Here is a 57,671-nt window from a genome sequence, read left to right on the forward strand (position 1 = left end):
TTTTCAACTAAAGTTTCTATGGAATCTTGAGGTTCCCATTGAAAAGGAGTAAAAGCCTTTGGCACAAAAGAAGAAGTACTTATTGTAACATTTAATCTCCTTCCTCTTTTTTCCTTTGGAGTATTATAGAATATATCTACAACTTTATATCCCAAATCAGCTATGCCATCTAAATCTTCATATGTTTCAGTTGGCAATCCAATCATAAAATAAAGTTTTACAGAACTCCAACCTAAACTAAATGCATTAGTAACTGCATCAATTAAATCTTTTTCTTGTACACCTTTGTTTATCACATCTCTAAGCCTCTGAGTCCCTGCCTCTGGAGCAAATGTAAGTCCCGTTTTTCTTACCTTCTGTATTTCTTCAATAAGTTTTATAGAAAATGAATCAAGTCTTAAAGAAGGAACTGAAACTCCTATTTTCTTACTAATATAATTATCTATAAGATTTTTAACTAAGTAATCTAATTCTGAATAATCACTTGTACTAAGAGATGATATAGATAACTCTTCATAACCTGTATTTTTAAGAAGTTTTTCTGCAAGTTCTAATGATTTTTCAGCTTTTCTTTCTCTTACAGGCCTATATATCATACCAGCTTGACAAAATCTACATCCTCTAGTACATCCTCTGAATATTTCAACCATAGCTCTATTATGAACTACATTCCCGTAAGGAACTATGACTTTTTCAGGATAAAATACGTCATTTAAATTTTTTATAATTCTCTTTTTTATTTTAACAGGATATTTACTATCTATGGGATAAAAAGATTTTATTGTATTATCATCATTATACTCTACTTTATAAAATCTTGGAATATACACACCTTCAATTTGAGAAATTCTATCAAAGAACTCATCTCTATTAATTTTTTTTGCTTTAACTTCCCTATACACATCAATTATTTCTAATATGGATTCTTCAGATTCTCCTATTACAAATACATCAATAATCTCTGCAAGCGGTTCAGGGTTATAAGCACATGGTCCACCAGCAATAATTATTGGATGGTTTTCATTCCTATCCTCACTTTTTAAAGGTATATTTCCCAAATCGAGCATATTCAAAATATTACTATAGCTCAATTCATATTGTAATGTAAAACCTAAAAAATCTAACTCATCAATAGGACTATGACTTTCTAGCGTAAATAATGGTATATTTTCCTTTCTCAATATTTCTTCCATATCCACCCATGGTGCAAATACCCTTTCACAATATATATCATCTATTTCATTTAATAAATTATATAAAATATGCATTCCTAAATGCGACATTCCTACTTCATATATATCCGGAAATGCAAATCCAAATCTAATTGTATTTTCTCTTATTTCTTTTTCATAGCTGTTTACTTCTCCACCGATATATCTACTTGGTTTTTCAACCTTATAAAGTATATCGTCTAAAATTTGATTCATCGGTTGTTCCTCCTTAAAAAAACTTTATATTAGTATTTCATCTTTTTTGTATATAAATTAATAATTTTTCACAAGTATTTTATCAATTGAATATGATTATAACAATTTATTAAGTATATATATCATCATATTTTCAGCCTAAAATAAAAAACTGCCATCTTTTATTCTTATCAACATTTGCAGATGGCTAAAAAAAAATTAGTATTCTATTTTTAAATAAATTCACATCAGTTATTATGATATTAACACAAATAATAAAAAATATCAATTCACAACTATTAATATATTTTACAAAAAAATAAACTATTATGATTATTATTTTTATATACTCATATCACTATAATCTATGTAATCTTGAGGGTCTACCGTTTCATCATTTATCCAAAGTTCAAAATGTAAAAACGAACTATTTATATTTCCAATATTACCCAATCTCTCACCCTTTAACACTTTCTGTTTTTCTTTTACAAATATATCTTTAAGATTACTATATATACTAAATATATTTTCACCATGATTAATTTTAATAAACTTACCTAAGCTCTCACTTTCTCCTATCAACTCAACTATACCATCATCAATTGATTTTACTATATTTGTATTTATTCCCTGTATATCAATTCCCCTTTGAAAATGTATTCTATCCGTTAACAAATCATAATTCTCTCCATAAGAAGAAATTATAACTCCATCTAAAGGCTTAACAAATTCAAAACTCGAACTATTTTCCTCAAATACTGGTATATTCTTTATTGTAAAATCTTTTATCTTTGAAGTATATTTTAATACTTTGTCTACCCCATTTTTATAATCATATTGAGTATATAATACTTTTTTTATTAATGAAGATGTTTCTTTTGTTATTGGAGAATCAATGCTTTTTAAAATTATTATCGTTGAAACAATAACTATACATATTAATATCTGCCCTAATAATCTTTTCAAAAAATTTTTAGTTTTACCCATCTTTCTAGTACCCGAATAATATTTACGATAATTCTTATAATTTACCACAGAGCTTTTATATTTTTTTTTATAATATCTATCCATAAATTCCCTCCTTAATTCCAAATTTACCAGCACCATAGCTTAATATAATATATTTAAAATCAAAATTATTTATTACAATAATAGTCAAAAAATAAAAAGACCCTTTTAAAAAACTAAGGGTCTTTAAAATCGTATTTTTTGTTTTCTCATTCCAACATTTAAAACTATACCAAGGGCTAGCATACTTGTTATTAAAGAACTTCCTCCATAACTCATAAAAGGCAGTGTAACACCTGTTACAGGCATAATCCCCATCGTCATTCCAATATTTTCAAATATTTGAAATGCAAACATAAAAGTAATACCTGTAACTATCAGAGAACCGTATACATCTTTTGCATTTTTTGATATGTTTACCATTTTGTATAAAAATGCAAAGTAAAGCAGCATTAAAAAAAGTCCTCCGATAAACCCTAACTCTTCTCCTAATACTGCAAAAATAAAATCAGTTTCCTGAACTGGCAAATAATCAAATCTATGATATTTACCTTTAAAAAGTCCTCTTCCTAAAATTTTTCCTGAACCAATTGTTATCTTTGACTGCATAACATGATAATTCCCCGGTAAATTTGGATTATTTGGATGCAAAAAAGCATCTATTCTTTCTTTTTGATGTTTTTCCAAAAATCTATAAACAATTGGTAGAGAAAGTACTCCTCCAGCTCCACTCCAAAATACAATTTTCATATTAATTCCAGCTACAAATAACATTCCAAAAGTAATAATTATAAATACTAACGCCGAACCTAAATCAGGCTGTTTCAATAATAACAATATAAAAGGTGCTGCAAAAATAATTGGTCCTATTAAATCATAAATAGTATCTAATTTTCTATATTTACTTTCCAAATATTTTCCAAAAGAAAGAATATATCCTATTTTGGCAAATTCAGAAGTTTGAATATCTATTGGTCCTAAATGAATCCAACTCCTAGCGCCACCTCTAATCACTCCAAGTCCGGGAATATAAACTAACAATAAAAATAATATCGACAAAACATATATTAACTTATAAAAATCACCAAAATCATTATAATCTACAGCTAAAATCAAACTAACTAGTGCTATTCCAATGAAAAACGCTACAATTTGTATTTTAACCTGCCGTTTTATATCTATTTTTTTTAAATCATATTTTATATTATCATCATTTAGTAAATTTATTGATTGCGTTGCACTACTTATGATGAGTATACCTATTAAAAATATTATCAAAACAACTATTATCAATCCTAAATCTAAATTTTTCAAGAGCTTTTTATCGAGCATAAGCCACCTCAACACTAAAAATTTTATATAAAATTATAACATATAATCTCTTATCAAAACAATATAAATTAATCAAAACAAAATCTAAAAGCCCCCTTTTTATGAGGGCTTTTAGCATTATCTATTTTTCATTTTTTTAATTGGAATATTAGCTACTAATGCAGGCATTACTTTTTCATCACTCTCTGTGCGTGTAATCTTTATATCTAATCCACTTTCATCTATTTCCATATAATCTGATATTACATTAAGCAAATCACCTTTAACCATTTCCAAAAATTTTTCAGAACAGCTAGTTCTGTCATGAATTAATACTAGTTTAAGTCTTTCCTTTGCAACATCTTTACTTGACCCTTCTCCCTTTCCAAAAAACTTAAACAAATCTAGCATCTAGTATCCCCCTTATTTATTTAAACGAAAAAATTTTGCTAATTTAGCCATGAAACCTTCTTGTACTTCAAGTTCCAAGAAAGGAACTTCTTCCCCTAAAATCCTTTTAGCAATATTCCTAAATGCACGTCCAGCCATAGAATTATCATCGCTAACAGCTGGTTCACCTCTATTTGTAGAAATAACTATAGATTGATCATCAGGTACTACACCTAATAAATCTATTGCTAAAATATCTGTCATATCTTCAATATTCATCATATCGCCTTTTTTAACCATATCTATTCTTATCCTATTTATTATAAGCTTTGGATCTCTAAGTTCTGCAGCTTCTAACAGTCCAATTATTCTATCAGCATCTCTAACAGCTGAAATTTCAGGAGTAGTTACTACTATAGCCTTGTCTGCACCTGCAATAGCATTTTTAAATCCCTGTTCTATTCCTGCTGGACAATCAACTAATACAAAATCGTAAATTTCTTTCAAATCACCACAAAGTTTTTGCATTTGTTCAGGTGAAACAGCTGTTTTATCTTTTGTCTGTGCAGCAGGTAACAAATAGAGGTCATCAAATCTTTTATCACGTATTAAAGCCTGTTTAAGCCTACATACTCCTTCTACTACATCAACTATATCATAAACTATTCTATTTTCCAATCCCAATACAACATCTAAATTTCTAAGTCCTATATCTGCATCAATAACAACTACTTTCTTACCTAACATAGCAAGACTTGTTCCAATATTAGCAGTTGTAGTTGTTTTACCTACTCCTCCTTTACCAGAAGTAATAACTATAACTTCTCCCATATATATCCTCCCATCGTAATTTATAATTTTCCACAATTATCTTTTTTTAGTTAAATATGGTTCAATAACTATCATATCATTTTTAATGAAGGCAATCTCAGGGTATTTTGGATTAAAAATATTGCTATCAGGAGACCTTGCTATATAATCAGCAATTCTAAGTTGCGTTGGAATTAATTTTAATGCCGTTACAAATGCCTTTCTATTTCCATTTGCTCCAGCATGAGCTATTCCTCTAAGTACTCCCATTACAACTATATTTCCATGAGCCCTGACTTCAGCTCCTGGATTTATATCTCCTATGATTACTAAATTTCCTTCAAATTCGATTTTAGTACCTGAACGCAAGGTACTATTCACAAACTTAGTAATACCTTCTTCTAAGCCTTCAAAAACTTCTATTTTACTTTTTTCTGCTGCACTACTCTTTATTTCTTCTCTTACCATAATCATTCCATATTTATTGTTAATAATATCAATTATTTCATCCTCTTCATTTTTAGATAATAATTTGCCTTGTATTGATTTTACTTTTGCACCCTCAAAAAAATTCTTTGCCTTCTCAAGTCTTTCAATTAGTTGTCGTTTAATACTTTCAAAATCACTAGTTTCATTTAAAAGAAGTACTAATCCATCTTTTGTTCCTTTAAATTCTACATAATTTTTTAAATCCATCAAGAGTTACCTCCATAATACAAAGCTTATATTTTTATATTTCTTCAGTAATGCTGTTATTCCTTCTTTTGCTTCAATATTTTTTATAAATAATGCCGAGGAGTACTGCCCTCAGCATTACATAATAAAATTATTCAGACTCAGTTTTTTGTTCATTTGATGAAATATTATCACTTACTTCTTTATTTAACCCCAGATATTCAGCAATAACTTCCCTAGCTATAGGTGCTCCATATCCTCCATGACCACCTTGAACTAAGAGTACTACAACTGCAATCTGAGGGTCTTCATAAGGAGCAAAAGAAACAAACCAAGAAAAATTATCATAATTTTCTTTAAATCTATCAATCATTTCATTGGTAATTTTATAATTTGACAATTTTTTTATTGCTTCTCTCATTATATTTCCTTCATCTATATAACCCTTTGTCAGCTTATTTACTACTTCATCAGTTTTCCCTTCTTTTTGAAGCTTTTCAAGCTCTTTTTTTCTACTCTCATATATCTTTTTAGATTCCTTTTCAACCATATCTAAAGATAAGTTTTTTGATATATATTTTAAATGTTTTTTTAAATACTCAACTTCATCTTTTGGAGGAATTTTTCCACTTTTTTCTGCTGTTCCAGTTTTCGCACCTACTAAAACTGGAAATTTTTTAAATACTTTTCTAGCAGTTCCTTTATCTCCTTGAGTTACTTGAAGCATTCCCTTCATTATATGTTTTAAATTTTCATCATTTACAAGTTTTATTTTAACCTTTTTATTATTATTGATTTCTTCATTTCCTATCTTTTTTACAAGGGTCAATTTATTTAAATATCCACCATTAGCAATTGCAGATATATATCTTGCCATCTGTATAGGTGTATAAGCATGAGCACCTTGTCCAATTGCAAGGTTAAAGCCATCTCCTTCTCTAAATTTCATTTGGTTATAATAACTATACTTAACTAAATCTGTCAATTCATTAATTTTCTCTTCTTTAACACCTATTTTCTTCATTCTATTAGCTATTTCATATCTCTTAGGATTTTCATCAGCCCAAGATACTATCTTGTCTATAACTTCATTCAATTTTTCTTTAGAAGACAATACTTCTTCGGTAAAATAATCTTTTGCTATAGATTTTAATTTTCTTTTCAATAATGTTTTTATCGTAAGTGCTTTTTTATTTGGAGTAGGCACTCCATATGAAACTTCTCCTATTTCTATTCCCGTTTTTTCTCCTAATCCAAATTTTTTGGCGTATTCTAATATATCACCTATATTAATATCTATTCCTAAAGGCTTATTATCTTTAGAATCTCGTGCATTAATTTGCCCATTGGATAAATTAAAAAAATAAGTATTAACAGATTCTTCTAAAGCTTTATATAAATCTACATAACCATGAGATGTTCTATATAAATTCCACTTCCAGCTACCAAAAGTTTTATTACCTCTTTTCAAATATCCTACATCATAAAATTTTCTATTTGGATCTAATCCCTTTTCAAGTCCCGCAAGTCCCGTAATCATCTTAAATGTAGAACCCGGCTGCACAGCAGTTAAAGTTGCTATGTTATACAAAGGTCTTGGAGCTATTGGATCTCTTTTATTTTCCGGCTGTAATCTAGCCCAATCTTCACTTGAAATACCAGTTGCAAAAAGATTTGGGTCATAAGAAGGATAATTTGCAAGTGCAAGTACTTCTCCCGTCTTAACATTAACAGCTACTACTGCTCCAGATTTTGCATTTTTAAACGCTTCTGAATACCTATAATCTCCCCACTTACTTTTAAAAACTCCACCTCTTTGAATTGCTTCAAGAGCCTTTTTTAAAGATTCTTGAGCAGTTCTTTGAAGATTTGCATCAATAGTTAAATAAATATCTTTTCCTGATATTGGTTTGTTTACATATTCATATTCTTTTACAGTTCTTCCATATGCATCCACTTCTACTGATTTACACCCATTTTTTCCCTTTAACTCTAACTCATATTTTCCTTCTATTCCCGTTTTACCTATAATATCGCTCTTTAAATATCCATTTTTCTTCACATATTTTTCTATTTCCGACTCACGAGAAATCTTACCTAAATATCCAATTACATGAGCTGCAAGCTCTTTATTTGGATAATATCGTATAGGTTCAATTACTACACTTATTCCCGGTAATTCCATACCGAGCTCTTCAATATAAATCGCAGTCTTTTCTGAAATACCTGATGCTATTTTTAGCGGTTTATATTTTTTATATCCTTGTTCTTTTAAAGCATGACGAATAATTAAAATTTTCCTAGCTTCTTCATCTGTATACTTTGTACTAATTTTAAACTTTTCTCTGATTTTTTTAAATGCTTCTCTTGCACTAATTTTTTCATCTAATCCATAACTTTTTAAAAAATTATCCTTTTCTATTTCAGGTAAAAATTTCATAAGTTTAACTGAAATTGGTGGTGTAATACCCATATATGCTAAAATTTCTTGAGCTTTATACACATCTAAATTTTTAATTGGAATATTTTCAGCAACAATTTTATTAAATACAGCTTTTGCATCTTTTAAATTTTCATATTCTTTACCTTTTGACTTAAGCCACTGCTCAATTTCCCTATCAAAAGAATAGTAGTATTTACCATTTTCTATTATTATAGGAAACTCTATATGTTTTTCATTAAAATTATCAAGTATGTCAATTATTTTAATTGCAATTTCATTAAGATTTTTATTAGGTAAATCACTTCTGAGCATTTGAACTGTAAAACTAGATTTATTTCCAGCTAACAACTCTCCATTTCTGTCAAATATTTCACCTCGTTTTGCTATAACAGGTATATTTTTTTTTCTTCTGTTCTCGGAAATTTCTCTGTACTTCTCTCCATCAACTACTGTTAAAACAGCTAATCTTAAAATAAAAATAACAAATATAACTATAAAACTAACTATTATTTGATTATTTCTATCATTTAGCTTTTTAAGCATACATATCACCCAATTTTTTACTTACTGACATAGTATTTATAATAAAACCATTTATATACAAAAATACCTACGGTTATATTGTATACCATCTCAAATAAAGTTACTTTTTTTAATACAAACCAAAAATTGCTAGAATAATTTAAAAAGTATAATATTAAACAATATATCAAATAATAAAATATAGTTGAAACTGCAATTAAAAAAATAGGTGTTAGTAAATTATCTTTAAATAATTTTTTTTCTAATCCCCCTATAAAATAACTTATAAATAAATAAATTAATAAATTTATTCCAATAGCTCTACTAAAAAAGAAATCCTGCAGAAGACCGGCTAATATCCCTGCAGTAATCCCTTTTTTTCTGCCATTTAATAGACTTATTATAATTACTAAAATAAGGGCTGTATTTGGTAATATACCAGCAATTCTAAAGTATTGAAATATAGTTGTCTGTAATATAAAATTTAATATTACCAATAAATATAATAAGTACTTATTCATTCTAAACCCCTTTTACTATGTATTTTTTTTGGTATAACTAAAACTCTATCTATCTTTTTAAAATTAACTGCTGGTTTAACTATTACAGTTTTTAATAATTCATCTTTTTTTGCAATAACATCAACAACTTTGCCAATAAGAATTCCTCTAGGATATATTCCAAGCCCTGAAGTTATTATTTCTTCACCTACATCTATATTTTTTTGAGGGTCTATCAAATATCCTACAAGGTTTTCTTTACCCTTGCCATTAATGAAACCTATGTTATTTTCATCTACACTAAGTACTTCAAAACTGACTCTACTTTTGTTATCCATTATTGATATAACTTTAGACCAATTTTGTCCAACTTCATAAACTAGACCTACTAATCCATCACCATTAAGAACTACGCTATTTTTAGTAATTCCCTTATTACTTCCCGCATCTATAGTAAACATAGTAAACCAATTTCCAGGGTCTTTAGCTATAACATTACATGCTACATAATCATCTATACCTTTTTCAGATGTATAATTTAGTATTTTTTTTAAGTTTTCTAAATCCTTCTTTTCCTGCCTAGTCAGCGTAAGAAAAATTATCTTCTTCTTAAGCTCTCTATTTTCCTCTCTTAACCTTTCATTTTCTTTATCTAATTTCCATACTTTAGTTAATGGCTGTATTATTTCATAGATAAAATTACTGCCCATATATAAAAATTTTTGCACAGGAGTAATGACACTTCCTACTTGTCTTTCTGGAAAGGTTATTTTTTCTCTACCACCATATGATTTCCCTATAATACCAATAATAATGATAGTAACTAATGTTACTATCATTATTTTTTTTCTTAAAACATTAAACATTTAAAATCACCACTTTAGCCATTTCTCTTAGTAGAAATAAAAACCCTTTTAAGCATATCATAATTTTCTAAAGCCTTTCCCGTTCCAATCGCTACACAATCGAGAGGTTCTTCTGCTATTCTAACAGGCATACCAGTTTCTTTTCTAATAAGCACATCAAGTCCATCTAGTAAAGCTCCTCCACCAGTAAGCATAATACCAAATTCCATAATATCAGAAGCAAGTTCAGGAGGCGTTTTTTCAAGAGTTACTTTTATACCTTCTAATATAGCATTAACTGGTTCTTTTAATGCACTCATGATTTCTGTTGATGTTACAGTAAGAGTCTTAGGAAGTCCAGTTACTAAATCACGACCTCTTATTTCCTTTTTTTCTTCTTTTGGTTTTAAAAAAGCTGAACCAATTGTAATTTTAGTTTCCTCTGCCGTTCTTTCTCCAATCATTAAATTATATTCTTTTTTTATATAATAAGCAATTGCTTCATCCATTTCATCTCCACCAATTCTTATGGACTTACTAGTAACTATCCCTCCTAATGAAATAACTGCTATCTCTGTTGTCCCTCCACCTATATCTACTACCATACTGCCAGTAGGTTCTGCAACAGGCAGTCCAGCCCCAATTGCAGCTGCCATAGGTTCTTCTATTAATAAAGCATCTTTTGCACCAGCTGACAAAGCTGCATCAATAACAGCTCTTTTTTCAACTTCTGTAACTCCAGATGGCACACCTACAACTACTCTCGGTGCAAAAAACAACGAACGCTTAGGATATGCTCTCTTAATAAAATATTTTAACATACTTTGAGTAATATCAAAATCTGCTATAACACCATCTTTTAATGGCCTAATAGCAATTATATTTCCGGGAGTTCTTCCTATCATCTTCTTTGCTTCTAATCCAACAGCTAATACCTCTTTTGTATCTTCTTGTATAGCTACTACAGATGGTTCACGTACTACTATACCTTCTCCTTTAACATTTACTAATGTATTTGCTGTTCCTAAATCGATTCCCATATCTTTTGTAAACATATCTAAAATTCCCATTTTCTTACTCCTTCCTAAGTTGCCATTAAATCATCATATTTTCCTTCATACTATAGTAATTTCCATCTCCTATAATAATGTGATCTAATACTTCAATACCTATTATTTTTCCAGCATTTACAAGACGCTTAGTAATATTTATATCTTCTCTGCTCGGATTTGGATTTCCACTCGGATGATTATGCAAAAGAATAACCGAAGCAGCATTTTTCTTAATAGCTCTATTAAAAACTTCTCTTGGATGAACTATTGATGCATTCAAACTTCCAATGGAAATTGTTTCATAAGTAATTATTTCATTTTTAGTATTTAAAAGCACAATTTTAAAATGCTCTTTATTTAAAAACTTCATATCTTCAATAAAAAAATCAACAACATCTTTTGGTGATTTAATAGAAACCCTAAAATCTATAAGACTTTTTGAAATTCTGCTTCCAAGCTCAACAGCAGCTAATATTTGACAAGCTTTGCTACATCCTATGCCTTTTATTTGACTTAATTCCTCTATCGTACAATCAGCTAAAAACCTTATTCCTTTCTCATCTTGGCTTAATATTATATTAGCAAGTTCTAGCGCTGAATGTTCTCTACTACCCGTCCTAATCAAAATTGCTAATAGTTCACTATTAGACAGTGAACTCGGTCCGTATAAAATCATTTTTTCTCTGGGTCTTTCACTTTCAGGCATTTCTTTAATCGTCAATTTATAATCGAACATTCAACACACTCCACATCTAAAAATTTAATATTTATAATATTGAAATATTAAAATGCTCATGTAGAATTTTATCAAGTTTTGAAATAGGTAAACCCACAACATTAAAATAATCTCCTTCAATCCATTCAACAATTAAAGAACCAAATCCCTGTATTGCATAAGCTCCTGCTTTATCCCAAACTTCCCCAGTTTCTATATATCTTTTTATCTTTTCATCAGTCAACTTTTTTATTTTTACTTTTGTCTTTTCAAAATCTACAACTTTTTTATGAGAACCAGCTTTAATAACAGCTATTCCAGTATACACATAATGTATATCATCTTCAAGTAACTTTAACATTTCATATGCTTCCTCGAAATTTTTAGGTTTACCTAATACTCTATCCTTATATACAATCGTGTCAGCAGCAATAATGATAAAATCTTTCTCTATCTTATTTGCAATATTTATCGCCTTTTCAAAAGCTAAAGCCATAACAATCTGTTCTGGCTTCTCATCAGTTCTGACTTTTTCTTCTATATCAGCTTTAACTATGTCAAATTTTAATCCAATATTTTTTAATATTTCTCTTCTTCGTGGAGAAGATGAAGCCAAAATAATCTTATTCAATATAACCACCTACAATCTAGTAAAAATAAATATAGCAATTATGATACCAATTATACTTGCAATATTTATATTCATAATGAATCCTAATGTTATTTTAATAATATTCAAATCTAATGTAAAGGTATTTACTCCTATTGTCTTACCATACGCAAGCCAATTAAATGTATCTTTAAAGGCATCTCCTATAAAGCCTCCTACTATCGAACCCGATAATAAAAGCAAAAGCAATATAAGTACATTTTTATCTCTTGTTCTCACTCCCGATTTTCCTCCCTAATTATATCAAATAAACTCAATAAAATATAATCTAAAATACTCTAAAATACAAAATTATTATATCCACTTCTTGATTAAATATCTATATTTTGGTTGTAACTTTTTTATCATTTAATCCACAATATCTAAAATCATTGAAAAATTAAGCTTTTTATTTTACATTTTAAGTTTAGCATTTTAAAAAAATTATTACAAGTAGTATTTTATAATGAACTTTTTTCATTTTTTTACATATTCAAACTAAAAAAATAGACAGTTCAAAGAAACTTTTGAACTGTCTATTTAAAATTATTTCATTTTTATGGCATTTCTAGGACATTTTTGTTCACAAGCTCCACAGCCAATACAAACATCTTCCTTAACTTTATGTTTTTGTTTTAATTCTCCTTCAATTGCATCTACCGGACAAACTTTCTTACAAAGGGTACATCCTACACAATCTTCTTCTATTATTTCTGCTTTTTTTCTATTTTCAAAGTTTGCATATATGGCTTTAGTAGGACATTTCTCAGCACAAAGCATACAATTAGTACATTTATCATAATTTATTTTTGCTAAGTTGTTTGAAAATTCTATGGCATCAAAAGGACAAGTCTTAACACATATTTGGCAGCCTATACAACCTACATTACATTTTTCTTTAACAGTTTTTCCAAACTCCTTATTATTACAATCAACTATTACTTCTTGGTCATAAGGTACAAATTGTATAACTTGCTTTGGACAAACCTCTATACATTTTCCACAAGCAGTACACTTGTCTGGGTCTATTTTAGCTATTTTACCATCAGTAATTCTAATAGCATCAAATTGACAAGCCTCTACACATGTACCCAATCCCAAACAACCATAACTACAGCTTTTACTTCCTCCACCAAGCATTGCAGCAGCTCTACAGTCCTGAATACCGAAGTATTCATATTTTTCCATACACTTTGTATTATCTCCAGCACATATTACTCTTGCAACTTTTCTTACGCCTTCTTCAACCTCAATGCCCATAATTTTACCAATTTTTTGTGCAGTCTCTGCTCCACCAACCGGACATCCGTTTACAGGAGCTCTTCCTTCAACAACTGCATTGGCAAAACCATCACATCCCGGAAATCCACAGCCTCCGCAGTTAGCTCCCGGTAATATTTCCCTTATTTCAAGCGCTCTGGGATCTATTTCAACAGCAAACTTTTTAGAAGCATAAGCCAGTCCTGCTCCAAATACTAAACCCATACTGCCTAAACTTACACTAGCTAAAAGAATATTATTAATATCCATTTATATCACCCCTTCTATTAAACAAGTCCTGTAAAACCTAAAAATGCTATTGACATTAGACTTGCTGTAATAAGTGCTATAGGAAAACCTTTAAAAGGAGTTGGAACATCTGCAATTTCAAGTTTTTCTCTTATACCTGCAAATAACACTATAGCAAGAGAAAATCCTATTGCCGCTCCTATAGAATGAGTTATTGTTTGTATTAAATTAAATTTATACTGTATATTTAACAGCGCTAAACCTAATACCGCACAGTTTGTTGTAATAAGTGGTAAATAAACACCTAATGCCTGATATAAAGTAGGACTTATTTTTTGAAGGACTATTTCAACAAACTGTACAAGTGAAGCAATTACTAAAATAAAAGCTACTATTTGCAAATATTCTATATGAGCAGGAATTAATATCAATTTTTGAACAAAATAAGTCATAATCCCCGCAAGTGTCATAACAAATGTAACCGCCATACCCATTCCTAAAGCAGTTTCAACTTGTTTAGAAACTCCCAAAAACGGACATATACCCAAGAATCTAGATAAAACAAAGTTATTAACTAATATAGAACTGACTAACAGTACAAAAATACCTGCATTTTCCATATCCGTCCCTCCTATTTATTTTTAGACTTGATAACATTATTAATAGCTAATAATATACCTAGAGCCAAAAATGCTCCTGGAGGTAATATCATTATTAAAGCAGGTTTAAAAGAGGCTCCAAATACATTAAAACCAAAAATACTTCCTGCACCTAACAATTCTCTAATACTACCTAACAACGTTAGAGCCCATGTAAAACCTAATCCCATACCTATACCATCAAAAGCAGAACCTAAAACTCCATTTTTAGAAGCATATGCTTCTGCTCTTGCTAATATCAAACAGTTAACAACTATAAGAGGAATAAATAATCCAAGGGTATTAAATAATGCAGGAACATATCCTTCCATCAACATTCCAACTATAGTAACGAAACTTGCTATGACAACAATAAAAACCGGTATTCTAATTTTACTAGGTATAAATTTTCTTAGCAAAGATATAACAGTATTTGAACATACTAAAACAGCAGTAGTTGCTAAACCCATACCCATACCATTACTTGCCGAAGTTGTTACAGCTAATGTAGGACACATACCTAACAATTGAAAAAATATCGGATTTTCTTTAACAAGTCCATTTTTTAAATTCTTTATAGGATTCAAAATTTTCACCTCCACTATTATTTGCCTGCTACTAATTTGAAGGCTTCTACAGCATAATTAACACCACTTGTTACAGCTCTAGAAGTAATAGTTGCTCCAGAAATAGCCTGAATTTCATTATCCTTTGGTTGACCTGACTTTGTTACTTTCAATTCTTTTTCTATACTTTTGCCTTCGTATTGTGTATAAAATGAAGGAAGTGTAGCATTTGCTCCAAGTCCCGGAGTTTCTTGATGATTTCCTATTCTAACTCCTTTTATTTTTCCATCCATACCAATTCCAGTCATCACTTCAACTGCTCCACCATATCCAGATGGAAGAGTTTTTATTGCATAGCCAATAATCTCTTCACCTTTATATCCTGCATAAATTTCCACTACTTTATCATTTTGACTTACAACCTCTTTAAACTTTTCTTCACTTACAGGCTTAAAATTTTCTGCATCTGGCAGAACATTTTTACGTGCTTTATTATTAGCTGCTTCTCTTTGAGCTAAAATCTGGTCTTTACTAAGGTCATATGTAAATGAAAGTGCAAGAGCTGAAACTGCACAAATCAATAATAAAATCAATCCTAGTTTAACTATTTCTTTCATTTTTCTTCACCTCCCCAAATACTCTTGGGCTAGTATACTTATCTATAAGTGGACTTGCAACATTCATTAATATTATCGAATATGAAACACCTTCAGGGTATCCTCCATACAATCTTATAATAGTAGTTAGTATACCACAGCCTAAAGCAAATATTACTTGTCCCTTAGGAGTAACAGGTGATGATGCATAATCTGTTGCCATAAATATAGCACCTATCATTAATCCACCTGCTAAAATTTGATACATCATAAAGTGAAAATCAAATCCACCTAAAATAAACATTAAAATTGCAACTGTAGATATGTATATAACTGGTATCCTCGGTGTAATAACCCTTCTATAAAGAAGATAAATACCACCTATTATCAATGCTAAAGCTGACGTTTCTCCTATACATCCTCCATGATTACCTAAAAACAAATCCATCAATGTAGGTAATTTTTGAGTTATACCTTCTGCTCCACTTATTATAGGCAGTGGAGTAGCAGTACTAACTGCATCAAATGGTCTAACCCAATTTGTCATTTCTGTTGGCCAAGATGCCAAAAGCATTGCTCTTGCAGCTAGTGCTGGATTCATAAAATTGTGCCCTAATCCACCAAATAATTGCTTTACAACTGCAATAGCAAAAACTGAACCTATTACAGCTAACCACCATGGAGAAGTAGATGGCATATTGAATGCCAACAATAAACCAGTTACTACAGCACTCCAATCATTTATTGTTACTTCCTGTTTTCTTATTTTCTGAATGACAGCTTCAGTAACAACTGCTGTTACTACTGTAAAAAAGATTACTTTTAAAGCAGCTAATCCAAAATAATATATACCTGCAAAAGTTGCGGGTAATAATGCTATAACAACATCTCGCATTATTCTACTTATAGTTTCATCAGACCTTATATGAGGCGATGAAGACACAATCAATCTTGTTTCCATCTGATTACCTCCTTATTTATTTCGCCTTTCTCTTTTTAGCTAAAATTTCCCTTTTAGCAACACGTATTGATTGAAGTAGTGGTCTCTTTGAAGGACATATAAAAGAACAAGAACCACATTCTATACAATCTAAAGCATTATACTTTTCCGCAGTTTCAAACATATTTTTAAGAGAATAAGCACTTATATATAGTGGTTGTAAAAACGCCGGACATATTTCTACACACTTACCACATTTAATACATGGTCCCGGTTTTGGAAGTTTAGCTTCTTCAGGTGTAAACACCAAAATTCCAGAAGTTGTTTTTACAGCTGGAATCTCATCTGTATGCTGAGCAAGTCCCATCATAGGTCCACCCATAATAATTTTTCCGGGTGTACCATTATAACCACCACACTGCTCAATAATTTCTTTAAAACTTGTACCAACCTTAATTAATAAATTCTTAGGTTCTTTTATCCCTTTTCCTGTTACTGTACATATTCTTTCAATAAGAGGCATTCCAGTTTTTATAGCTTTTGCAATAGCTGCAGCAGTACCTACATTATTAACTACAACACCTGCATCCATTGGCAGTCCACCAGATGGAACCTCTCTCTTTGTACATGCATAAATAAGCTGTTTCTCTGCCCCTTGAGGATATTTCGTATGAAGTCCAACAACTTCTATTCCATCTTCACCTTTTACAGCTTCTTTCATACTTTCAATGGCATCTGGTTTATTGTCTTCGATTCCTATGTAAGCCTTATTAACATTTAAAACTTTCATCATTGCTTTTAATCCATATACTATATCTTCTGGATTTTCAAGCATAAGCCTATGATCAGCAGTTAAATAAGGTTCACATTCTGCTCCATTTAAAATAATTACATCAATTTTCTTTTCTGGAGGAGGAGAAAGTTTTACATGAGTTGGAAAGCCTGCTCCACCCATTCCAACTATACCGGCTTCTTTAATAATATTTTTTATTTCTTCTCCTGTTAAACTCTCAATATCACCTTTTGGGATAACGCTTTCATGCAAAGTGTTTAACCCATCTGATTCAATAACAACACAAAGTGTTTCGCCGCTTGGAGTAAGCATCTCTTTAACTTGTTTTACAGTACCTGAAACACTGCTGTGTACGGGAACAGATACAAACGCAGACGCTTCTCCAATTTTTTGACCAACTTTTACTTTATCCCCTGGCTTCACAAGTGGCTCACATGGTGCACCTATATGTTGTCTAAGGGGTATGGTAACTATTTTTGGTTCAATTGCTTTTTCAACTTTTTTTCTTGCAGTTGGTTCTTTAAAATGAGGAGGATGTACACCGCCCCTAAAAGATAAAAAACCCATAATTTTTCACCCCTTCAAAAAAAATTTGTTTATTTTTTAGATTATTTTTATATTATCCCTTCTTTTATCAAATATAATACTGTATACAAGGTTTAACAAAAATTTTATTGTTTAAAAAAAACATAGAAGGGCTCCTTATATATGTTACATTTATTCATTAACATTGTCAATCATTGTGAATAAAGTAACATGTTACATAAATTGCAAGTTTTATGTCATATACTTTTTATGTTAATATGCTATAAATTTTCATTTAAATCTTTCAAACCTTCTTTTAAATTATTTTTTATCCACTTTAAAACATCTATATTGTTAATAGGTACTTCACCCAAAATTTCCTTTATTTCCTTAGTATTTAAAATATATGACTTATTATTCTTTTTATGGACATATATAAAATCTATATTGGGATTTGAAAGAATGAGTGTTAATAACGTATCTACCATATTTCCTAGTGGTGCTCTGTCAATATGACTATATTTGAAAACAGCTTTTACTACCGTACCTTTACCCATTTTTGAATTAATTTCAAAAAAACCGTCACAAGCTTCAGCTGCTGCCTTAAACATAGGTATCCCAAGTCCTACCTTTCTAGTAGTTCGACTAGTATAAAAAGGATTAGTTACTCTTTTAAGAATTTCTTCATTCATTCCTTTTCCATTATCTTTTATGATTATTGTCAAAATATCTTTTTCTATATCTTCGTCTATTATAATTTCTATTAAAGAAGCATTAGCCGATATGGAATTTTGAGCTATATCTAATATATGCATTGACAACTCTTTCATTCTACTACCTCTTTCATAATTTTTAAATACATTAAAAAATATCTCTATTTAAAAATTTAAAAACTTCATCTATTGTCTTGTTTTCTATTTGCATGTAATTTATTCTCTCTGAAATATCTCCCAAATAATGAGCATCGGAATTAGTTATGAAACTATATCTTTTAAGATATTTATATTCTTTTATCAAATCATTTTTATTACAGTGTACTGAAATTTCAAGTGTTTTTATATCTAAATCAAATGGAATAAAACCCAAATTGGAAATTATACTGAAATTTTTTTTATCTATATGTGCCGGTATGACTAAACCATCTAATTCTTTAACCTTTTTAAAAGTCTGCTGTATAGTTATATCTACTGACGAAATGAGTAATCTTTCTTCTCTTCCTATGATATTATCATGTATATCAAATATAAGCTGCTCTCCAAAAAATTCCGGTTTATTTTTTATATCTGGAATTAAAGTATTAATGCTTTTTTCAAACTCTACTGCTTTATAAACATCTTTAAATAGACATAATAAATGAACTTCCTCTTTTGTTTGAATTTCCATTCCCGGAATAACTAATAGACCTTTACTCTCTGCTATCTCAATACAAGGCATACAATTTTTGACTGAATTATGGTCAGTTATAGCTATTATATCTAAACCTTTTAATAATGCCATATTAACAATATTATTCGGCGTCATATCTCTATCACCACATGGCGATAAAGAAGTATGTATATGCAAATCATAGTAAAATTTCATTTACCTCATCCCTGCTTCATAAAACTTTGAAAAAATATTAAAACTATCCAATTCAGTAGAAAGTATAGGAATTCCAACTTCATCAGCTTTTTTTAATGTTTCTTCATCAACTTCTATTGCTTCTGGAATAATGATACAAGCTAAATCAATTAAAGATGCAACTGCTACTATATTTAAATGAGTCTGAACTGTTATCCAAGCATTTCCTTCTTTAGCATGTGACATAACCCAACTTAAAAGATCACAATAGTATAGTCCGCTAATTTCCTTATTCAATGATTTGTTACCTGCTAAAAGTTTAAATCCAAACTTTTCCACAGCATCTTTTACAAGCATTTATATCCCCCCGTCAATTATTTTTTCATTTTATTTTTTAGATTTATTACACAATCTTCTTTTCTAGCCTTTCCTCTAACTATATCTTCTGCTAGCGCATGACACGATGGAGCTCCACATGAGCCACAGTCAATTCCCGGCAACTCTTTGTAAATTTTTTCTAAAAGTTCCATTTTTTCTATAGCTTTTTGTATATCCGAATCTAATTTTAATACAGGACTTGGTTTAATTTCTTCAGTCCAACCTATTTTCCCTTCTTCTAAAAGCCTTTTTGCATAATCTTTATCTATTTTTATATCTCCATATAAATTCGTAATTTTTCTTATCCTAGTTTTTGCAATAAACGGATTTTCTACATTAAGAGGACCTCCTACACATCCAGTAGTACATGCATATCCTTCAAAAAAATCTATATTGTTAAGTTTCCCTAGTTCAATTTCTTCAAGGACTTTTATTACATTTTCTATTCCATCTACAGCTAAATAATTATCAATTCCTATTGAAAAACTCTGCCCACCTACTCTAGCCCAACCTATACCTTTTCCGGAAGCTCTTTGAATTTTGTCATTTGTGTCAACTTCTTTATAAGCCTTTAAAAGTTTAGAATATATAGTTTCAATAGCTATGGCCCCATCGACAAACGATTTCTTTAATCCTAAAGGCTTTTTTACACTTGTTATTTTAGCTGGACATTGAGCAATATAAAATACCCCAATATCTTCCTGCTTTAGCCCGTACTTCTCCATAACTTCTTGTTTAGCAAGCCTTGCCGCAATTTCCATGGGAGATTCAAAAGGAATTATATTATCTATTAAAGATGGAAATCTTATTTGAATAAGTCTTAATATAGCTGGACAAAGAGTAGCTATTAAAGGTTTTGGCATTTTATTTTCTTTTACCAAATCTTCTAATAGTAAAGATAGAATATCTGCTGCATAAGCTTCATCATAAACGTAGTCAAATCCTATATTATAAAAACAATTAAATATGCGATTTATATCTTTATCAACTGAAAATTGACCATATAACGGTAAAGAAACTAATGCTATTTTAAATTTATAATTTTTAAGCATACTAAGGTCATTAGATAAAGCTTTTTTTGCATGGTATGGACAAACTTTTATACATTCACCACAATCTATGCACCTTTCTTTAATAATTCTTGCCTTGTTGTTTTTTATTCTAATAGCTTCAGTTGGACATCTTCTTAAACAATTTGTACATCCATTACACAACTCACTTTCTAAAGTAACTGAATGCCAGTACTCTTTCATTTTATTTCCCCCAATTATAAAAATATTATAAATACATTGTCATTTTTACTGTTGTGCCATGTCCTAATTTTGACTCTATTACAAATTCATCACTTGACTTTTTCATATTTGGTAGCCCCATTCCAGCCCCAAATCCAAGTTCTCTAACTCTATTAGATGCTGTTGAAAAACCCTCTTGCATTGCTAACTCTATATTTTCAATGCCCGGTCCATTATCCTTTGCTATTATTTCAATTCTATCAGGCATGATATAAACAATTATATTCCCGCCTTCAGAATGTATCACTATATTTATTTCAGCTTCATATGTAGCAATTGCCACTCTTCTAATAATATTAGAATCTATACCCAACTGTCTTAAAACTTTTTTTATACTGCTTGAAGCTTCTCCTGCTCTAGAAAAATCGTCTTTTAAAATATTATATTCAAGTTTTATACCACTTGCTTTTTTCTCTGACTCCATTAATCTTCAGCTCCTTTAATGGATATACCTCTAAGTCCATTGCTATATAATATGCCACATGAAGTATATAGAGTATGCTTTGTTGACAGTAAAACAAGCTCCATATCTTTTGCCATTTCAATTACTTCTTTTGAAGGTATTTTCCCCCTTACAAAAACTATAGCATTTAAATCCAGCATTTCTGCAGTTCTTATTACTTGAAGATTTGTAAGTCCCGTCAGCAACAATACTTTATCATCTACAAAAGCTAAAACATCACTCATCAAATCACATCCAAAAGCCGCATTTACTTTACAATTGGCATAATTCTCTCCTGTTAAAAATTTAGCATCTAATAGTTTTTTTATATCACTAATTAACAATGCATAAACCCCCTTAGATTATTGTAGAATACCTATTCAAACTGTTCATAAAAACCTTATATAAAGCTTTTCTATTCCCTACACTTGTTTTTTTAATATCTTCAAGCATCAACTTCGTATCTTTTACTATACTAATAAAATTATTGTTAAAATCAGAAAATTCACTTGTAGGTTTTAAATCTTTCATAGAATTATAAATTTTGTTTAATCTATTTATTTCTCTATCAATAAACTGAATTATAGTATTATTATCAACATTTTCTATATTATTAGAAACGATAAATTTCGAAAAACTCTGATAAAAATTAATCAATTCATTTAATTCATTTGACGCAACAGTACTGTATTCTTTTCCACTTTCTCCATATTTAATGCTTCTAACGGGTAAATTTATTGAAAATATAAATGCATCATTATAAACATTTTTTATTCTTTCCTTAAACTTTTCTGCATCATCTCTTTTTAAAAATGACATAGCAATAACTTTATATCTATTTGACTTAATTATATGCCCTTCAAATCCTTTTTTTCTTAATTCCTCAATTTGATTTTGTGCGTATTTTATATCACTAAAACTTCCAACTTGTACATTGAATATACTCATAGCTGGCAGCTCAAATGTATATTTCTTTTCTTCTTTTACATTTTCTACAGCATTTTCTCTTTTTTCTTCTGCTGTTTTATTTTTTTCAACCTTATCATTCATTTCACTATTTTCTTTTTTATTATTATTTTTCTGAACTAATTTATCTACTAACTCTTTTCCTTTATTTTCAGGTCTTTTTTCAACATAAGTGCTTTTTATTAATTTAGGTGCAATAAAATATTTTGTCCCAAAATATCCTATAGATATAGATATAACAGGTAATAAAAAAACAAAAAATAACACAGTCAATAATTTATTTTTATTTTTTCTCCTCGTCTTTATCCTGTTTCGTCTCATAGCATCCTCCTTAAACTATGTAAATTTTCTATTTTTTATTATTATATCATATTTGAAAACATAATTCCTTATCACATAATCCTAAAAAATAAATCTTAAATAAGAATAAGTCTTAAAGTGAAAAATCAAATATTTATATTGACAAACATAAAATAAAATTTTATAATAAAGATTGTCGGCAACAATATAATACATGCGAGAGTGGCGGAATCGGCAGACGCACCATCTTGAGGGGGTGGCGGTCAACGACCGTGCGGGTTCAAGTCCCGCCTCTCGCACCAGTAAAAAACTACTGCAAATGCAGTAGTTTTCTTGTTTTTGCAATACTATAAACCTATTTTGAAAGTGAACCTTTTTCTCAAAAATCTAAATATTTCTATTATAAAAATTCTAAAATTTAAGAAAATATTAATAATTGCATAAAATCTATTGAATATATATTAAATTAGATATATAATTATAATAAACTCTAATATATTAAACACAGAATTTTCAGAAATATGGGAGGAAATAATATGGCTACCAACAATTTTATTCAAGACCTTGAAGAATTAAAAAAACTATATGAAAAACTCAATAATGAAAATAAATTAAAATTGGAAGAAGCAATTTTGATGATTATAACTAAATTTAAAAATAGGTTATAGAAAAAAAACTCATGTTTAAATACATGGGTTTATTTTCTATCTAATTTATTTTTATACTCAATTACTTTTCTAACATAATTTTGAGTTTCTTTAAATGGAGGTATACCATTAAATTTATCGACATTTCCTGGCCCTGCATTATAAGCAGCTAATGCCAATTTTATATTTCCATCATATCTGTTTAACATATCTTTTAGAAACTTTATTCCACCTTCTATATTTTCATGCAAATCCCAAGGATTGTCTATACCAAGCTTTTTTGCAGTTTGAGGCATTAATTGCATAAATCCTTGTGCTCCTTTATTCGATATAGCCATTGGATTATAATTAGATTCAAATTTTATTATCGACTTTATAAGATTAGGATTAATGTTATATTTTCTTGCTTTTTCATTTACTATCTCATCAATAACATTTTTTAAATTGCCAAGATTTTCAGAACTATACATCATTTTTTCTTTATTGATTTCTGTTTGTAACAAAGTTTTAAAATCTCTTTCTGAATTCATAATTTTAACAGGAACTCTGCTTTGAATTTCATTAATTTTTTGTCTTAAAATATAATCTACAGAAAGACGGTTCATACTTAAAACATCCTTTCAATTTCAAAAATATTTCAAATTTAACTATAAACCTTTTAGATTATATTAGTAATTTTCAGAACAGTTTGAATTTTAAAATAATAGAAAAATAGAGAATATAATTCTCTACCTTTCATTTTACAATTTAACGAGTTTTAGTTTTGGATTTTCAATTATCCCCGGTATTCTACCTCTTTTAGCAACTGGCACTCCTTCAACTTCTTTTATATCCATAGTCATATCAATAGGTGATGCTGCAGAAATATAACTTCCTACACCAAATGCATCTGCACCAGCCTCTGAAAGAATTTTAATCTTTTCAGGAGTTAATCCACCTGAAACTATAATTTTAACATGATTATATCCTTCCATATCAAGTCTATATCTAAGTTCTCTTATCAAACCAGGAGTTACTCCACCTCTTTCACTTGGAGTATCAACTCTTATTCCATATAATCTATCTCCTAAAAGCTTTGCAATTCTAAGGCTTTCTTCTACTTCATCTTTAAATGTATCTACTAATACTATTCTCTTATGCGACTCAGGCATTACTTCATCATAAGTTTTAGCAATCTCTGCTGTATCTCCTGCAATAAGCATAGCAGCATGTGGGAGTGTCCCAGATGGCTCAATATCTAAAAGTTTTGCAGCCAAAATACAACTAGCTCCATTAGCTCCGCCTATAACTGCAGCTCTTTCCATAACAGGAGCTACCGCTGGATGAACATGTCTTGCTCCAAAACAGAGAAAAGTTTTTTCTCCACAAGCTTCTCTTATTTCTCTAGCTGCAGTTGCCCAACCACATGCACTTGCTAGTGCTCCCAAAATAGGTGTCTCATAAATTCCAAATTCTTTGTAAGGTCCTCTTATCCTTATAACAGTTTCCTTTGCTTCAAACTGCTGACCTTCATCAATAGCCCACATTTCAACATTTTTTCCCTTTAAAATATTTTTGACTTCTTCAATACCTACAAATATACCTGATTTCCTAGGAAATATTTCTGCAGTTACTATCTTATCATCTAAACCCATTTTTTTAAGAATATCAATTGTTCTTAAAAAATAAATATCTGTAGTAGCTCCATTAAGAATTTCATCATGATTTGCACAGTGCAATTTTCTATCTTTTTCAATTTCAAATTTTTTCACATCTTCAAGATTCCTCATTTGTTTCATTGGACCAATCCTTTCTCGGAATTAAAGTATATATAATTTATAATTGCAAATTCACACTAATTATATCGAAATATACTAAATTATTCAATGTAGTATAATAAAAATAATTACACTTTAAATATCCTTATATAAATATCTGTATATTTTAAAACTTTTATGAACTTTTTTTACATACCCTTTTGTTTCTACAAAAGGAATATTTTTTAAATTTATTCCATCTTCACTATATCTAATATCTTTCAGCCATTTACTTACATTTCCACTTCCACCGTTATACGCAGCTAAAACTAAAGATAAATTATTATTAAATTGTTTATTTAATAAATTTAAATACCAACAGCCAATCTTTATATTTATATCTGGGTTGAATAACATCTCTTCAGTATAATTTTCTATTTTCAATTCTTCTGAAGCCCATTTCCCAGTTATACTTGAAATCTGCATTAGCCCTTTTGCACCTTTAATCGATACTGCCTTTTCATTAAATTTACTTTCAACTTTTATTATAGCTGCAACAAGCAAAGGGTCAAGATTGTATTCTCTTGAATATTTTTCTATTAAATGCCTATAATGAAATGGATAAACCATTTTTAGAGTAAACTTTACACTAACTAATAAAATTTGCAAAGATAAAACGATAATAAATAGTATAAAAATCAACCTATATCTCCTCAAATCAATTACTTTCAATTAAGCACCTCCAAAAATTTTATTCCATAATATGTCTATTTGTATTTTTAAATCTTTAAGACTCTTTGAATTATCAATTATCACATCTGCATATTTCTTTTTCTCCTCTAATGACATTTGAGAATTTATTCTCTTTAATGCCTCATCATAAGTTAATTTATCTCTTATCATTAGCCTTTCTATTTGCTTTTCCCTATCAATTGCTACAAGCCATACTTCATCAACCATATCTGTCATATTCATTTCTATAAGTAAAGCTGCATCAATAAATATTACTTTATACTTTCCGAGGTGCTCATAAAATTTAATTTTCTCTTTAATGTTTTTTATAATCCTCTCATGAGTTATCTTATTTAAAATCTTTAATTTTTCTGGATTATTAAAAACTATTTTTCCTAAGTACTTTCTATTTAATGTTCCATCTTCATTTAATACTTCTTTACCAAAATACTTCACTATTTCCTTTAATGCCGGTTTTCCCTTTTCTACTATTTCTCTAGCAACTATATCTGCATCAATAACTACAGCTCCTAATTCTTTTAAATATGATGATACTGTACTCTTACCAGAAGCTATACCTCCTGTAAGTCCTATTACTTTCATTTCTAATCTCCCTTTACTTAGTATCATACCAACTATAACCTATATTCATATCTACCTTTAAAGGTACATCTAATTTTACTGCATTTTCCATATTCTCTCTTAAAATTTTCCTCACTTCATCTATTTCATCTTTATGTACATCTATAATTAATTCATCATGAACCTGTAATATAAGTTTTGACTTTAAATTTCTATCTCTCAACTCTTTAAAAACTTTTACCATAGCAATTTTAATTATATCAGCAGCACTTCCCTGTATAGGTGTATTCATAGCAGTTCTTTCTCCAAATGACCTTATTTTAAAATTCTTAGACTTTAATTCTGGAATATATCTGCGTCTATTAAAAATAGTCGTTACAAAACCTTGTTCCTTTGCTTTTTTTATATTATACTCCATATACTTTTTTACACCTTGATATTTTTTTAAATATTCATCTATATATTTTTTTGCTTCTTTTATAGATATTCCTAAATTTTCAGAAAGACCGTAATCACTTATACCATATACTATACCAAAATTTACAGCTTTAGCTCTACTCCTTTCAAGTGAAGTAACCTCATCAATTGGTATATTAAAAACTTGAGAAGCTGTCAAAGTATGTATATCTTCATCTTCCTTAAATGCCTTTATAAGATTTTCATCTTTTGACATATGAGCTAACACACGCAATTCTATTTGAGAATAATCGGCATCTAATAAGGAATGTTCACTATCAGAAGCAACAAAAATCTTTCTTATTCTTCTGCCCATTTCAAGTTTAATTGGTATATTTTGCATATTAGGTTCTGTACTGCTTATGCGACCTGTAACTGTTACAGTTTGATTAAAACTAGAATGTATTTTACCCGTAATTGGATTTATAAGATTAAACAATCCATCTACATAAGTAGATTTCAATTTGACTAATTGCCTATATTCTATAATTAAAGAAATTATAGGATGTTTATCTTTTAATTTTTCTAGTACATCATGACTTGTAGAATAACCTGTTTTTGTCTTTTTTATTACAGGGAGACACAGTTTATTAAATAATATTTCTCCAAGTTGTTTTGTAGAATTTATATTAAACTCTTCATCGGCTAATTCATATATTTTTTGCGTTATACCTTCAATTTGCATTGTAAATTCTTCATCCAATTTTGAAAGAGTTTCTCTATCTACTTTAAAACCTTCATATTCCATATTTGCAAGAACCTCTATAAGAGGCATTTCGATTTCTCTATACAAATTTATAAGTTCTAACTTTTCAAGTTCTTTTAAAAGTTTATCTTCAACTTCCATAACAGTCATGCAGTAATTTTTACCGTACTCAGCCAATTCATCTATATTCAAATCAACAAATTTTTTAGCTTTTTTTCCTTTTCCTAATAATTCTTCCTGACTTTTCATATTTATCCCAAGATATTCAGATGCTAAATTTGCAATATCATATTCAGTTTTAGAAGGAGCTAAAAGATAAGCTGCTATAAAACTATCAAATTCTATTCCTTTTAAAGTAATACCATATCTAAGCAAAGCCAATATTTCATTTTTCAATCCGTGACCTATTTTTTTAATGTTTTCATCTTCAAATATTTTAAATAATTCATCTAACAATTTAGCATTTTTGCGCAAATCTATATAGTATATATCCTTTTTACCAACTGCAAGAGAAATTCCTATAATATTATCAGTTCTAATATTTTCTTCTTCTTTGTAAATTTTTAAAGCAATCTTTTTATTTTCTACTATTCCACTGATTAAATTATCAAGACTATCTAGTGTATCAATAATTTTAACTTTCACATCTTTAAATTTTTCTAATTCTCTTTCAATTTTACTATTATCCATGCTTTTTTGAGGAATTACTTTTTTTATCAAAGTATTAAAATCGTATTGTTTAAATAGTTTTAATAATTTTTCATAATCAGGCTCTACTACTTTAAATTCATCAACATCTAATTCAATAGGTACATCTGTTTTTATAGTAGCTAATCTTTTACTTAAAAGAGCTTTATCAACATTTTTTCCTATTTTTTCTCTTATACTTTTGCTCTTTATACTTTCAATATTTTCAATGATTTCTTCCACAGTCATAAATTGGTTTAATAACTTTGAAGCCGTTTTTTCTCCTATTCCCGGTACTCCCGGAATATTATCTGATTTATCTCCTACGAGCCCTTTAAAATCTACAATCTGTTTAGGTATTATTCCATATTTCTCTTTTACTTTTTCTATGTCATAAACTTCTAAATTAGTAATACCTTTTTTAGTTATCAACACTTTTATATTTTCAGAAACTAATTGTAATGCATCCCTATCTCCAGTAACAATAATCACTTCAAAATTTTCTATTTCAAAATATTTAGCTATAGTTCCAATTAAATCATCTGCTTCAAAACCTTTTAATTCTGTTCTATGTATTTTATAAGCATCTAATATTTCTTTTAATATAGGTATTTGTTCTGCTAATTCATTTGGCATCTTTTTTCTCTGTGCTTTATAATCGTTAAATTCTATATGTCTAAATGTAGGTGCTTTTAAATCAAAAGCAACACTTAAATAGTCTGGCTTATATTCTTCTAATATTTTATGAAGCATATTTAAAAAACCATAAACACCATTTGTATGTATGCCTTCTCTATTTGTCAATTCAGGTAGAGCATAAAAAGCTCTATTTATTAAACTGTTCCCATCAATAATAACTAACCTTTTACTCAATTTACCATCTCCTTGTACCTTCAATACTAATATTTTATCAATAAAAACTGAAATTATGAAGTGAATTATTTTTTTATTTTATATTAAAAAAAGTCTCCATTTTCAGGAGACTTTTTCACTTAGTATTTATATTTAACCACAACTCTTGCTGTTATTTCAAGCTCATTAGCTTCAATAGGTGTTGCTGCAAAACTCTTTAACATATCATTTGAATAAGTGGTAGTACTCTCTCTATAAATTGCTCCTCCTCCATAACTATCTTCTGTTATGCTATAAGGTTTATCCGCTTTTGCTCCAAATGTATCCAATATCGCACTAGCTTTTCCACTTGCATCTTGCATAGCCAACTTTAATGCTTTTTTATAATAATTTTTTTCATCTGCAACACTAAATCTTATATTGCTTATTCTATTTGCCCCTGCTCTATTTGCAGCATCAATTATCTGCCCAACTTTTTTAACATCTCTTACTGTAACTTTAATTATATTTATTACGTTATATCCTTCTATACGATTTTCTTTACTTTCATATTTTACTGTCTTATAAATATTAAAAGTATTTGTTTTAATATCTTCCTTATTTATACCTGCTTTTTTTAATTCTTCTACTACTTTATTCATAATCTCTGCATTAGAAAGCTGTGCCTTTCTTGCATTTTCATTAAATGTTTCTACTCCAACATCAACATATGCAATATCCGGTTTAACTTTAATAGTTCCAATTCCATAAACAGTTAATAAATCTTTTTCTTCATTTGATATGGACTCTGCATTGACTTCCTTAATTAAAAGGTCATGACTATCCAAAACAAACAATCCTACTACTAACGATAAAATAATAAATCCATAAAATATTCTTTTCATAATTAATCACCTCTCCTAAAAATTATTTTTTTGTTTTTTGTACTTTTTATATAAATATAAAATAATTGTAAACAATACTAAAACAATCATTATAATTGGTATAAAACTTATTAAAATCACTATTAAATTTTCTAGTACTTTTATTACATAATTAGTAGTTTTTATAAAACCTTTTTTGGATTTTTGCCATATATTTTTATCTATAATATTTATATTTTTATCCTTTACTTCTATTTCATTTAGAAAAACTTTAATTGTTGAAAGCGATACTAAACTATCCCATTTTTTTATATTGCCCGTATATCTATTAATCTGTCCTCTTACCCTACTGAGCTCTCTTTCAACTTCTATAATTTCCTTTACATTTTTAGCTTTATTCATTATTTCTCTTAAACGCTTTTCTCTTACTTTTAAATTTTCTATTTCACTAACAGTATCTCTATACTGCTCAGTAATATCAGTAGAGTCTATTCCTTCATCTACTGTAATTCCCATACTTTTTATTTTATCAAATACATTGTAAAACTGATTTTCAGGTACTCTGACTATTAAATTTCCGGATTTTAAAGATTTCTCAGGATTTTCTTCATTGTAAAATCTATAACTAGTATGCGAATTTTCTATATATCCACCCATCGAAACAATTAAATCCATTATATCTTTTTGAATCTTATCGTAATTTTCTACATTCAACCTAATATAGCCATTTAAAATAATTTTTCTGCCTGTATCATCAAATAATGCTTTTTTATTAATAGCATCACTATAATTTTCACCTTTTCGACTTAAATCCTGCTTTAAACTTCTTTTTTGGGCCGAAAATCCTTCATGTTTTAAAGATAAATCTTTAATTTCATCATCATATCCCTCAATTATTTCTTCCTCAGCAAATTCTTTTTGAAATTGACTTTGTGAAAAATTTATATAATTTTTCATTCCACCTACTAAAATAACAGCTAATAATAATGAAGCTGCAATAGTAGATATTATTTTAAAATTGATTTTATATTTTAATCTATCTTTAAATTGCATGATTTTACTATTTTCTCTTAATTGTTTACTATCTTCCATATAACAGTTAACTAATTTATCATGTAATTCTTCTTTAAAATTTTTAGGAAGTTCAACCATAGGTACATCATCTAAAATTCTTTTAATTTCAATCAATTCTTTATACTCTTTTCTACAATTTTGACATCCTTCTATATGCTTTTTTACTTCTTCTTCTATTTCTCTATCTAAATATTTATCTACATATGCAGATAACTGTTCTCTTACATCCTTACAATTCATTTTCTCCCTCCTCTCACTTTTATTAGACTTAATTTTCTAAAAAAAGTTCCATTTCTTCTTTAAGTATTTCTTTAAGCTGCATCCGACCTCTATTTATCCTCGACTTTACAGTCCCTACTGGACAGTTAATTATATCGCTTATATCACTATAACTAAAATCTTGTAAATCTCTAAGTACTAGCACTACTCTGTACTTTTCTGGCAGTTTTTTTATAGCTCTTTGTATTATTTTAATTTTTTCATCTTGCTCAATTTTTTCATCAAGTACATTTTTGTTATCACTTAGTTCAAAATTATAATTCCCATTTTTATTTTCTATAGGTTTATCTAAAGAAATGGTATGTATTTTATTATTTTTTCTTATCATATCTAAACATGTATTCATCACTATTTTATATAACCAAGTTGAAAAACTTGATTCTCCTTTAAAATTTTTTAAAAATTTGTATACTTTTATAAGAGCTTCTTGTGTTACATCTTTAGCATCTTCTACATTACCTATTAATCTATATGCTATATTAAATGCTATCACTTGATATTTTTCAATGAGTTTTTCAAAACTTTCAACATCTCCTTTTTTGCTTTTTTCAATGAGCTTTTTTTCATTACTACACACTTGTTTCACTCCCTTCTAAAAAAGTTTCAGACAATTATTAGACGAAAAAAATAGCTAATCAGTTCCATTTTTTTATTTATTTTTCATATAGTAAATTTAAAAATATATTTTAAAAACAAAACATCTGCCGTTAAAGCAGATGTTTTATTTTTAGACTAGCTTTCTTCTGCAACATATATTTTTTTGTTAATATCATATGGATGTATAAAAGACTCTATTATATTTTTATGTTCATCAAATATTACAGTTGCATGATGCATAAAATTATTTTTAAAATAATATCTCAAATCAATACTTTTTAATATCAATTTATCCATTTCTTTAAAATGAACAACATGAAAAATAGGAGAAAATTCACTAAAATATCTGCCAACTTTTGTATCCATAAACAATTCAACTATTTCATCATCAGGTTTTTTAAATTTTTTTCTTACTTTTATTTTCTTATTCAATATATTTACCTGTCCTACTATATTATGACTGTTACTTTCAACTATAAAATCCCATTTGTGAAAAGCCATCAATGCAGGTAAAATATTTACTTTATTAATCTTATACCCATTTTTATAATAATTTGTAATAATATTTTCTGCTCTTTTTTTCATACTATATCTGAATCCAATATATGCTAAAAACATTAAAACTATTTCACTATAAAAAGTAAAATTTGTATTTTTCTTGAATATTAAAAATAAACACAAAATAGTTATTACTGGGTCATATAGCATTAGCAAATTTGCCCTTAATTTTCTCTCCGTAAAAGGCGAAAAGAGCTTAGCACCATAAGAATTAAGTATATCAAAAAAAGTATGCGAAAAAGCTCCTAAAAATGTCCATAAGAATACATGCATAAATGAAAAATTTTTATAGACAAAAGATAAACCAAAAGTTATTATTAAACTTAATCCTATCAAAGAAGGTATAGAATGAGATAACCCTCTATGATGTCTTATATAGTAAAAATCATCTTTCACTAATCTAATCACAACATCTATATCTGGAGACATAGCACCTATGGCACATCCTACACTTATAGGATTATTTAAACTAACATGATTACCACTAAAAGCAGAAATAGCTAATCCAATTATTCCATGCGTAACTGGATCCATTTTTTCACCACCACATTTAGTATACTGTTTATTTAAAGTATACCATATAACCGTATACTCTCTCAACTAAAACCAGCAAAAGTTTTTTATAAAAAGTAAAAAAAACTATTGCATATTATTTAAGTTTATGTTAATATATTACTTGTCACGAGCCGAAGTGGTGGAATTGGCAGACGCGCCGGACTCAAAATCCGGTGGGGTAAAACCCGTGCGGGTTCGACTCCCGCCTTCGGCACCAGTTGAAAAGACTAGGTTTTAAACGCCTAGTCTTTTTTTATATATGCGATAAGAAAAAAATAAATACCGCACAAAAACTAATATAAATAAATTAATAAAAACAGATGGTAAGCATCTGTCAGATTATATATTTCATCACCATTTTGATTTTAGTCTTTCTTTTCTATCAAACAAAACCTCTCCTTGTCATAATCCCAAATTTTTATTATTAAAATTTTATCACCAAATTTGTACAACCACATAATATATTATTGAAAAAGGGACAAATCAAATCCCTTATTCAATAATAAAAATATAATAAAAAGGAGAGATTTTAATATGATAGATTTAAATGGTAATAATACTCAATATCCATGTGTAACTGTAAAAGAAGGTGTAGTAGAATCATGTATTAATGACCCTATAGATATAACAGCAATAGAAGAAGCTGTCATAGCTAAAATTCCTGTTGTTTTAGCACAACTTAAAGTACAATTTAATGTTTCAGCACGTATAAAACTTCCAGAAAATGCCCTAGAAATAAAAAATATTAAGAAAAAACTTAAAATCACTCAATGTCTTTTACTAGAAAATACTAACATACTTTTCATTAAAGGATTTGTTCGTAAAAATATTGATTACTCAACTATAGGCACTTTTGAATCATGTGAAGGAATATGCGGTGAAATTCATCATTGTACAATAGATATACCTTTTGAATGTACTACTCCTGTAACTTTCAACGGTTTTTCACCTGCAGAAATAGTTCCTACTTCAATAACTGAATTTGAATACTTTAAAGTACAAGAGTTACCATCTAATTTTGCTGAAAAAGATAAATTGCTATCTAGTGATTTGTCTGAATATAATCAAATAAGTACTGAATACTATAATGAAATGCCATACTGTGAACTAATAAGCAGTAGAATAGTTGAATTTGATGAATACATTGACCGCAAATCTATTTTAAATGGTTCTTTTGAAGAAAAATTTTTCAATGAAATTGAAGAAAAAATGGTAATTAGCCTTGTTGTAAAAATATTACAAGATAGACAAGTAAGCATTGGATAAATATCAATCACTCAGTTAATTTACAAATAGAGTATCTAAAAAATTAGATACTCTATTTGTAGTTTTATTTCTTTAACGTAAATACTATTTTAAATTTATAACTATACTCTTAAAGAAAGGTTTGATTACATTGAACGAAGGAGGTAATGATACTAACAAAATAAAAAATAATAGTTTATTACAAAATTCATATTTAATTCATAGTCATGTCATAAAAAATTGTATAAATTCTCCAACAGAAATAGAATTTCTTGAAAAAAATATAATCTCTAAAATACCAATTATAATTTCAAAAAAAAATATCAATATTTGTATTTCTAAAGTTATTAAATTTTTCAACAGCATTGACCAAATTTTATCCATAAAAAACAACTTAATAATAGAAAAAATAACTTTTTTTGAAAAAGTAAACATATTAAATATTAAAGGAAAAATTAAAAAAATAATAACATATACTCAAAAAAACACTATTTCACAATGTAAAAATTCACTTAAAAGCTTGATTATATATATACCATTCGATATAAATATAGAAACTAATATAAATCTTGACGTCAATTATAAAAACAATCTTAACGAAATATACTGCGAACCTGTATTTTCTAAAATACTTGATAAGTTTCTAATAGGTGATGATAAAAAAAATATTTATAACATCATAAATTTAATTTTACAAATTAATATATTACAAAATCAATATATAAATATTAATACTAATAATTATAAAATTGACAAATCTTTTGACAATAATAATTTTGATAATAAAATGTTAAATGAAGAATATACTAATTTCTCTGACCAAAATTTAGATAATAATTTATCTAATAAAAATAATATAAATAATACTCAAAAATTTATACTTCTACAAAATAAAAAATTCAAAAAAAACAAGATTTTAATAATCTTTTTACTATATTATCTTCTAAATATAAAATAAACAGCCAAATGACTGTTTATTTTATATTTTTATATACATATTCAGATGTAGCTAATTGAAGCAGCCCACCATATTCTAAATTAAATATAATTTCATCTCCGACTTTATATTTTTTCTCACTATCTGTAACATCTACAATTAGATGATCACTGCTCGCACCAAGTATTTCTATTTTTTCATCTACAGGAATTAAATTATCTGGATTGACATCCTGTCTACCTATAGCCAATATAGCTCTCTTTCTAATACCTTTATCTTCAAATGTCGGTTTATTACCAAATGCATCCATTCCTATTTCTCCAATAGGCACTGAAGGCTTTTCCTTTAATTCTATGACTTCTGCAACCAACTTAAATGCATCTTGATAAGTATTTTCTATTATATTACCATAAGCTGTTTCCCTACCTAAAACTATAGATTCACCCAATCTTAAATTATTTATTCTCATAGGCATTTCATTCTTCTGTACTAGATGTATGCTACTCGAATTGCCTCCAGAAATAATTTTTAATTCAATATCAAATTTTTTACTTATTTTTTCAGCTATTTCTTGTAATTTGCCTAAATTCTCTTTACTTGGAATAACTCCTCCATAACATGTTAAATTAGTTCCTATTCCAATTAATTTTACACCTTTTAATTTTAAAATTTTTTCTACAATTTCTTCTACATTATTAATATCTGCCCAAACGCCTTCTCTTAAATCTCCTAAATCTAACATTAATATAATATTATGAACTTTTCCAAGTTTTAATGCTTCTTCAGATAATTTTTCAATAGTTTTGATTTCAGAATTAAGACTTATATCAGCATATTTTACAACTTCATGAACCTGACTAATCATTGGTAATCTTAACAACATTTTAGGACAATTTATATTTTTAACTTTTTTTAAATTTTCAATTCTTGAATCAGCTAAAATCTTTACTCCATTTTCAACCATAACCTGTGCTACTTCTGGAATAGCACAAAAAACTTTTGTTACTCCTGCTAAATCTATTCCATGCTTATTACACAACTTTACAAGCGTCTTTGTATTATGTCTTATCTTGCTCAATTCTATTTCAAGTCTTGGACATTTTGACATATTTTTTCCCTCCATATATATTTTCAAAGTTTTTAAAGCCGGATATAACCGGCTTTAATCTATTTGCAAACTTTCTTTTAATAGTTTCAAAGAAGCTTCTTTGTATTTTTTTGATAAAACTCCTAAAGAAGCCATTATATAATCATTATCTATAAGTATCTTTGCTTCTTTATTTGGAAGTAGCTTATCTCCTTTATTGCTAAGTGCTATTTGTTTTAAAATATTTACTCTGTTAGGAAGCCTTGTTAAAGCACCTCCTGTTCCTATAATCCATTTTATATTAGTCAAATCTTTTCCTTCTGCCAATGTCTTTTTCCCGCTGCTTCCATACAAATCTCTAAATCCCCCTGCATGCCTATGAACAGAGGTAATAACTGCTTCAAGAGTAAGTCTTTCAACAAATCTTTTTTCAAGTTCTGTTTCAGGAATAGGTTTATGATTATTTATAAGCTCATCTATTTTATCTAAATCTACTTTTAAATCATTAGCTATTTTTTCTCTTCCTATCCTTTCTAAAACATTTTTCATATTTACAAATACTCCTAAATCTCCTTCAACTGTTCTCTTAGCTACAGGTTCCGGACTGATAAGTATTCTATTTACTTTTTCGCTTCCTTCTGTTACAGAATGAACGTCTGTAGTAGCGCCTCCTACATCAAGAGTCATTAAATCGCCTATATATTCTTTTAAAAGTTTTGAAGCTTCCATAACTGCACCCGGTGTAGGAATGATAGGTCCGCTCACAAGTTCTCTAACTTTTGTCATTCCCGGTGCATGTATTATATGGTCTTCAAATGCATCTTGAATAACTTTACGTGTAGGTTCCACATTGAGAACATCTACTTTAGGGTACACATTCTCCACTATATATAATAAATGTGATTTTCCCTTTTCTTCAAATATTTCCCGCACATCTTCATGATTTTCTATATTTCCAGCATATATAACAGGTACTTCTAAATCCAAATCAGCTATAATTTCAGAATTATAAAGAGCCGTATCTCTCTCTCCGTAATCCACACCCCCAGCTATTAAAACTATATTTGGATTTATATTTTTTATTTTTTTTATATCAGACCTTCTAAGTTTTCCAGATGTAACTAGATGAATATTTGCCCCCGCTCCTAATGCTGCTTCTCTGGCTGCTCTGACAGTCATATCATATACTAGTCCGTGCACTGTCATTTTTAAACCACCTGCAGCACTACTTGTCGCAAACATTTCATCATATTCAAAATTTTTTACACCTAAATTTTTCTTTAAACTCTCTATGGCATTATTTAAACCTATATTAACATCGCCTTCTAAAACAGTTGTAGGAGCTTGACCTTGCCCTAAAAATTTAGGATTATCGGTATCTATTCCATCAAAAGCATTTACAACTGTCGTAGTACTACCTATTTCAGCAATTAACATATTAATTTTCATTTTGTTCCATTTCCCTTCTTTTCTTAACAAGGAATGTTGCCACATGAATTCCTTTTGAACCTCTACCAAATCCTGCATCTACGCCTTGTTGAACAGCTATTTCTGGAGTAACTTGTGTTCCACCACAAGCTATGATAATTTTATCTCTTATACCTTTTTCTACACAATATTCATGTATCCTCTTCATATTTTTATAATGAATATCATCATGACTAATTATTGTTGAAGCTAATATAGCATCTGCATTCAATTCTATAGCTGCATCTACAAGTTTTTCTATAGGACAAGAAGTTCCCAAATATACAACTTCTATACCCCATTTCTCTATTCCACCATGTTTAATATCTATTACTTCACGAAGCCCAACTGAATGTTCATCTTCACCCACAGTTGCAGCAACAACTTTCATTGGCTTTCTTTCAATTTCTGCCCAAAGTTCTTCATCACTTAAAACTTCAGGTTCAGGTGGAATTTCCAATTTACTTATATCTACATCAAATTCTAATTTGCCTTTTAATTGAACCCTTGTACCTTCAGCTGGATGAAGAATTTCAAGATGAATAACTTCTGGATCTTGAAGATTCATTTTCTTAGCAAATTCTATAGCAGCAAATTCAGCTATTCTCTTATTAGTTGGTAAAAATAATTCGACTTGAACAGTTCCATCAGCTAACCATTCTACTTCAGGCTTTATATAATTTGAATTTCTATATTTTTCAGTTTCATCTAAACGTTTATATACATTATCATTTTCATCTAACTCATCAATAAATATAATTTTTTCAGGCTTTTCAAATGTACATCCGTCTATAAGTTTTGATGGATTATCTACTGCATCAGGGTCATACTGAGCAACATTATTATATCCATAATGAGCTGTAACAGGAGCCATATAGTCTTCATCTCTTTCAAATACTGTTCCTGCACCAACTCCTCCATCAATTTTTCTTCCTATACCATCTCCATTTCTCTCTGGATACATACCTGAATCAACAAAAAATCCTTTTTCTACAGCTTCAAAATATCCTCCTACTTCAATAATTTCTTCTAAAAAGAGAACTGCTCTTTCTTTTAACTCCCTAACTTTTTCAGGTAAATACCCTTCCTTTTTAAGTTCAACCATTTCAAGCAAACTATCAAGTCCTACTAAAGTTTGTTTAGCTGTATCACAAGCTTCTATATTGTACATATGCCATGGAACATTTCTTCCCTCATCAGGAGTTATTGTAGATTGAATATCTGCCCTTGTAAGTTTTGAAATCATCATATTCATTACATGAGTTACTGTAGCTTCTCTTGATGAAGAAGTAATATACTTAGTATTTTGTTGTGCTCTCATTTTGTATTCATCAAAGAAATCTCTTAGTGCAACAGCATATGGAAGGTCATACTTCATACATGGTACAGGTGAAGCTGAAGGCGGTACTGTTGAAAGGCAAATGTTTTCCTTCTTCATACCAACTTTATATGAATACATAGCATTTATACCATGCTGCACCATAAGTTCAGGCATTACTTTCCAAGCATCTCTTGCTGTTGCATTTGCATTATGTGCTCCATCTATCTGAGCCATATCTGCCCAAGCCATTATTTTTTTTGATTCTGCAGCATCAACAAAAGAACGCACCATATTTATGTTTCTATAAAGAACATTATACTGTGGGTCTTGGTGAGCACCATTAACTCCTTCTTCAGCAAACATAACTGCTATATCAGGACCTGCAACACCAGATACATAGGAATGATAATTTATAGGTCTTCCTACTTCTTCTTCTATTAAATCTAAAGCTTTTCTTTGAGCTCTAACTTGTTTTCTAGTTACAGGAATACCTCCTATACCTTGTGGAGTACCTTCTATAAGTCCATCATAATGAGATTGTCCTGCTGTTCTAATAACCATTATATGGTCAGCACCATGCCATGCAGCCATTCTCATTCTTCTTATATCATCTTCAAATCTTCCTGAAGCTATTTCAGTTGTAATAGTTTCTTGAGGCTGAGGGTCTAAATTATCAAAATATTGAACAGCTGCCGGAATACCTATTGAATTCTTTAAAGATTCTGAACAATCATGATAAACATGAGGTCCAATCTTTAATTCGTCAACTTTCTTTCTCCAAGTCCATCCCCTTCTCTTTGGTCTATAATTTTCTAAATCACTTAATATCTCTCTTATATCCAACTTTTCATTAGGGTTTAACTTTTTCATTATTCATTCCCCCCTTTGAATATTCTTACTGCGTCGTCCCAATGTTTCCCTTCTATCATTTCAAGGCCTGCTTGCCTTAGAGGAATGTTTTTTTCTTTAGATATTCTATAAACAATATGACCTACACCTTTTCCCATCAAACCCCTATCTATTGCTCCTTCTACTAATGGTTTAGCTTCTAAACTCGAAAAACCCATTCTCAATAAAACTGAACGTTCTATTGATGGAGTAGTATGGGTTCTAGCAAGTTCAAGTAGGGGGTCTACAATTTTCTCAAGCAATTCCCAAAATCTTGCTTTTAATTCTTCATCTGTTAAATTTGCAAGATGTTTTCTTCTCTCTTGAAAGTCATCTTCTCTTTTTATATATCCCTTCATAGACTTCCCTCCGTTTTAAAATTATTTTATATTGACATTCAATTCATTAAGAATATCCTCAACAAATTGACGGTTAGATTTTGTTTCATCAACTAAAAATATTAAATCTTCCTCTGAAATTTCAGTTGCATTATTATTTTTTATAGCATTTTTAATATAAGAAGCTCTTATTTTATTCATATCTAAATCAACTGCTTTAATTAACTTAGGATGCTCAGGTAAAATGATATTTTTACCGGGTACTTCTTCTCTTGGATTTCCAAACTTTACTTCTATTCCATTTTCCCTAGCAAATGAAAGTTGAGGTTGAATATGTTTTCCTGCTCCCGTATATTCTGTTTCCTGAACAACTATTATTTTATCTTCATCTAATTCTTGAGCTAAGCTAAATGCAGCTGCTAAAGAAGTATTTCCTGCCGGTCCTCTTTCAAGTCCTTCAAGTTGTGCTAAAACTTCAGTCATATAAAATACTTCACCTTGATTAATCGTTACATATCTATCCATATATCTGAGTGGTCTTGCAGCAGACCTCGGTACATCAGAACGGTCAGGCCAAGTAGCAAATGGCATTCCAAAACCTGTATGTCCAGTTGTAAAAGATTTTTTATTAAACTGCTTGTCTGAAGCCATATGAAGTCCTTTTAAATTTACACTAGCTCCTACAACAATAGTTTCTTTTGCTCCAGCTTTTAAAAGCCCTCTAGCTGTCCCAGTCAAGTTTCCTCCCCCTGCATTAGTACAAACAACTACATCAGGGTCTTTTCCTTCTCTCTCTCTCATCTGCATGGCAATTTCATAACCAAGTGTTTCTACTCCTGCAATTCCAAATGGAGTATATAATGATGCATTAAAATAACCTGTCTCTTCTAATAGCTTTAAGAAAGTATAAAAAAGCTCCGGTCCAACTGTCAGCTGAACAACTTCTGCACCATACGCTTCACATTTTCTTGCTTTTTCAATTATTTCAGGCTGTCCTACTCCCCTGCTGTCATAACACTCTTGAACTATAATACATTTTAAGCCATGCATAGCTGCTTGACTTGCAACTGCAGCACCATAATTCCCACTAGTTGCAGCTATTACCCCTTTATATCCAAGTTTTTTTGCATGGTATACAGCATTGGCTGCTCTTCTAGCTTTAAAACTTCCTGAAGGATTACATGCTTCATCTTTTATAAAAATTCTAGCACCCTTTCCCTTTGGAGAAAGTTTTCTTGCTAAATTTGTTAAATTTTTTAGCTCTAAAATTGGTGTATTGCCTACTCCTGTTGAACCTTGTATATTTTTCATTTCTTCAAGAGTATATCCCGTTTCTTTCATCATTCCTTCATAGTCAAAAGCTATTCCAGAATACTCAAATCTCTCATAATCTATTCCTACCGCTTTTTTCATTATTTCATTTTTTCTAGACATAACTGCTTCATAACTCATATCCTTAGTCATGGTCTTCACCTCCAAACAAAATATCTTTTACTTGAAGACCTATTTGAAGAAGTTCTGGAACACATGAACCAAAATTATGCTTATAAGATGGATTTACTTCTATCAATTTTCCATAAACTTCTCTTCCAGTCATAGTTCTTATTTTAACTTCATCTCCAATTTCTGCATCTTCTAATAAAAACCCTTTAACCCACATTTCTAAAGGAACTTTTTTCGTATCATCAGGCACTTGTGGTGCCCTTTCTTCAGGCTTTAACACAATATTATGCACTAAAACCCATTCACCTTTTTTAACCAATTATCATTCACCTGCCTTAGATAATATATTATTTTCTCTTTATAAATTCTCTCATATCGCCCATAATAGCTCTTGGTACTGGTAAATCTATCATTGTCTTTAAACCTGGTTCAGCATTTATCACATGTGGAATCATATTTACACACATAGCTATGGTTCCTAATCCACCATCTACTTCAGGTTTTATTGACATATTTACTTCTGGAGTTCCTTTTATAGTTATATAATCTCCCGTATAAGTTCCTTCCATTTCTGGCTCTATCTGCTGAGGATGTATCATATCTATTTTTACTTCGCCATTTACATAACCTTGTCCAGTCATATTTACTCCAGCAACATTTCCAGCTGCAGCAAAACCATATTTTGATTTTCTATCTACTGAAGTAACTATTGGTGCCATTTGCTGTTCAAATTTATCAATTTTCCATCCAATTGCATCTGCGATCATTTTTACTGATTCAGCAAATCCAACATGTCCTGATAACGTTCCATTTTCAACGCCTTTATTAAATTCCTCTACTGTCAATCCTACACCTTGTTCTTCCATTACTGCAGGTCCAAATGGTGACAAACTATTCACTCTTTTAGCCTGTATATATTCAACATCTGTCATACAACCAGTCAGACACACAACTAATAAATCCATTATTAAACCTGGATTAATACCTGTTCCCAAAATAGTTACACCATTTTCTTTAGCTATCTTGTCAAGCTCTGCTGCAAGTTCTGGGTTTTGAGCTTGAGGATAAGCCATTTCCTCTGCAGTTGAAATCACATTTACCTTTTTTTCTAAAGCAAATTTTAATCTTGGAAAAGCTTCTTTTGTAAAAGAATCCGTAGCACATAGACAAACATCACAACACCCTTCAGTCAATACTTCTTCGATATTCGGATTAATAATAACCGGTTTTCTTTCTCCTCTTTCAATACCTAAAACTTCATACATATCTTTTCCAACTCTAGCTTTATTTCTATCACACACACCTACTATTTCTACTCCCTTTTTTTTGAGGAGTACCTTAGCCATACCACTGCCCATTGCTCCAAAACCCCAAATCACTATTTTTATATTTTCCATAACAAAACACCTCCAAATATACTTTGCATTTAAGACTTTTTCTATAATAATAAATAAAAGCAATTATCATGCCAATTTTTTTAGAAGGATTTTTCCGAAAATTTATAAAAATGATTAAGTTTTTCTCTCTTTTTTCATATTTATAAGAATATTTAATCGTTTTCAAAAAAATAACCGCAAAATATTTTGCTAATAACAGCAAAATATTTTGCGGTTAAATAAGTCTATATTTTTTTAATTTGTATTGCAAATTTTGCCTTGAAATTCCTAAATTTTTAGAAGTTTTAGTAATATTATAATCATTTTTTATTAAATGATTTAAAATTATTTCTTTTTCAATATTAGCTAAATACTCACTTAAATCATTAACTTTATCATATCTGCTATCTCTATTTATATTCTTATTATTACCATTTAAAATCAATTCTTCTACATTATAAGGAAGATGCTCTTTTTTTATAACATGCTCATCAAATATCATATTCATAGCTGATTCAATAAAATTTTGCAGCTCTCTTACATTGCCGGGCCATCCATAATTCATAAAAGCTTCTAAGAGTTCTTCTGACATCATCCAAACATCTTTATTTAATTTTTCATTATAGTAATTTATAAAATGTTTTATAAGCAAAGGTATATCATCTTTTCTCTTTCTCAAAGGAGGTATTTTAATATTTATTACATTTATTCTATAATACAAATCTTTTCTTAAAATTCCCTTTTTAATAGCCTCTAATGGGTCTTCATTAGTAGCAGCTATTATTCTAACATCAACGGGTATATCTTTTAATCCTCCTATTCTCCTTATATATCCTTCTTGCAAAACTCTTAAGAGTTTTGCTTGTAAAGGTAAGCTCATTGAATTAATCTCATCTAAAAATAAAGTTCCACCACTTGCCTGTTCAAATAAACCCGGTCTATCAACAGCTCCTGTAAAACTCCCCTTACTAGTTCCAAATAAAATACTTTCCAACAAAGTTTCTGGAATGGCTGCACAATTTTGTGCTATAAAAGGTTTCTCTTTTCTGCGACTTTCATAATGTATGCTTTGAGCAAATAATTCTTTTCCAGTACCTGTTTCTCCATATATAAGCACACTAGAAGATGTCTGTGCTGCTCTCCGTGCAAATGCAATAGCTTTTAAGAATTTTTTATTTTGTCCTATTAGATTGTCAAATGTATAATGTTTTTTTTCATTTTTCTTATTGATATTGTAGTTTCTATTCAACTTTTGCCTTAGATTAATTATCTGTTCTGACAATTGACTAACTTTAGTCATATTTCTAGCTATTTCAATAGCTCCTAATACCTTTCCATTATTAATAATAGGCAGAGTAGTATTTATTGATGAAACTTTTTTTCCTTTTAAGTTTAAGTAACTCTGTTTATATTCTTCAATCATCTTACCTGTTCGTAATACTTTTAATAAAGTACTCGTTTCTTCAGTTAATGTTGGAAATACATCTAAAATATGTTTTCCAATAACTTGTTCTTTATCTAACCCTTCCATCTCTGACATGACAGAATTGTAAATAATCGTTTTCCCTTTGCTGTCAATAACATGTATGCCTTCTTCTATATACTGCAAAATATTTTGCAGTAATTTTTCCAATAAAATTTTATTTTTCATAAAAACCCCCCATACAAAATTAATTATTGTGAGGGAAAATAATTTTTAACTTAAAATTTTTGTAATTTTTGAATAGTATTTTTTACTATCCTTAAAACGTGTTTCATTTAATTTTATACATAAATACGATATTACTAATAAAATAAAACCAACTATAAAAGAATACATTTCTTTATTACTAATATTTAAAATTTCAAATATCTTAAAACTGCCAAAAATGCCGAAAATCAAAGTAAAAAAAGGTATTCCATATGCTATAAAAGCTGCCATAAGTACATTTGGAGTTTCTAAATCTATTTCCACAAAATCTCCTACTTTAGCATTTATTTCATTTATTGCTTCAATATCTATATTCATGTTTTCATCACCAATATGACATGCCCCGCAATTTCCACATGCAGAATGTTTTTGTAAAGTTACTTTTGCCCTATTACCTTTTATCTCTATTACTTTTCCTGTCCTTTTCATAAAACAATCCTCCAAATATAACTGATTTATTAATTAATAAAAAGCTATTTTACTTAATAAATTTAACCATTGTATTAATTAATTCATCTATAACTTCCTCCCCATTATCACTTTCAGCAAGAGCACTTTTAACACAACCTTTTAAATGATTTTCTAAAATCAAACCTCCTACTTTATTTATAGCTGACCTTACAGCAGCAATTTGTATCAATATATCATTACAATATCTATTTTCTTCTATCATTTTTTGTATTCCCTTTACTTGTCCTTCAATTCTTTTAAGTCTTTTTAATAGTACCTCTTTATCTTTTTCATATGAATTCATTATATCACCTCTTATACCCCAATGTGGTATTCATTATATTTTATTTTGTACAATTTGTCAATTTAATAATCCCCTCATGTCAAAAATACATAAGGGGATATTTAAAATCTAATCTAAATCTACTTTTATATGCAACTCCTCCAATTGTGCTATATCAGCTACTGCAGGAGCTTCTGTCATCAAACAGGTAGCATTTTGAGTTTTTGGAAAAGCTACTACATCTCTTATATTATCTGTACCAATAAAAATCATGGCAAGTCTGTCAAGACCATATGCTATTCCCCCATGTGGTGGTGTCCCATATTTAAATGCTTCCAATAAAAATCCAAATTTTTCATTTGCTTCTTCTTTTGTAAATCCTAACACATCAAACATTTTCTGCTGAATATCTGAATTGTGAATTCTAATACTTCCCCCACCTACTTCATATCCATTTATTACAAGGTCGTATGCTTTTGCTCTCACTTTGCTAGGGTCTTTATCCATAAGTTCAATGTCTTCATCAACTGGTGAAGTAAAAGGATGATGCTTAGCATAATATCTCTTTTCCTCTTCATCATACTCAAATAGAGGAAATTCAGTTACCCAAACTATTTTATATTCACTTTCATCAATAACTCCCAATTTCTTAGCAACTTCTACTCTTAATGCTCCTAATGTAGTATTTACAACTGAAGGCATATCTGCTACAAAAAGTATTAAATCTCCAGACTTTCCTTCCATTTCATCCAAAATAGCCTTTATATCTTCTTTTGATAAAAACTTTTCAATTGGAGATTCTATACCCTCGTCAGTTACTTTCATCCATGCTAAACCTTTTGCCCCATGAGATTTTGCAAATTTTTCTAGATTTTTTATACCTTTTTTGCTAAACTTATCTGCTCCGCCATTTATATTTATAGCTTTTACATCATTTCCATTTGCCACCGTATTTGAAAAAACTCCAAATCCGCAATTTTTAACAACTTCATTTAGTGATTTTAATTCATATCCAAATCTCAAATCTGGTTTGTCAGTTCCGTACTTTTCCATAGCTTCCTTATACGATATTTTTTCAAAAGGTATAGTTACATCTACATTAAGCACTTTTTTAAACAAAGTCTTTATTAGTTTTTCATTTATTTCGATTACATCATCTTCATCTACAAACGACATTTCTATATCTATTTGAGTAAATTCAGGCTGTCTGTCTGCCCTTAAATCTTCATCTCTAAAACATTTAACAATTTGATAATATTTATCAAATCCTGACACCATCAATAATTGCTTAAATATTTGCGGTGATTGAGGAAGTGCATAAAACTTTCCCGGATTTACTCTACTCGGTACAAGATAGTCTCTTGCTCCTTCTGGAGTCGGTTTTGTAAGTACGGGCGTTTCAATATCTAAAAATCCATTACTATCTAAAAAATCTCTAACTGTTTTAGTAATTTTATTTCTTAAAATTAAATTTTTCTGCATTTTTGGCTTTCTAAGGTCAAGATACCTATATTTAAGTCTTAGTTTTTCTCCCGCATCATCATCATCTCTTATGTGAATAGGTGGTACTTCTGCCTTAGACAATATTTTCAATTCATTTGCAAAAACTTCTATTTTACCAGTAGGTAAATTTTCATTTACTGCCTCTCTATGCCTTACTTCACCTTTTACAGCTATTACAAACTCTCCACGCAAACTATCTGCTTTATCAAATGCTTCTTTTGACACTTCAGTATCAAAAACTATTTGTACTATACCTTCTCTATCTCTTAAATCTACGAAAATGAGTCCTCCTAAATTCCTTTTTCTCTGCACCCAACCCATTAATATAACTTCTTGTCCTATATGCTCTGTACGAAGCTGTCCGCACATATGAGTTCTCTTCATTCCCTGCAACAGTTCAGCCATAATTATACCTCCTATACTAATCTATTCCTTATTTCTTCAACAATTAAACTAAGCTGAATTTCTTCTTGATTACCTGTTTTCATATTCTTTAAAGTTACTACTCCTTTATCTAATTCATTATCCCCAATTACTACTACAAATTTAGCTTGTAATTTGTCTGAATACTTAAATTGGGCTTTTATACTTCTACCTAAATGATCCATATCTACAGAAATCAAATTTTTTCTTAATTTATAAGATAATTCAACAGCTTTTTCATGAGTTCTCTGTCCTAACGTAGCTATAAACACATCAAGCATATCAGACTTAGGGATTTGTATATTGTTATTTTCTAGTGTAAGTAAAAGTCTTTCTTCTCCCAAGCCAAATCCTACTCCCGGAACTTTTATATCGCCAATTTCCTCAACTAATCCATCATATCTTCCACCACCGCATACAGTACTTTGAGCTCCAATTTCTTTAGAAACTATTTCAAATGCCGTTTTATTATAATAATCAAGTCCTCTGACTATTTTAGGGTCTATCTCAAAATCTATATCCATAACTTTTAAATATTTTTGAAGTTTTTCAAAATGTTCTCTACAGTCATCACATATGTAATCTAAAATCAAAGGAACATCAACTAACTGCTGCTTACAACTTTCATTTTTACAATCTATTATTCTCATAGGATTTTTTTCAAATCTAGCATTACAAGTTTTACAAAGTTTATCAAGCTTTTGTCTTAAATAATCTTTTAATACTTCATTATAGTTTTTTCTACACTTAGGACATCCTATACTATTTATTCTAAGCTGTAAATTTTCAAGTCCCAATTTTTCAAAAAATGCCATTGCAAGTCCTATGACTTCAGCATCAACAGAAGGATTTTCTGCTCCAAATACCTCTACTCCAAACTGATGAAAAGCTCTAAGTCTTCCAGCTTGAGGTCTTTCATATCTAAAACAAGGAGTTATATAGAATAATTTTGTAGGCTGTGCTTCTGCATACATTTTATTTTCCACAAATGCCCTCACAACAGGAGCAGTTCCTTCTGGTTTTAACGTTATATCTCTTCCACCATTATCAGTAAAAGTATACATCTCTTTTTGAACTATATCTGTAGTTTCTCCTACTCCTCTTTTAAATAACTCAGTATGTTCAAAAATTGGTGTCCTTATCTCTTTATATCCAAAGTTTCTACATATTTTCTTAAACTCATTTTCTACAAAGTTCCATTTATATACATCCGAAGGCAGTACATCTCTGGTACCTCTAGGTCTTTTAATTGACATTTTAAAGCCTCCTTTTTATTAATATTAGTTTCAAGTTTTAAAGTCATTTCTCTTTAACTCTCAGTTGTCAAGCTATTAACTCTCAGATTAGGTGTATTTCTTTAAAGACCTTAAATTTTTTAATTATTAATTTTAACTCTTATTTCTATATAAAACATTAGAATTTCTATTTCTATACAATAAAAACAAATCCTCTCATCCCTAATATAAAAGGGACGAGAGGTCAACATTCCCGCGGTACCACCCTACTTGGAAAAACCCACTTTACTAGTTAACGCCTAGTACGTACTACCCTACTATAATTTCAGGTAGTATGCTCTGAGGTGTCTTCACTATAATATCCGATGTTAGGCTTCCACCATCCCTAACTCGCTATAATCATAATTATAGCTACTCTTCCTCTTCATAGCATTTAACATTTAAGTTATCTAATTTTTTCATATATTATAAATTAGTTATGATTTTATGTCAAGGTCATTTATGTAATATTAATCGATTAATTGCATTTTTTTTCTATCAATCATTTCATCTACTCTATTTATATATTCATCTAAATTTTTTACATTTGGAACTCTTTCTAATCTATTTTCTTTAGGATAAACTATTTTAGATATTCCACCTGCTCCAAGAGCTATTATAGACTGTTTTTCTTCCATTATTTGAATATTATATATACATTCATGCCCATTTTTGCAATATCCTATATTTTCCAAATTACCTAACATGTATTTTTGCCTGTACATGTAATAAGGATACATCTGCATTTTTCCTGAATAATTTCTAGTCAAATTCAACATATAATTTGCCAACTTTTCCCGACTTAAATTGTAATCTTCAATATTTTCTCTAAGCCTTGAACTTCTTTTTACAGCTAATGTATGTACTGTAAGATTTTCAGGATTCATTCTTTGAATGTGCTCTAATGTATTTGTAAGCTCTAAAAGCCCTTCATCAGGCAGTCCAATTATTATATCCATATTTACGGTCCTAAATCCAATTTCTCTAGCCAATGTATATGCCTTTTTTATATCTTCAGTTGAATGACTTCTTCCAATAAGTTTCAAAGTCTTATCATTCATAGTTTGTGGATTTATACTAATCCTATCTATATTATTCTTCTTTAAAGTTAAAAGTTTTTCTCTCGTAATTGTATCAGGTCTTCCAGCTTCAACTGTAAATTCTTTGAGTTCAGTAATATCAAAATTTTCAAGTATATTTAGTATTAACTTTGAAAGTTGATTTGCTGATAAAGTAGTAGGAGTCCCTCCTCCTATATAAATGCTTTCTACTTTTTTTCCTAAATCATTTAACAGTTTCGCTGTTCCTTTTATTTCTTTAAAAAGCGATTTTAAATATTCTTCAACTTTATTTTTATTTTTATCTATCGGATTAGATGGAAAAGAACAGTATATACAGCGTGTCGGACAAAAAGGTATACTTATATAAATACTTACTAAATCTTCTCTTATAGGATATACATATTTTCTTTCACAAATAGCAACATCTGTAATTAATTTTATTTTTTCATCATTAAGTCTATATTTCTGTTTTAAAATATTTTTAATTTCTATAAGACTTACATTCTTATCTAATAGTTCATGTACTATTTTAGTAGGCCTTATTCCTGTTAGTATACCCCAAGGTGTACTGCTCTTGCTATAAATTTTACTTAATACATCATATATACTTAATTTAATATTTCTCTTTAATTCCTTTCTTCTATCTATTTGTTTATCCTCTTTTTTAAATTTATATTCTCTTTTATTACTATCTATTAAATTATTATTTTTAAAAATTTGTGTTTTAATAATAAATACATCATTACTTTCCACTACTTCATTGATTAAAAGTAAACTGTCTTCAGTTTTATTTAAATAATTTTCACATTCTGAAATAAAATTAATTTTTAAAATGCCAAAAGTCTTTATAAGTTCTCCTATTTCATATTTATAATCATGTCCTTTTAATACTACACTTATCATCATTTCACCTTTAATAATTTTTATTTAATTCATTTCTAAGTTTCACTACTTGTTCCTTTGGAACGCCTAACTCTCTAGCTATTTCTAAATCATCATATCCATTTTCTACTAATTCTATAAAATCATGAAAATCAATATCCAAAAAGCTATTTTTACTGCTTAAATAAGAACCTATCCTTTTTTTCATATGAACGCCTCCTAAAAACATCATTTTTTGTTAGTTTTGCCATATGATAAAAAGGATATTCTTTAATTTATTCTTTATAGCAAAAATGGATTTTTCTTCTTCTCTATTCCTATTGTAGAAGAAGGACCATGTCCAGGAAGCACTTGTATTGTATCATCATATATGAGTAGTTTATCTTTAATAGAATTTATTATTTGACTATATGAGCCACCTTCAAAATCTGTTCTTCCAATAGAACCTGCAAATAATGTATCTCCTGTAAATATAATACTGTCTACTTTTAAAGATATTCCACCCGGAGTATGCCCTGGAGTATGAATAACTTTTATTTCAAGTTCTCCCAGATTTATTATATCTCCATCATCCAACAATCTGTCTGCTTCAAATTCAACATCAGGACAGCTCATCATTCGAGACAAGTTTTTATTTGCATCTTTTATCAAATACTCATCTTCTCTATGAATTAAAATTTCTGCACCAGTTTTATTTCTTATTTCTTCAACAGCTCCTATATGGTCGCCATGCCCATGTGTTAAAATTATATATTTTAAATCTAAATCATTATTTTTAATTTTTTCAAGAATTTTATCTGCATCTCCGCCCGGATCTATTACCGCAGCTTTTTTTGTTTTATCACAACCTAAAATATAACAATTTGTTCCATAGATGCCTACGGGAATTCTTTCTATATACACTATTCACCACTCCTTAAAAATTCTTTTTACTATCTACTAAAATAGTTACTGGTCCATCATTTGATAAATTAACCACCATATGTGCTTGAAAAACTCCCGTCTCTACCTTAAGACCTTTTTCCCTTGATTTTGAAACAAATAGCTTATATAACTCATTTGCAACATCAGGCTTTGCTGCATTCATAAAATTTGGTCTTCTTCCCTTTCTACAATCACCAAGCAAAGTAAATTGAGAAACTACAAGTAGCTCACCTTTTATATCCAAAAGTGAAAGATTCATCTTTTCATTTTCATCTTCAAAAATCCTAAGATTTACTATCTTTTCAACCATATATTCTACATCTTTAACATTATCACCTTCTTCAACACCTAAAAGAACCATTAAACCTTTATCTATACTCCCTTTTATTTCCCCATTAACCGTAACATTTGCCTGATTAACTCTTTGTACAACCGCTCTCATGCATTTATCCTCCTATCTATGAAGTTACCCTTTTCACATCTATAATTCCTTGCATTGTCCTAAACTTATTCATTACCTTCAACAACTGATCTGTATTTGATATTTCTATAGTTAAATTGATAATTGCTAATTTTTCTTTTGTCGTCTTTGCATTTACTGCTGTAACATGAAGTTTAGCTTCTGAAATAATATTTGTTATTTCAGATAACAATCCTTTTCTATCTGGAGCAATAACTTGTATTTCTGTCTGATAAGAAATCTTTTTATCTGTATCCCACTGTACTTCTATAAGCCTATCAGTATCTACTCCATTTAAAATATTTGGACAGTCTTTTCGATGAACTGTTATACCTCTTCCCCTTGTAATAAATCCAATTATCTCATCACCCGGAACAGGTGTACAGCATTTTGCAAATCTTACTAATATGTTATCTATTCCCTTTACCTTTACTCCTTGTTTTGCAGTTTTATTTAACTTACTTTTTGAAACTTTTGACTGTAATTGTTTATTTTCATCTAATTGTTTATTTTCTTTTTGTTCTTCTTTATATTTTTCTTTTAGCTTAGGTATTACTTGATTTAATGCTATACCACCGTAACCAATTGCTGCATATAAATCTTCTATACTATTTAATTTGATTTTCTTAACTATCAAATTAAGCCATTCAGCTCTTAAAAGCTCTTTTGGATTAAAACCTTGTTTTTTTATTTCTTTTTCAAGTAATTCCTTACCTCTCTCAATATTTTCTTCTTTTCTTTCTTTTTTAAACCACTGCTTAATTCTATTTTTAGCATTTGTGCTTTTAACAAATTTCAACCAATCTCTACTTGGACCATTACTATGACTAGATGTAAGTATTTCTACAATATTTCCCGTTTTAAGCTTATAGTCAAGCGGAACTATTCTTCCGTCTACTTTAGCTCCTATACAGCTATTACCAACAGCAGAGTGAATTTTATATGCAAAATCTACTGGAGTTGAACCAAACGGAAGTTCTATCACATCTCCTTTAGGTGTAAATACAAAAACTTGATTTGTAAACAAATCTATCTTTAAAGTTTCCATAAATTCTTTTGGGTCTTTTAAATCTCTCTGCCACTCCAATAACTGTCTAAGCCATGTTAATTTTTTGTCAAGCTCTCCCTCTTCTACCTTTCCCTCTTTATATTTCCAATGAGCTGCTATACCATATTCGGCAATCCTGTGCATCTCCCAAGTCCTAATTTGAATTTCAAGAGGCTCCCCTTTAGGTCCAATAACTGTAGTATGAAGCGATTGATACATATTAGGTTTAGGCATAGCTATATAATCTTTAAATCTGCCCGGAATTGGCTTCCACATTGTATGAACTATTCCAAGAACGCCATAGCAATCCTTTACATTATCTACAATTACTCTTACTGCCGTAAGGTCATATATTTCTTCAAAACTTTTATGCTGATACACCATTTTTTTATATATACTGTAAAAATGTTTTGGTCTACCATATATTTCATAATTTATATCTAAACTATCTAAATTTTCCTTCAGTTTTTTTATAACTAAGTTTATATATTCTTCTCTTTCTCTTCTCTTTTTAGCAACTTTTTCTACTAAATCATAATATGCATCAGGGTCTAAATACCTTAAACAAAGGTCTTCAAATTCCCATTTTATTTTAAATATACCTAATCTATGTGCTATAGGTGCATATATTTCAAGAGTCTCCATGGCTTTTTCTTTCTTTTTATTTTCATCCATATATTTTAAAGTACGCATATTATGAAGTCTGTCTGCTAACTTTATGAGAATTACTCTTATGTCTTTTGCCATGGCAAGAAACATTTTCCTTAAATTTTCAGCCTGTCTTTCTTCCTTCGTTTCATAAGTAAGTTTACCAAGTTTTGTTACACCATCAACTAATAAAGCTATTTCTTCACCAAATTCCCTCTTAATATCATCAAATGTATATTTCGTATCTTCAATTACATCATGTAAAAGTCCTGCTATGACAGTACTCTCATCAAGTTCCAACTCCGCTAAAATCAATGCCACATTAATAGGATGAATAAAATACTTTTCTCCTGATTTTCTATACTGTCCTTCATGTGCATTTTCAGCAAAATTATATGCTTTAATAATCCTTGATAAATCATATTGAGGGTTATACTGTCGTATTTTTTCTATAAAAGTTTCTAGTAGCAACTCCTCACCCTCTTTAACATTTGTTAAAACACCCCATATCTATAATGTAATCCTATAAATATATTTTAAATTATAGTTTTTTTATTTTTCATCAATACTTTTTTTACTTACTTTCATATATTCAGTATTAACTATATATAAGAAATTTAAATATATTATATAACAAAAAAAAATTCTAAACAATGAAAATTCTTTGTAATCTTAATTCATATTAAAAAATTTATATTTATATTAAAAATTATTCAAATTTAATATTATATTGAAAAAAGTGAATGGCTTCCCATTCACTAATATTTAATCAATGACATTACATTGTAATCTTTTAAAGTATTCCTTCCATCTAAAAAAGTTAACTCAATTAAAAATAACACACCAACAACTTCAGCCCCAAGTTTTTCTACTAATTTAATTGTCGATAAAGTAGTACCTCCTGTTGCTAATAAGTCATCTACTATTATAACCTTTTGTCCTGACTTTACAGCATCTTTGTGGATTTCAAGTGCATCCATACCATATTCTAACTCATATTCATATTTTATAGTTTCATAAGGAAGTTTTCCCGGCTTTCGAACAGGAACAAAACCTTTATTTGTTGCATATGCCAATGGAGCTCCTACTAAAAATCCTCTTGCTTCAGGAGCAACAATAATGTCAAATTCTTTACCTTCTAATTCTTTTATACATAAATCAATAGCTTCCTTATAAGCCTTTCCATCTTGAAGTAAAGTAGTAATATCTTTAAAGCTTATTCCTTCTTTCGGAAAATCTTCAATTACTCTTATCTTGTCTTTCAAATTCACAATAAACCCTCCTTAAGTTTTTAATACGTTGTTTGCAAAGGCTATATTTTTATATTTTTCAAATTTTTCTTTTAAGTCATAAGCTCTCTTATATAAATCTGTAGACTCTATATCTATCTTCTCACTTGGCGGGGGTAGTATTTCTAAATTAACTTTATTATTACATTCATAAATCTTTATTAATCCTGCTCTTTCTAATATATCCATGCAGAGCTTTACTTTCGATAAATTCAACTCAGCTTCTTTATATATGTCATTAAATAATAATTCACTACTTTTTCCCAATACTTTTTTTAGACATTTATATACTTTAACTAAATCACTTCTGTCAGGAATTAAATTATACAACATTTTTTTAGTTGAAGCTATATCAAATTGATTATAAAGAAGATAGATATTTTTTCCACAGCATAAAATATATTCAAACCTTTCTCTATTTAAAGGAATATCATATATAATAACATTTTCAAATTTTTTTAAATCTATTTTATTTAAAATGGGATTTACTACTATATTGTTAGATAAATTATCATTAGCAAAATTAAAACTCAACAAATCATCAATATCATATCTGCCTATATCAGATAAATAAAATAAAAGTTCTAATAAAGCATTAAATGTATTTACCAAAATTAAATTTGAACCTTTACTTAACTTTTTATCTATTAAATAATGTCTATTTTTTATATTTCTATAATCAAAAATTCTTCCCAATTGATTTTTATCAATATAAAATTTAAAATCATAAACGATATTAGATAGTGAAGTATAAAATTGATTTAAAATTTCCCTATTTTTATATTCACTTAAATCATATCTTCTTAAATCATGTAAATTAAACTGAATTGTTTCAACACCTTTAAATCTTTTTTTCTCCAAATAAAAAACTATATCTACTTTTTCTTTTTTATTTAACTTATCAATAAACTTTTTCAAATTATGTCCTATACAGTCAAATATTCTGCTTTCATCTTGAACTATGAGCTTAAAATTATCACCTGTAAATACAAAATTTTCAACAATCAAATTTCTATATAAAAATATAGGTTTTGGATTACCCGGTCCAAAAGGTTTAAATTTCTCTATTTCTTCTATCAATTCAAAATTAACTTCTTTAACTGACAGCTCTAAATCTATATCAATACATTTTTTTATATCATATTTTTCTAATTCAAATCTTTCTATATTACTATACAGTTTTTCTACTTGCTTATAAGCTTTATTATAATCATCTGACAGTAAAAGATTTATTAATAAAAAAATTTCTTCTGTCAATATATTTTTACTCAGTTTTTGTTCTAAAATAAAAATCAGTTTTTTTACTGTAATTTCTTCATCTTCCGACTTACATATATTAAGCAGTGCTCTTAATCCAAATTTATCTGTTTTAAAAAGCATTTGTAGTCCATATTTAACTAAAATTCTATTTTCACCTATAATTAAAACTTTATCAGCTATCGTTCCCAAAGCCACCATATCTAAATAATTATTGTATATATATTTAGAATTTTCAGATAAATTTAAAGCACTTATTAACTTAAATGTTGTTCCTGCACTTGAAAGTATATCATACTTGTAATTATAATAGTTTGTTTTAGTATTAATTATAATTGTATCTTCAGGTAAATTGTCTTCATAATCACAATCAAGCAATATAATATCAATCCCCAAAGATTTTGCGTAGTTTATTTCCTCTACTTGTACAATACAATCTATACCTATAATCAAACTTCCTTTTTTAGAATATATATGATTTATAATCTTACTATTTATTTCGTGTTTTTCTCCAACTATATCACTGGGTATATAATAATTTGCATTAATTCCTAAAGATTTGAAATAAAAAAGTAGCATAGAAATGCTCATTATTCCATCAACATCATATTTCCCATATATCCAAATTTCATCTTCACTTTCAAGCGCTTCTTTTACTCGCAAAACTGCTTTATCCATATTTTCTAATATAAATGGATTGTACAAATCTTCTAATCTAGGATTTAAAAAACGTTCTGCCTTTTCAAAAGTTTTTATTCCTCTATTAATTAACAACTTTGAAGCTGTAACACTAATACCTAACTTTTTAGACATTTCCTCAGCATCTATTCCTACATCTTTTTTTAACAACCATATTTTATCATGTAATTTCATATTTTCACCTGAAAAATAACTTTTTACACCTTATTATATGACAAATTATGAGTTTATTCAACATTCTTCTATGATAATTCCTTATTGTTCAGCTCTTTTCTCTGATTTAGCTCAATAGTATTCTTTTTGTTTTCTAAAACTGTATAGGTATCTCCAGTAGGTATTTTTTCTTTTTCCATATTAGTTTTTTCTTTTAATTCCACAATTTCTTTTTCTAATATTTTTATCCTATTCTGAAGTTCCCTGATTTTTAAAGTTGATTTTAATTTTTTAAATAAACCTAAAAGAGCAACTATAATAGCTCCCATAGAAGCTGCACCTAAAATAATTATTGCCTGGGAAAACTGAT

Annotated in this window: 58 protein-coding genes, 2 tRNA genes and 1 other annotated feature (2 of these 61 cut by a window edge); of the genes, 5 read left to right on the forward strand and 55 right to left on the reverse strand. The window is 29.0% G+C overall.

Annotation, left to right across the window (positions count from 1 at the left end; genetic code table 11):
• The 26 genes from BUA90_RS01805 to BUA90_RS01930 form a co-directional block, all read right to left on the reverse strand.
• Positions 1 to 1,427 carry the 5' portion of a TIGR03960 family B12-binding radical SAM protein gene (locus BUA90_RS01805; RefSeq protein ID WP_072965666.1) on the reverse strand. It extends 409 nt beyond the left edge of the window, so the window shows 1,427 of its 1,836 coding nt (coding positions 1-1,427); the start codon lies at positions 1,425 to 1,427; the stop codon falls past the left edge of the window.
• A gap of 321 nt (positions 1,428 to 1,748) precedes the next feature.
• Positions 1,749 to 2,477 carry a M23 family metallopeptidase gene (locus BUA90_RS01810; RefSeq protein ID WP_072965667.1) on the reverse strand — a complete coding sequence of 243 codons (729 nt, stop codon included), beginning with the start codon at positions 2,475 to 2,477 and terminating at the stop codon, positions 1,749 to 1,751.
• 123 nt (positions 2,478 to 2,600) lie between these two features.
• A complete protein-coding gene (gene rodA, locus BUA90_RS01815; RefSeq protein ID WP_072965668.1) occupies positions 2,601 to 3,746 on the reverse strand; it encodes a rod shape-determining protein RodA in 1,146 nt (381 codons plus the stop codon).
• A 117-nt stretch (positions 3,747 to 3,863) separates the two neighbouring features.
• Positions 3,864 to 4,136 (reverse strand): cell division topological specificity factor MinE, encoded by a 273-nt coding sequence (gene minE, locus BUA90_RS01820; protein ID WP_072965669.1) that lies wholly within the window; start codon positions 4,134 to 4,136, stop codon positions 3,864 to 3,866.
• A 12-nt stretch (positions 4,137 to 4,148) separates the two neighbouring features.
• Complete coding sequence (minD, locus tag BUA90_RS01825; protein ID WP_072965670.1) at positions 4,149 to 4,946, reverse strand: septum site-determining protein MinD; 798 nt, start codon at positions 4,944 to 4,946, stop codon at positions 4,149 to 4,151.
• Between the two features lie 36 nt (positions 4,947 to 4,982).
• Entirely contained in the window at positions 4,983 to 5,621 is a 639-nt protein-coding gene (minC, locus tag BUA90_RS01830) for a septum site-determining protein MinC (protein ID WP_072965671.1), read from the reverse strand.
• Positions 5,622 to 5,751: 130 nt separating this feature from the next.
• Positions 5,752 to 8,586 (reverse strand): penicillin-binding transpeptidase domain-containing protein, encoded by a 2,835-nt coding sequence (locus BUA90_RS01835; protein ID WP_072965672.1) that lies wholly within the window; start codon positions 8,584 to 8,586, stop codon positions 5,752 to 5,754.
• A gap of 17 nt (positions 8,587 to 8,603) precedes the next feature.
• Positions 8,604 to 9,086, reverse strand: coding sequence for a rod shape-determining protein MreD (mreD, locus tag BUA90_RS01840; RefSeq protein WP_072965673.1), 483 nt, complete (start codon positions 9,084 to 9,086; stop codon positions 8,604 to 8,606).
• Positions 9,083 to 9,931: a rod shape-determining protein MreC gene (gene mreC / locus BUA90_RS01845; RefSeq protein ID WP_072965674.1), complete on the reverse strand. Its 849-nt coding sequence runs from the start codon at positions 9,929 to 9,931 to the stop codon at positions 9,083 to 9,085. The genes mreD and mreC overlap by 4 nt, the downstream gene beginning before the upstream one ends.
• 14 nt (positions 9,932 to 9,945) lie before the next feature.
• Complete coding sequence (locus BUA90_RS01850) at positions 9,946 to 10,980, reverse strand: rod shape-determining protein (protein WP_072965675.1); 1,035 nt, start codon at positions 10,978 to 10,980, stop codon at positions 9,946 to 9,948.
• Between the two features lie 25 nt (positions 10,981 to 11,005).
• Positions 11,006 to 11,698 (reverse strand): RadC family protein, encoded by a 693-nt coding sequence (gene radC, locus BUA90_RS01855; protein WP_072965676.1) that lies wholly within the window; start codon positions 11,696 to 11,698, stop codon positions 11,006 to 11,008.
• 31 nt (positions 11,699 to 11,729) lie between these two features.
• Positions 11,730 to 12,308, reverse strand: a complete 579-nt coding sequence (locus BUA90_RS01860) for a Maf family protein (RefSeq protein ID WP_072965677.1) — start codon at positions 12,306 to 12,308, stop codon at positions 11,730 to 11,732.
• Positions 12,309 to 12,317: 9 nt separating this feature from the next.
• Positions 12,318 to 12,566, reverse strand: coding sequence for a DUF4321 domain-containing protein (locus tag BUA90_RS01865; protein ID WP_072965678.1), 249 nt, complete (start codon positions 12,564 to 12,566; stop codon positions 12,318 to 12,320).
• 306 nt (positions 12,567 to 12,872) lie between these two features.
• The gene (locus BUA90_RS01870) at positions 12,873 to 13,856 is read right to left on the reverse strand and encodes an RnfABCDGE type electron transport complex subunit B (RefSeq protein ID WP_072965679.1); all 984 of its coding nucleotides are present in this window, start codon (positions 13,854 to 13,856) and stop codon (positions 12,873 to 12,875) included.
• Positions 13,857 to 13,873: 17 nt separating this feature from the next.
• Positions 13,874 to 14,455: an electron transport complex subunit RsxA gene (gene rsxA / locus BUA90_RS01875; protein WP_072965680.1), complete on the reverse strand. Its 582-nt coding sequence runs from the start codon at positions 14,453 to 14,455 to the stop codon at positions 13,874 to 13,876.
• A gap of 11 nt (positions 14,456 to 14,466) precedes the next feature.
• The gene (gene rsxE, locus BUA90_RS01880; RefSeq protein WP_072965681.1) at positions 14,467 to 15,060 is read right to left on the reverse strand and encodes an electron transport complex subunit RsxE; all 594 of its coding nucleotides are present in this window, start codon (positions 15,058 to 15,060) and stop codon (positions 14,467 to 14,469) included.
• A 17-nt stretch (positions 15,061 to 15,077) separates the two neighbouring features.
• Positions 15,078 to 15,656 (reverse strand): RnfABCDGE type electron transport complex subunit G, encoded by a 579-nt coding sequence (locus BUA90_RS01885; RefSeq protein WP_072965682.1) that lies wholly within the window; start codon positions 15,654 to 15,656, stop codon positions 15,078 to 15,080.
• Positions 15,640 to 16,596 carry an RnfABCDGE type electron transport complex subunit D gene (locus BUA90_RS01890; RefSeq protein ID WP_072965683.1) on the reverse strand — a complete coding sequence of 319 codons (957 nt, stop codon included), beginning with the start codon at positions 16,594 to 16,596 and terminating at the stop codon, positions 15,640 to 15,642. The genes BUA90_RS01885 and BUA90_RS01890 overlap by 17 nt, the downstream gene beginning before the upstream one ends.
• Positions 16,597 to 16,612: 16 nt before the next feature.
• A complete protein-coding gene (gene rsxC / locus BUA90_RS01895; RefSeq protein WP_072965684.1) occupies positions 16,613 to 17,935 on the reverse strand; it encodes an electron transport complex subunit RsxC in 1,323 nt (440 codons plus the stop codon).
• A gap of 239 nt (positions 17,936 to 18,174) precedes the next feature.
• The gene (locus BUA90_RS01900; RefSeq protein ID WP_072965685.1) at positions 18,175 to 18,723 is read right to left on the reverse strand and encodes an ATP-binding protein; all 549 of its coding nucleotides are present in this window, start codon (positions 18,721 to 18,723) and stop codon (positions 18,175 to 18,177) included.
• 31 nt (positions 18,724 to 18,754) lie between these two features.
• On the reverse strand, positions 18,755 to 19,474 hold the full coding sequence (locus BUA90_RS01905; protein WP_072965686.1) for a PHP domain-containing protein: 720 nt from the start codon (positions 19,472 to 19,474) through the stop codon (positions 18,755 to 18,757).
• Positions 19,475 to 19,810, reverse strand: a complete 336-nt coding sequence (locus BUA90_RS01910) for a DRTGG domain-containing protein (protein WP_072965687.1) — start codon at positions 19,808 to 19,810, stop codon at positions 19,475 to 19,477. It lies immediately after the preceding gene.
• Between the two features lie 17 nt (positions 19,811 to 19,827).
• A complete protein-coding gene (locus BUA90_RS01915) occupies positions 19,828 to 21,084 on the reverse strand; it encodes a [Fe-Fe] hydrogenase large subunit C-terminal domain-containing protein (RefSeq protein ID WP_072965688.1) in 1,257 nt (418 codons plus the stop codon).
• Positions 21,085 to 21,109: 25 nt separating this feature from the next.
• Positions 21,110 to 21,547, reverse strand: coding sequence for an ATP-binding protein (locus tag BUA90_RS01920; RefSeq protein ID WP_072965689.1), 438 nt, complete (start codon positions 21,545 to 21,547; stop codon positions 21,110 to 21,112).
• Entirely contained in the window at positions 21,547 to 21,909 is a 363-nt protein-coding gene (locus tag BUA90_RS01925; protein WP_072965690.1) for a DRTGG domain-containing protein, read from the reverse strand. Before BUA90_RS01925 ends, BUA90_RS01920 begins: the two co-directional genes overlap by 1 nt.
• Positions 21,910 to 21,922: 13 nt before the next feature.
• Entirely contained in the window at positions 21,923 to 22,852 is a 930-nt protein-coding gene (locus BUA90_RS01930) for an SPOR domain-containing protein (protein WP_072965691.1), read from the reverse strand.
• 195 nt (positions 22,853 to 23,047) lie between these two features.
• Here BUA90_RS01930 and BUA90_RS01935 point away from each other — a divergent pair.
• Positions 23,048 to 23,133, forward strand: a tRNA-Leu gene (locus BUA90_RS01935).
• A gap of 234 nt (positions 23,134 to 23,367) precedes the next feature.
• The gene (locus BUA90_RS12675; protein ID WP_278301710.1) at positions 23,368 to 23,499 is read left to right on the forward strand and encodes a hypothetical protein; all 132 of its coding nucleotides are present in this window, start codon (positions 23,368 to 23,370) and stop codon (positions 23,497 to 23,499) included.
• A 29-nt stretch (positions 23,500 to 23,528) separates the two neighbouring features.
• On the opposite strand, the gene BUA90_RS01940 is transcribed toward BUA90_RS12675, so the two are convergent.
• The 9 genes from BUA90_RS01940 to BUA90_RS01980 all read right to left on the reverse strand — a co-directional run bounded on the left by BUA90_RS01940 (position 23,529) and on the right by BUA90_RS01980 (position 33,134).
• Positions 23,529 to 24,083 (reverse strand): lytic transglycosylase domain-containing protein, encoded by a 555-nt coding sequence (locus tag BUA90_RS01940; protein WP_072965692.1) that lies wholly within the window; start codon positions 24,081 to 24,083, stop codon positions 23,529 to 23,531.
• A gap of 135 nt (positions 24,084 to 24,218) precedes the next feature.
• Positions 24,219 to 25,256, reverse strand: a complete 1,038-nt coding sequence (locus BUA90_RS01945; protein ID WP_072965693.1) for a nicotinate phosphoribosyltransferase — start codon at positions 25,254 to 25,256, stop codon at positions 24,219 to 24,221.
• Positions 25,257 to 25,370: 114 nt separating this feature from the next.
• Positions 25,371 to 25,946: a lytic transglycosylase domain-containing protein gene (locus BUA90_RS01950; RefSeq protein WP_242945015.1), complete on the reverse strand. Its 576-nt coding sequence runs from the start codon at positions 25,944 to 25,946 to the stop codon at positions 25,371 to 25,373.
• Positions 25,947 to 26,549: a dephospho-CoA kinase gene (coaE, locus tag BUA90_RS01955; RefSeq protein ID WP_072965760.1), complete on the reverse strand. Its 603-nt coding sequence runs from the start codon at positions 26,547 to 26,549 to the stop codon at positions 25,947 to 25,949.
• Positions 26,550 to 26,562: 13 nt separating this feature from the next.
• Positions 26,563 to 29,250 (reverse strand): DNA polymerase I, encoded by a 2,688-nt coding sequence (polA, locus tag BUA90_RS01960; RefSeq protein WP_072965694.1) that lies wholly within the window; start codon positions 29,248 to 29,250, stop codon positions 26,563 to 26,565.
• Positions 29,251 to 29,369: 119 nt separating this feature from the next.
• Positions 29,370 to 30,113, reverse strand: a complete 744-nt coding sequence (locus tag BUA90_RS01965) for an SIMPL domain-containing protein (protein ID WP_072965695.1) — start codon at positions 30,111 to 30,113, stop codon at positions 29,370 to 29,372.
• Between the two features lie 15 nt (positions 30,114 to 30,128).
• The gene (locus tag BUA90_RS01970) at positions 30,129 to 31,406 is read right to left on the reverse strand and encodes a DUF4349 domain-containing protein (RefSeq protein ID WP_072965696.1); all 1,278 of its coding nucleotides are present in this window, start codon (positions 31,404 to 31,406) and stop codon (positions 30,129 to 30,131) included.
• A gap of 28 nt (positions 31,407 to 31,434) precedes the next feature.
• Positions 31,435 to 32,022: an RNA polymerase sigma factor gene (locus BUA90_RS01975; protein WP_072965697.1), complete on the reverse strand. Its 588-nt coding sequence runs from the start codon at positions 32,020 to 32,022 to the stop codon at positions 31,435 to 31,437.
• Positions 32,023 to 32,177: 155 nt separating this feature from the next.
• On the reverse strand, positions 32,178 to 33,134 hold the full coding sequence (locus tag BUA90_RS01980; RefSeq protein ID WP_072965698.1) for a metal-dependent hydrolase: 957 nt from the start codon (positions 33,132 to 33,134) through the stop codon (positions 32,178 to 32,180).
• A 151-nt stretch (positions 33,135 to 33,285) separates the two neighbouring features.
• Between BUA90_RS01980 and BUA90_RS01985 the strand changes: the two genes are divergently transcribed.
• From BUA90_RS01985 to BUA90_RS01995, 3 genes are all read left to right on the forward strand, one after another.
• Positions 33,286 to 33,372: transfer RNA gene (locus BUA90_RS01985), tRNA-Leu, on the forward strand.
• A 317-nt stretch (positions 33,373 to 33,689) separates the two neighbouring features.
• Positions 33,690 to 34,421, forward strand: a complete 732-nt coding sequence (locus BUA90_RS01990; RefSeq protein WP_072965699.1) for a CsxC family protein — start codon at positions 33,690 to 33,692, stop codon at positions 34,419 to 34,421.
• A gap of 130 nt (positions 34,422 to 34,551) precedes the next feature.
• Complete coding sequence (locus BUA90_RS01995) at positions 34,552 to 35,358, forward strand: hypothetical protein (protein ID WP_072965700.1); 807 nt, start codon at positions 34,552 to 34,554, stop codon at positions 35,356 to 35,358.
• A 16-nt stretch (positions 35,359 to 35,374) separates the two neighbouring features.
• Here the strand turns inward: BUA90_RS01995 and orr are convergent, their stop codons facing one another.
• The 20 genes from orr to BUA90_RS02090 all read right to left on the reverse strand — a co-directional run.
• Positions 35,375 to 36,445 (reverse strand): ornithine racemase Orr, encoded by a 1,071-nt coding sequence (gene orr / locus BUA90_RS02000; RefSeq protein ID WP_072965701.1) that lies wholly within the window; start codon positions 36,443 to 36,445, stop codon positions 35,375 to 35,377.
• A 54-nt stretch (positions 36,446 to 36,499) separates the two neighbouring features.
• Positions 36,500 to 37,873: a GlmL-related ornithine degradation protein gene (locus BUA90_RS02005; RefSeq protein ID WP_072965761.1), complete on the reverse strand. Its 1,374-nt coding sequence runs from the start codon at positions 37,871 to 37,873 to the stop codon at positions 36,500 to 36,502.
• Positions 37,863 to 40,082, reverse strand: coding sequence for a D-ornithine 4,5-aminomutase subunit OraE (gene oraE, locus BUA90_RS02010; RefSeq protein ID WP_072965702.1), 2,220 nt, complete (start codon positions 40,080 to 40,082; stop codon positions 37,863 to 37,865). Before oraE ends, BUA90_RS02005 begins: the two co-directional genes overlap by 11 nt.
• Positions 40,082 to 40,459: an ornithine aminomutase subunit alpha gene (locus tag BUA90_RS02015; RefSeq protein WP_072965703.1), complete on the reverse strand. Its 378-nt coding sequence runs from the start codon at positions 40,457 to 40,459 to the stop codon at positions 40,082 to 40,084. The genes oraE and BUA90_RS02015 overlap by 1 nt, the downstream gene beginning before the upstream one ends.
• Positions 40,460 to 40,480: 21 nt before the next feature.
• Positions 40,481 to 41,902 carry a 2-amino-4-oxopentanoate thiolase subunit OrtB gene (ortB, locus tag BUA90_RS02020; protein ID WP_072965704.1) on the reverse strand — a complete coding sequence of 474 codons (1,422 nt, stop codon included), beginning with the start codon at positions 41,900 to 41,902 and terminating at the stop codon, positions 40,481 to 40,483.
• Positions 41,895 to 42,200, reverse strand: a complete 306-nt coding sequence (gene ortA / locus BUA90_RS02025) for a 2-amino-4-oxopentanoate thiolase subunit OrtA (RefSeq protein ID WP_072965705.1) — start codon at positions 42,198 to 42,200, stop codon at positions 41,895 to 41,897. Before ortA ends, ortB begins: the two co-directional genes overlap by 8 nt.
• 28 nt (positions 42,201 to 42,228) lie before the next feature.
• Positions 42,229 to 43,278 carry a 2,4-diaminopentanoate dehydrogenase gene (gene ord, locus BUA90_RS02030; protein WP_072965706.1) on the reverse strand — a complete coding sequence of 350 codons (1,050 nt, stop codon included), beginning with the start codon at positions 43,276 to 43,278 and terminating at the stop codon, positions 42,229 to 42,231.
• Positions 43,279 to 43,492: 214 nt separating this feature from the next.
• The gene (locus BUA90_RS02035; RefSeq protein ID WP_072965707.1) at positions 43,493 to 44,908 is read right to left on the reverse strand and encodes a sigma-54 interaction domain-containing protein; all 1,416 of its coding nucleotides are present in this window, start codon (positions 44,906 to 44,908) and stop codon (positions 43,493 to 43,495) included.
• A gap of 45 nt (positions 44,909 to 44,953) precedes the next feature.
• Complete coding sequence (locus BUA90_RS02040) at positions 44,954 to 45,376, reverse strand: SoxR reducing system RseC family protein (protein ID WP_072965708.1); 423 nt, start codon at positions 45,374 to 45,376, stop codon at positions 44,954 to 44,956.
• Between the two features lie 49 nt (positions 45,377 to 45,425).
• Positions 45,426 to 45,701, reverse strand: coding sequence for a metal-sensitive transcriptional regulator (locus tag BUA90_RS02045; protein WP_072965709.1), 276 nt, complete (start codon positions 45,699 to 45,701; stop codon positions 45,426 to 45,428).
• A gap of 108 nt (positions 45,702 to 45,809) precedes the next feature.
• Positions 45,810 to 47,588 (reverse strand): aspartate--tRNA ligase, encoded by a 1,779-nt coding sequence (gene aspS / locus BUA90_RS02050; protein WP_072965710.1) that lies wholly within the window; start codon positions 47,586 to 47,588, stop codon positions 45,810 to 45,812.
• Between the two features lie 11 nt (positions 47,589 to 47,599).
• Positions 47,600 to 48,862: a histidine--tRNA ligase gene (hisS, locus tag BUA90_RS02055; RefSeq protein WP_072965711.1), complete on the reverse strand. Its 1,263-nt coding sequence runs from the start codon at positions 48,860 to 48,862 to the stop codon at positions 47,600 to 47,602.
• A 208-nt stretch (positions 48,863 to 49,070) separates the two neighbouring features.
• Positions 49,071 to 49,278, reverse strand: a binding site (T-box leader).
• Positions 49,279 to 49,350: 72 nt separating this feature from the next.
• The gene (gene hemZ / locus BUA90_RS02060; RefSeq protein ID WP_072965712.1) at positions 49,351 to 50,844 is read right to left on the reverse strand and encodes a coproporphyrinogen dehydrogenase HemZ; all 1,494 of its coding nucleotides are present in this window, start codon (positions 50,842 to 50,844) and stop codon (positions 49,351 to 49,353) included.
• Positions 50,845 to 50,854: 10 nt separating this feature from the next.
• A complete protein-coding gene (locus tag BUA90_RS12340) occupies positions 50,855 to 51,031 on the reverse strand; it encodes a hypothetical protein (RefSeq protein WP_159429984.1) in 177 nt (58 codons plus the stop codon).
• A gap of 74 nt (positions 51,032 to 51,105) precedes the next feature.
• Positions 51,106 to 51,726 (reverse strand): MBL fold metallo-hydrolase, encoded by a 621-nt coding sequence (locus tag BUA90_RS02065; RefSeq protein ID WP_072965713.1) that lies wholly within the window; start codon positions 51,724 to 51,726, stop codon positions 51,106 to 51,108.
• 13 nt (positions 51,727 to 51,739) lie between these two features.
• Positions 51,740 to 52,189 carry a D-aminoacyl-tRNA deacylase gene (gene dtd, locus BUA90_RS02070; RefSeq protein ID WP_072965714.1) on the reverse strand — a complete coding sequence of 150 codons (450 nt, stop codon included), beginning with the start codon at positions 52,187 to 52,189 and terminating at the stop codon, positions 51,740 to 51,742.
• A 16-nt stretch (positions 52,190 to 52,205) separates the two neighbouring features.
• Complete coding sequence (locus BUA90_RS02075) at positions 52,206 to 54,374, reverse strand: RelA/SpoT family protein (protein WP_072965715.1); 2,169 nt, start codon at positions 54,372 to 54,374, stop codon at positions 52,206 to 52,208.
• A 287-nt stretch (positions 54,375 to 54,661) separates the two neighbouring features.
• Positions 54,662 to 55,174, reverse strand: a complete 513-nt coding sequence (locus tag BUA90_RS02080) for an adenine phosphoribosyltransferase (protein ID WP_072965716.1) — start codon at positions 55,172 to 55,174, stop codon at positions 54,662 to 54,664.
• A gap of 12 nt (positions 55,175 to 55,186) precedes the next feature.
• Positions 55,187 to 57,322: a single-stranded-DNA-specific exonuclease RecJ gene (locus BUA90_RS02085; protein WP_072965717.1), complete on the reverse strand. Its 2,136-nt coding sequence runs from the start codon at positions 57,320 to 57,322 to the stop codon at positions 55,187 to 55,189.
• A gap of 68 nt (positions 57,323 to 57,390) precedes the next feature.
• On the reverse strand, positions 57,391 to 57,671 hold the 3' portion of the coding sequence (locus BUA90_RS02090) for a LapA family protein (protein WP_072965718.1). It continues 103 nt past the right edge of the window; the window shows 281 of its 384 coding nt (coding positions 104-384); its start codon lies beyond the right edge, outside the window; the stop codon is at positions 57,391 to 57,393.

It is taken from the genome of Caminicella sporogenes DSM 14501 (assembly GCF_900142285.1).
Lineage (GTDB): Bacteria > Bacillota > Clostridia > Peptostreptococcales > Caminicellaceae > Caminicella > Caminicella sporogenes.

Excerpts from the sequence above, each read along its gene's own strand:
- oraE (WP_072965702.1), bottom strand. The coding sequence starts at position 40,082 with ATGAAAAAGTTAAACCCTAATGAAAAGTTGGATATAAGAGAGATATTA.
- BUA90_RS02040 (WP_072965708.1), bottom strand. The coding sequence starts at position 45,376 with ATGAAAAGGACAGGAAAAGTAATAGAGATAAAAGGTAATAGGGCAAAA.
- BUA90_RS01835 (WP_072965672.1), bottom strand. The coding sequence starts at position 8,586 with ATGCTTAAAAAGCTAAATGATAGAAATAATCAAATAATAGTTAGTTTT.
- minC (WP_072965671.1), bottom strand. The coding sequence starts at position 5,621 with ATGGATTTAAAAAATTATGTAGAATTTAAAGGAACAAAAGATGGATTA.
- BUA90_RS01980 (WP_072965698.1), bottom strand. The coding sequence starts at position 33,134 with ATGGATCCAGTTACGCATGGAATAATTGGATTAGCTATTTCTGCTTTT.
- radC (WP_072965676.1), bottom strand. The coding sequence starts at position 11,698 with ATGTTCGATTATAAATTGACGATTAAAGAAATGCCTGAAAGTGAAAGA.
- dtd (WP_072965714.1), bottom strand. The coding sequence starts at position 52,189 with ATGAGAGCGGTTGTACAAAGAGTTAATCAGGCAAATGTTACGGTTAAT.
- BUA90_RS01850 (WP_072965675.1), bottom strand. The coding sequence starts at position 10,980 with ATGGGAATTTTAGATATGTTTACAAAAGATATGGGAATCGATTTAGGA.
- BUA90_RS01930 (WP_072965691.1), bottom strand. The coding sequence starts at position 22,852 with ATGAGACGAAACAGGATAAAGACGAGGAGAAAAAATAAAAATAAATTA.
- hemZ (WP_072965712.1), bottom strand. The coding sequence starts at position 50,844 with ATGATAAGTGTAGTATTAAAAGGACATGATTATAAATATGAAATAGGA.
- hisS (WP_072965711.1), bottom strand. The coding sequence starts at position 48,862 with ATGTCAATTAAAAGACCTAGAGGTACCAGAGATGTACTGCCTTCGGAT.
- ortB (WP_072965704.1), bottom strand. The coding sequence starts at position 41,902 with ATGACTAAGGATATGAGTTATGAAGCAGTTATGTCTAGAAAAAATGAA.
- BUA90_RS01905 (WP_072965686.1), bottom strand. The coding sequence starts at position 19,474 with ATGAAATTTTACTATGATTTGCATATACATACTTCTTTATCGCCATGT.
- BUA90_RS01915 (WP_072965688.1), bottom strand. The coding sequence starts at position 21,084 with ATGAAAGAGTACTGGCATTCAGTTACTTTAGAAAGTGAGTTGTGTAAT.
- BUA90_RS12675 (WP_278301710.1), top strand. The coding sequence starts at position 23,368 with ATGGCTACCAACAATTTTATTCAAGACCTTGAAGAATTAAAAAAACTA.
- BUA90_RS01910 (WP_072965687.1), bottom strand. The coding sequence starts at position 19,810 with ATGCTTGTAAAAGATGCTGTGGAAAAGTTTGGATTTAAACTTTTAGCA.
- BUA90_RS01970 (WP_072965696.1), bottom strand. The coding sequence starts at position 31,406 with ATGAATTGTAAGGATGTAAGAGAACAGTTATCTGCATATGTAGATAAA.
- BUA90_RS01920 (WP_072965689.1), bottom strand. The coding sequence starts at position 21,547 with ATGGAGTCAGAGAAAAAAGCAAGTGGTATAAAACTTGAATATAATATT.
- BUA90_RS02005 (WP_072965761.1), bottom strand. The coding sequence starts at position 37,873 with ATGAAAATTAATATGTTAATTGCTGAAATAGGTAGTACTACGACAGTT.
- rsxA (WP_072965680.1), bottom strand. The coding sequence starts at position 14,455 with ATGGAAAATGCAGGTATTTTTGTACTGTTAGTCAGTTCTATATTAGTT.
- BUA90_RS12340 (WP_159429984.1), bottom strand. The coding sequence starts at position 51,031 with ATGAAAAAAAGGATAGGTTCTTATTTAAGCAGTAAAAATAGCTTTTTG.
- BUA90_RS02015 (WP_072965703.1), bottom strand. The coding sequence starts at position 40,459 with ATGAAGGGATATATAAAAAGAGAAGATGACTTTCAAGAGAGAAGAAAA.
- BUA90_RS01900 (WP_072965685.1), bottom strand. The coding sequence starts at position 18,723 with ATGAAAGAGTTGTCAATGCATATATTAGATATAGCTCAAAATTCCATA.
- BUA90_RS02045 (WP_072965709.1), bottom strand. The coding sequence starts at position 45,701 with ATGAATTCATATGAAAAAGATAAAGAGGTACTATTAAAAAGACTTAAA.
- rodA (WP_072965668.1), bottom strand. The coding sequence starts at position 3,746 with ATGCTCGATAAAAAGCTCTTGAAAAATTTAGATTTAGGATTGATAATA.
- orr (WP_072965701.1), bottom strand. The coding sequence starts at position 36,445 with ATGTCAAAATGTCCAAGACTTGAAATAGAATTGAGCAAGATAAGACAT.
- BUA90_RS01940 (WP_072965692.1), bottom strand. The coding sequence starts at position 24,083 with ATGAACCGTCTTTCTGTAGATTATATTTTAAGACAAAAAATTAATGAA.
- rsxC (WP_072965684.1), bottom strand. The coding sequence starts at position 17,935 with ATGGGTTTTTTATCTTTTAGGGGCGGTGTACATCCTCCTCATTTTAAA.
- mreD (WP_072965673.1), bottom strand. The coding sequence starts at position 9,086 with ATGAATAAGTACTTATTATATTTATTGGTAATATTAAATTTTATATTA.
- BUA90_RS02085 (WP_072965717.1), bottom strand. The coding sequence starts at position 57,322 with ATGAAATTACATGATAAAATATGGTTGTTAAAAAAAGATGTAGGAATA.
- coaE (WP_072965760.1), bottom strand. The coding sequence starts at position 26,549 with ATGAAAGTAATAGGACTTACAGGAGGTATAGCTTCTGGTAAGAGTACA.
- mreC (WP_072965674.1), bottom strand. The coding sequence starts at position 9,931 with ATGTTTAATGTTTTAAGAAAAAAAATAATGATAGTAACATTAGTTACT.
- minE (WP_072965669.1), bottom strand. The coding sequence starts at position 4,136 with ATGCTAGATTTGTTTAAGTTTTTTGGAAAGGGAGAAGGGTCAAGTAAA.
- BUA90_RS02035 (WP_072965707.1), bottom strand. The coding sequence starts at position 44,908 with ATGAAAAATAAAATTTTATTGGAAAAATTACTGCAAAATATTTTGCAG.
- BUA90_RS01965 (WP_072965695.1), bottom strand. The coding sequence starts at position 30,113 with ATGAAAAGAATATTTTATGGATTTATTATTTTATCGTTAGTAGTAGGA.
- minD (WP_072965670.1), bottom strand. The coding sequence starts at position 4,946 with ATGGGAGAAGTTATAGTTATTACTTCTGGTAAAGGAGGAGTAGGTAAA.
- BUA90_RS01885 (WP_072965682.1), bottom strand. The coding sequence starts at position 15,656 with ATGAAAGAAATAGTTAAACTAGGATTGATTTTATTATTGATTTGTGCA.
- BUA90_RS01810 (WP_072965667.1), bottom strand. The coding sequence starts at position 2,477 with ATGGATAGATATTATAAAAAAAAATATAAAAGCTCTGTGGTAAATTAT.
- BUA90_RS01945 (WP_072965693.1), bottom strand. The coding sequence starts at position 25,256 with ATGAAACAAATGAGGAATCTTGAAGATGTGAAAAAATTTGAAATTGAA.
- BUA90_RS01990 (WP_072965699.1), top strand. The coding sequence starts at position 33,690 with ATGATAGATTTAAATGGTAATAATACTCAATATCCATGTGTAACTGTA.
- BUA90_RS01870 (WP_072965679.1), bottom strand. The coding sequence starts at position 13,856 with ATGGATATTAATAATATTCTTTTAGCTAGTGTAAGTTTAGGCAGTATG.
- aspS (WP_072965710.1), bottom strand. The coding sequence starts at position 47,588 with ATGGCTGAACTGTTGCAGGGAATGAAGAGAACTCATATGTGCGGACAG.
- ord (WP_072965706.1), bottom strand. The coding sequence starts at position 43,278 with ATGGAAAATATAAAAATAGTGATTTGGGGTTTTGGAGCAATGGGCAGT.
- BUA90_RS01890 (WP_072965683.1), bottom strand. The coding sequence starts at position 16,596 with ATGGAAACAAGATTGATTGTGTCTTCATCGCCTCATATAAGGTCTGAT.